The 41,335-nt window shown below is 64.6% G+C and carries 39 protein-coding genes; 21 read left to right on the forward strand and 18 right to left on the reverse strand.

Annotation, left to right across the window (positions count from 1 at the left end):
* Positions 1-114: 114 nt before the first annotated feature.
* The 3 genes from pqqC to pqqA all read right to left on the reverse strand — a co-directional run bounded on the left by pqqC (position 115) and on the right by pqqA (position 2,125).
* A complete protein-coding gene (gene pqqC, locus ACQR1L_RS34195; RefSeq protein WP_434862343.1) occupies positions 115-870 on the reverse strand; it encodes a pyrroloquinoline-quinone synthase PqqC in 756 nt (251 codons plus the stop codon).
* A gap of 20 nt (positions 871-890) precedes the next feature.
* Entirely contained in the window at positions 891-1,820 is a 930-nt protein-coding gene (pqqB, locus tag ACQR1L_RS34200; protein ID WP_434862308.1) for a pyrroloquinoline quinone biosynthesis protein PqqB, read from the reverse strand.
* Positions 1,821-2,044: 224 nt separating this feature from the next.
* Positions 2,045-2,125, reverse strand: coding sequence for a pyrroloquinoline quinone precursor peptide PqqA (gene pqqA / locus ACQR1L_RS34205; RefSeq protein WP_012029362.1), 81 nt, complete (start codon positions 2,123-2,125; stop codon positions 2,045-2,047).
* Positions 2,126-2,430: 305 nt separating this feature from the next.
* Here pqqA and ACQR1L_RS34210 point away from each other — a divergent pair, with 305 nt between their 5' ends.
* Positions 2,431-2,688 (forward strand): DUF6894 family protein, encoded by a 258-nt coding sequence (locus ACQR1L_RS34210; protein ID WP_434862309.1) that lies wholly within the window; start codon positions 2,431-2,433, stop codon positions 2,686-2,688.
* Between the two features lie 33 nt (positions 2,689-2,721).
* Here the strand turns inward: ACQR1L_RS34210 and ACQR1L_RS34215 are convergent, their stop codons facing one another.
* Both ACQR1L_RS34215 and ACQR1L_RS34220 read right to left on the reverse strand, forming a co-directional pair.
* The gene (locus tag ACQR1L_RS34215; protein ID WP_434862344.1) at positions 2,722-3,156 is read right to left on the reverse strand and encodes a group III truncated hemoglobin; all 435 of its coding nucleotides are present in this window, start codon (positions 3,154-3,156) and stop codon (positions 2,722-2,724) included.
* 230 nt (positions 3,157-3,386) lie between these two features.
* Positions 3,387-4,490 carry a lactonase family protein gene (locus ACQR1L_RS34220; RefSeq protein ID WP_434862310.1) on the reverse strand — a complete coding sequence of 368 codons (1,104 nt, stop codon included), beginning with the start codon at positions 4,488-4,490 and terminating at the stop codon, positions 3,387-3,389.
* A gap of 402 nt (positions 4,491-4,892) precedes the next feature.
* On the opposite strand from ACQR1L_RS34220, the gene ACQR1L_RS34225 reads away from it, so the two are divergent.
* From ACQR1L_RS34225 to ACQR1L_RS34240, 4 genes are all read left to right on the forward strand, one after another.
* Entirely contained in the window at positions 4,893-6,287 is a 1,395-nt protein-coding gene (locus ACQR1L_RS34225) for an amidase family protein (protein ID WP_434862311.1), read from the forward strand.
* Complete coding sequence (locus ACQR1L_RS34230; RefSeq protein WP_434862312.1) at positions 6,287-6,763, forward strand: glutathione peroxidase; 477 nt, start codon at positions 6,287-6,289, stop codon at positions 6,761-6,763. Before ACQR1L_RS34225 ends, ACQR1L_RS34230 begins: the two co-directional genes overlap by 1 nt.
* The gene (locus ACQR1L_RS34235) at positions 6,760-7,008 is read left to right on the forward strand and encodes a DUF3297 family protein (RefSeq protein ID WP_434862313.1); all 249 of its coding nucleotides are present in this window, start codon (positions 6,760-6,762) and stop codon (positions 7,006-7,008) included. Before ACQR1L_RS34230 ends, ACQR1L_RS34235 begins: the two co-directional genes overlap by 4 nt.
* Before the next feature lie 532 nt (positions 7,009-7,540).
* Entirely contained in the window at positions 7,541-8,596 is a 1,056-nt protein-coding gene (locus tag ACQR1L_RS34240; protein WP_434862314.1) for a hypothetical protein, read from the forward strand.
* A 55-nt stretch (positions 8,597-8,651) separates the two neighbouring features.
* On the opposite strand, the gene ACQR1L_RS34245 is transcribed toward ACQR1L_RS34240, so the two are convergent.
* Both ACQR1L_RS34245 and ACQR1L_RS34250 read right to left on the reverse strand, forming a co-directional pair.
* Positions 8,652-9,302, reverse strand: coding sequence for a DarT1-associated NADAR antitoxin family protein (locus tag ACQR1L_RS34245; protein ID WP_434862315.1), 651 nt, complete (start codon positions 9,300-9,302; stop codon positions 8,652-8,654).
* Between the two features lie 133 nt (positions 9,303-9,435).
* Positions 9,436-9,855: a DarT ssDNA thymidine ADP-ribosyltransferase family protein gene (locus ACQR1L_RS34250; RefSeq protein ID WP_434862316.1), complete on the reverse strand. Its 420-nt coding sequence runs from the start codon at positions 9,853-9,855 to the stop codon at positions 9,436-9,438.
* On the opposite strand from ACQR1L_RS34250, the gene ACQR1L_RS34255 reads away from it, so the two are divergent.
* Positions 9,854-10,111: a hypothetical protein gene (locus tag ACQR1L_RS34255; RefSeq protein WP_434862317.1), complete on the forward strand. Its 258-nt coding sequence runs from the start codon at positions 9,854-9,856 to the stop codon at positions 10,109-10,111. The genes ACQR1L_RS34250 and ACQR1L_RS34255 overlap by 2 nt on opposite strands.
* A 155-nt stretch (positions 10,112-10,266) precedes the next feature.
* Positions 10,267-10,683 (forward strand): SRPBCC family protein, encoded by a 417-nt coding sequence (locus tag ACQR1L_RS34260; RefSeq protein ID WP_434862318.1) that lies wholly within the window; start codon positions 10,267-10,269, stop codon positions 10,681-10,683.
* 91 nt (positions 10,684-10,774) lie between these two features.
* On the opposite strand, the gene ACQR1L_RS34265 is transcribed toward ACQR1L_RS34260, so the two are convergent.
* The 3 genes from ACQR1L_RS34265 to ACQR1L_RS34275 all read right to left on the reverse strand — a co-directional run bounded on the left by ACQR1L_RS34265 (position 10,775) and on the right by ACQR1L_RS34275 (position 15,888).
* A complete protein-coding gene (locus tag ACQR1L_RS34265) occupies positions 10,775-12,151 on the reverse strand; it encodes a helix-turn-helix domain-containing protein (RefSeq protein ID WP_434862319.1) in 1,377 nt (458 codons plus the stop codon).
* Positions 12,152-13,607: 1,456 nt separating this feature from the next.
* Positions 13,608-14,957 (reverse strand): malonyl-CoA decarboxylase, encoded by a 1,350-nt coding sequence (locus ACQR1L_RS34270; protein WP_434862320.1) that lies wholly within the window; start codon positions 14,955-14,957, stop codon positions 13,608-13,610.
* Positions 14,958-15,084: 127 nt separating this feature from the next.
* Positions 15,085-15,888, reverse strand: a complete 804-nt coding sequence (locus tag ACQR1L_RS34275; protein WP_434862321.1) for an AraC family transcriptional regulator — start codon at positions 15,886-15,888, stop codon at positions 15,085-15,087.
* A 62-nt stretch (positions 15,889-15,950) separates the two neighbouring features.
* On the opposite strand from ACQR1L_RS34275, the gene ACQR1L_RS34280 reads away from it, so the two are divergent.
* Complete coding sequence (locus tag ACQR1L_RS34280) at positions 15,951-17,144, forward strand: MFS transporter (RefSeq protein ID WP_434862322.1); 1,194 nt, start codon at positions 15,951-15,953, stop codon at positions 17,142-17,144.
* 4 nt (positions 17,145-17,148) lie between these two features.
* Here the strand turns inward: ACQR1L_RS34280 and ACQR1L_RS34285 are convergent, their stop codons facing one another.
* Together ACQR1L_RS34285 and ACQR1L_RS34290 are read right to left on the reverse strand one after the other, a co-directional pair.
* Positions 17,149-20,298: an efflux RND transporter permease subunit gene (locus ACQR1L_RS34285; protein WP_434862323.1), complete on the reverse strand. Its 3,150-nt coding sequence runs from the start codon at positions 20,296-20,298 to the stop codon at positions 17,149-17,151.
* A gap of 9 nt (positions 20,299-20,307) precedes the next feature.
* Positions 20,308-21,516, reverse strand: coding sequence for an efflux RND transporter periplasmic adaptor subunit (locus ACQR1L_RS34290; RefSeq protein ID WP_434862324.1), 1,209 nt, complete (start codon positions 21,514-21,516; stop codon positions 20,308-20,310).
* Positions 21,517-21,869: 353 nt separating this feature from the next.
* Between ACQR1L_RS34290 and ACQR1L_RS34295 the strand changes: the two genes are divergently transcribed.
* The 3 genes from ACQR1L_RS34295 (at position 21,870) to ACQR1L_RS34305 (ending at position 24,127) form a co-directional block, all read left to right on the forward strand.
* The gene (locus ACQR1L_RS34295; RefSeq protein WP_434862325.1) at positions 21,870-22,760 is read left to right on the forward strand and encodes a hypothetical protein; all 891 of its coding nucleotides are present in this window, start codon (positions 21,870-21,872) and stop codon (positions 22,758-22,760) included.
* Between the two features lie 164 nt (positions 22,761-22,924).
* Entirely contained in the window at positions 22,925-23,164 is a 240-nt protein-coding gene (locus tag ACQR1L_RS34300; protein WP_434862326.1) for a hypothetical protein, read from the forward strand.
* Positions 23,165-23,329: 165 nt separating this feature from the next.
* Entirely contained in the window at positions 23,330-24,127 is a 798-nt protein-coding gene (locus ACQR1L_RS34305; RefSeq protein WP_434862327.1) for a transporter substrate-binding domain-containing protein, read from the forward strand.
* A gap of 88 nt (positions 24,128-24,215) precedes the next feature.
* Here the strand turns inward: ACQR1L_RS34305 and ACQR1L_RS34310 are convergent, their stop codons facing one another.
* The 3 genes from ACQR1L_RS34310 to ACQR1L_RS34320 form a co-directional block, all read right to left on the reverse strand.
* Positions 24,216-25,010: an extracellular solute-binding protein gene (locus tag ACQR1L_RS34310; protein ID WP_434862328.1), complete on the reverse strand. Its 795-nt coding sequence runs from the start codon at positions 25,008-25,010 to the stop codon at positions 24,216-24,218.
* A gap of 198 nt (positions 25,011-25,208) precedes the next feature.
* Complete coding sequence (locus tag ACQR1L_RS34315) at positions 25,209-26,696, reverse strand: flavin-containing monooxygenase (RefSeq protein WP_434862329.1); 1,488 nt, start codon at positions 26,694-26,696, stop codon at positions 25,209-25,211.
* A gap of 280 nt (positions 26,697-26,976) precedes the next feature.
* The gene (locus tag ACQR1L_RS34320; RefSeq protein WP_172111146.1) at positions 26,977-27,426 is read right to left on the reverse strand and encodes a cupin domain-containing protein; all 450 of its coding nucleotides are present in this window, start codon (positions 27,424-27,426) and stop codon (positions 26,977-26,979) included.
* 133 nt (positions 27,427-27,559) lie between these two features.
* Here ACQR1L_RS34320 and ACQR1L_RS34325 point away from each other — a divergent pair, with 133 nt between their 5' ends.
* Positions 27,560-28,603, forward strand: coding sequence for an AraC family transcriptional regulator (locus tag ACQR1L_RS34325; protein WP_434862330.1), 1,044 nt, complete (start codon positions 27,560-27,562; stop codon positions 28,601-28,603).
* Here the strand turns inward: ACQR1L_RS34325 and ACQR1L_RS34330 are convergent.
* Entirely contained in the window at positions 28,593-29,813 is a 1,221-nt protein-coding gene (locus ACQR1L_RS34330; RefSeq protein WP_434862331.1) for a polyhydroxyalkanoate depolymerase, read from the reverse strand. The genes ACQR1L_RS34325 and ACQR1L_RS34330 overlap by 11 nt on opposite strands.
* 209 nt (positions 29,814-30,022) lie before the next feature.
* Here ACQR1L_RS34330 and ACQR1L_RS34335 point away from each other — a divergent pair, with 209 nt between their 5' ends.
* Both ACQR1L_RS34335 and ACQR1L_RS34340 read left to right on the forward strand, forming a co-directional pair.
* Complete coding sequence (locus ACQR1L_RS34335; protein ID WP_434862332.1) at positions 30,023-30,679, forward strand: glutathione S-transferase family protein; 657 nt, start codon at positions 30,023-30,025, stop codon at positions 30,677-30,679.
* A gap of 343 nt (positions 30,680-31,022) precedes the next feature.
* Positions 31,023-31,457, forward strand: coding sequence for a cupin domain-containing protein (locus tag ACQR1L_RS34340; protein WP_434862333.1), 435 nt, complete (start codon positions 31,023-31,025; stop codon positions 31,455-31,457).
* A gap of 758 nt (positions 31,458-32,215) precedes the next feature.
* Here the strand turns inward: ACQR1L_RS34340 and ACQR1L_RS34345 are convergent.
* Positions 32,216-32,488, reverse strand: a complete 273-nt coding sequence (locus tag ACQR1L_RS34345) for a hypothetical protein (protein WP_434862334.1) — start codon at positions 32,486-32,488, stop codon at positions 32,216-32,218.
* A gap of 135 nt (positions 32,489-32,623) precedes the next feature.
* On the opposite strand from ACQR1L_RS34345, the gene ACQR1L_RS34350 reads away from it, so the two are divergent.
* From ACQR1L_RS34350 to ACQR1L_RS34370, 5 genes are all read left to right on the forward strand, one after another.
* The gene (locus ACQR1L_RS34350; RefSeq protein WP_434862335.1) at positions 32,624-32,983 is read left to right on the forward strand and encodes a hypothetical protein; all 360 of its coding nucleotides are present in this window, start codon (positions 32,624-32,626) and stop codon (positions 32,981-32,983) included.
* A gap of 77 nt (positions 32,984-33,060) precedes the next feature.
* Positions 33,061-33,900, forward strand: a complete 840-nt coding sequence (locus ACQR1L_RS34355) for a GyrI-like domain-containing protein (RefSeq protein ID WP_434862336.1) — start codon at positions 33,061-33,063, stop codon at positions 33,898-33,900.
* Between the two features lie 164 nt (positions 33,901-34,064).
* The gene (locus ACQR1L_RS34360; RefSeq protein WP_434862337.1) at positions 34,065-34,991 is read left to right on the forward strand and encodes an SMP-30/gluconolactonase/LRE family protein; all 927 of its coding nucleotides are present in this window, start codon (positions 34,065-34,067) and stop codon (positions 34,989-34,991) included.
* Positions 34,992-35,175: 184 nt separating this feature from the next.
* Positions 35,176-35,769, forward strand: coding sequence for a GNAT family N-acetyltransferase (locus tag ACQR1L_RS34365; RefSeq protein WP_434862338.1), 594 nt, complete (start codon positions 35,176-35,178; stop codon positions 35,767-35,769).
* Positions 35,770-35,832: 63 nt separating this feature from the next.
* Positions 35,833-37,467, forward strand: coding sequence for a GMC family oxidoreductase (locus ACQR1L_RS34370; RefSeq protein WP_434862339.1), 1,635 nt, complete (start codon positions 35,833-35,835; stop codon positions 37,465-37,467).
* Between the two features lie 124 nt (positions 37,468-37,591).
* Here the strand turns inward: ACQR1L_RS34370 and ACQR1L_RS34375 are convergent, their stop codons facing one another.
* Positions 37,592-38,737, reverse strand: a complete 1,146-nt coding sequence (locus ACQR1L_RS34375; RefSeq protein ID WP_434862340.1) for an ABC transporter substrate-binding protein — start codon at positions 38,735-38,737, stop codon at positions 37,592-37,594.
* A gap of 180 nt (positions 38,738-38,917) precedes the next feature.
* Between ACQR1L_RS34375 and ACQR1L_RS34380 the strand changes: the two genes are divergently transcribed.
* Complete coding sequence (locus ACQR1L_RS34380) at positions 38,918-39,709, forward strand: helix-turn-helix transcriptional regulator (protein WP_434862341.1); 792 nt, start codon at positions 38,918-38,920, stop codon at positions 39,707-39,709.
* Between the two features lie 87 nt (positions 39,710-39,796).
* A complete protein-coding gene (locus tag ACQR1L_RS34385) occupies positions 39,797-40,975 on the forward strand; it encodes a cytochrome P450 (RefSeq protein WP_434862342.1) in 1,179 nt (392 codons plus the stop codon).
* Positions 40,976-41,335: the final 360 nt, after the last annotated feature.

Raw genomic sequence — 41,335 nt, forward strand, 5'->3', positions numbered from 1 at the left:
GTGCTCTTCCGATCTAAAGACTGCCCGTGTGGACCCCCACCCCCGACCCCTCCCCGCAAGGGGGAGGGGGGCGCACCTATCGTGGTACGACAGCGGTGGTCCACAACGCGCATGCTACCTCTCCTTCGGCACGAATGCGCCCGGCGGGATGTGGCCCTCCACATACGCATGATACAGCGCATCCAGCTGCACCCACAGCACGTTGGTCTTGAAGATCAGCGCGTTGCACACCGCGGCGCGCTGCTCGGGCGTGGTCGCATGCTCCTTGACATAATGCAGTGCAAAGTTGGCGTCGCGCGGCGCCTGGGTGAGGCGGCGCTTGAAGTAGCTCATCGTGTCGTTGTTGACGAAGTCGTAGTGCTCCAGCATCCCCGAGATGCGCTCCTCGTGAATCCCGGGCGCGAACAGCTCCGTCAGCGACGAGGCGATCGCCTCGAGCGGCGAACGGTCGCGGCAGAAATGCACATAGGCCTCCACCGCGAAGCGCGTTGCCGGCAGGATGCCTTCGGTGGATTCGACATACGCCGTGTCGAGGCCGAGGCCCTCGGTCAGCTTCAGCCAGCGCTCGATGCCGCCCTCGCTGCCGATATCGCCGTCATGATCCTCGATGCGGTGCCGCCATTCCAGCCGCGTGGCGCGGTCGCGGAAGCGCGTCATCACCATCGCGTCCTTCAGCGGGATCGTCGACTGGTAGTAGTAGCGGTTCAGCGCCCAGGCCTGCACCTGGCCCTTGTTCAGCTTGCCGCCGTGCAAGAGCTTATGGAATGGGTGGTGATTGTGGTAGCGCGTGGCCCCAATGTGGCGCAGCGCCGCTTCCAGCTCCCCAGCATTGTTCAGCGTGACGCCGCGTCCGATCGACAGCGCCGTCATTCCGCTCAGATTGACCTCACTCACAGCACGATCTCCATCCCTTCAGCGGGGATTTCCCATCCCTCGCGTTCCAACGTTTGCCGCTCGGGTGAGGCGTGCAGCCACGCCGGATTGGAGTTGTTGATGTGCAGGAAGATCTTCCTGCCGATCCCGAGGTCCGACAGCTGCCTGATCGCGCCGCTGTCTCCGGACATCGCGATATGCCCCATGCTCTGCCCGGTCTTGTTGCCGAGTCCGGCCTGGATCATCTCGTCGTCGCGCCACACCGTGCCGTCGAACAGCACCAGCGGCGCGCCCTTCAATCTCGTTTTCAAGTCAAAGTCGACATCGGCGCAGGCCGTGATGACATAGGCATATTGGCCGCTCTCGACGTCCTCGATCCTCAGGCCCAGCGTGTCGCCGGCCGAGGCGCTGCCGCCGGGATGCTGCTTGTCGCGCAGATACCAGGCGCTGGTGCCGGACACGGCGAAGGCCGTGATTTCCAAACCCGACGATGAGCCGTCCTGCAAGAGCGGGCGGAACGGCACGTCGATCACGATCGGCACGCGCTTGACGTTCTCCTCCTTCAACACATCGAAGATGTTGTTGGACTTGAGGATCGCAAGCACCTTCGGATGCGCATGGATCGAAAACGGCGAGCTCTCGCGCATCGAGAGCAGGCCCGTGATGGCGTCGATCTCGCCATTGGTCAGGATCACGCCGGCGATCGGGCTGTGGCGCAGCGCGCCTGGCTTCGGATGCAATTGCGGCGTGGCGGTCACCTGCTGGCGCAGGTCGGGTGAGGCGTTGATCAGGAACCAGTTGGCGCCGTCGGCGCTGACGGCGACCGAGGCCTGGCTGTTCTGGATCTCGGGATGTGAGGTGCGCGCGGCGCGGCACACGGCGCATCCGCAATTCCACTGCGGGACTCCGCCGCCCGCGGCGGCGCCCAGGACGACGAGGCGAAGCATGAGCCGTCTCCTGGAATTCAGCTGTGGTGGCGCACGCGATTACCGGCGGCAGGATGACGAGCAATCTCGGGGGATTGGCAGGTCAGGAAAGCGACGAGGGTGGGATATCGGACCTTCGCATGGGCGCGTGCCCGGACGCGATCACAGATCCCCACCCTCAAGCGTCGACGTCCCGATCCCAGCGGGACTTGATCCCAGCGGGACCTGGACGTCACACCCGCGAATTATTTGCGGGCGGCGCAAGCGTACATGTTGATTTCCATGCCGACCGGCACTTCAACAATCTTGGGAGCTTTCCAGGCCATTGTCCTCTCCTTCACGACGGGACGGTTGTCGTCCTCCGAATTAAACTACCGTTCTACGAAAAGTTCGCCAGTGGAATCTTTTTGTTTGAGCCTCTCAGGCCCGTTTATTGCAGTGCAAAGCCGCACCCGCGAGTTGTTGTCGTTTTCGCCCGGAGGAGCCGCGAAAACAACGAATTCGTGATCGATGGCTTCGCATGGCCGTTCTGTTCCGCCCTTAGATTTGGGGGCGGAATGGGCTGGATAAAGCAGTTGTGAGACGTTTGAGACTTCAAAACCCCAGCGCGCGACCCCATTGGAAACTGACGATGCCCCGATATTTCTTCAACACACGGATCGGCGAGGAACTGGTCTCCGACACCGACGGCGAAGTGCTGCGCAATCCCGACCGCGCCTGGGAAGTCGCACGCGACATGATCAAGGAACTGCTGCGCACCGAAGGTGGCAACGCGGCGCTGATGACGGCCGTCATCGAGGTCACCGACGAGGACGGCGAGATCGTGCTGGAGTTTCCGTTCTCGGAAGCGATCTTCAACATGAGCGCGCAATCGATGACACGCCATTGAGCGCATCGGCACGGCCGCTGATCGAACGCGGCCTCAGACGGAATGCCGAGGACGCACGAGTTCGCCGCGCGTGCTGGCGATTCCCATCTCGAAACTGTCGGCGATCCGCCGCGCGCGGACGATGAAGAGCTCGGCGAGCTCGGGCGGGAACAGGTCCGTCGCCGTCGCCTCGAACAGCTGCAGCCAGCGGTCGAAATGCGGGCCGTGCAATTCGAGCAACAGATGCGGCCGCATCGGCGCGCCACTGTAGCGGCCTGTCTTCAGGAACATCGACGACCAGAAATCGCTGATCTTGCCGATGTGCTCGTCCCAATCCTCGACCGTGCGGTTGAAGATCGGCCCGATCAGCGCGTCCTCTCGCGCACGGCCGTAGAACGTCTCGACCAGCCGCCGGATCGCGGCGTCATCGAGTTCCGGATTCTGAACCGCGAGGGGATGTCGGTCAGGCTGGGCGGCGGGCATGCTCATGGCGCTGTATATAGGGACTGAGTACGCCCTGGGGAATGCCGCGCCGCAGCGGGCCTCATGGTTCGAGACGCGCCGAAAACGGCGCTCCTCACCATGAGGGTAAACAGTCCGGTGTGCGGAGAGGAATGCGGAGAACAATCCTCGCCGCATATTCCGCCCTCATCCTGAGGAGCGCGCCTCCGGCGCGCGTCTCGAAGAATGGCCACAAGTTCGCTCTCTCCACCCGCCGCTCACGGCAAGCTGACGAACTCCACCCAATTGGGCTTCTTGCCGACCGCATACGACTTCACCTTCTCCAGCGCGCCGCTGGCCGGATCGATCTTGTACACGGTCATGCCGTTCGACACTTCGCCGACGGCGGCGAGATAGCGCCCCGTGGGATCGATGGCGAAGCCGCGCGGCTGGGTCTCGGTCGGCACGCTGCCGATGAGAGATACGCGCCCGCTCGCCGCCTCGATCTTGAACGCCGCCAGCGTGTTGGAGCCGCGCTCTGACGTGTAGAGGAAGGTGCCATCAGGCGTCGCATGAAGATCGGCCGCCCAGGGCTTGCCGGTGAAGCCCGGGGGCAGGGTGGTGACGCGCTGCTGCTCGGTCCACGTCCCCTTATCGGCGTCATAGGCATAGACCGCGAGATCGGCGTTGAGCTCGTGCAGGAGATAGATGAACTTGCCGTTCGGGTGGAAGATGAAGTGCCGCGGGCCTGATTTCTCCGGCGTCTTCACCGTCAGCGCGTCCTTGGCCGTCAGCGTGCCGGTGGCGGCATCGAAGGCGAAGCCGAGCACCTGGTCGGAGCCGAGATTGGTCGCGAACACGAAGCGGTTGTCGGGCGAGGGCAGGACGGCGTGGGCATTCAGCCCGGTCGGGATCACTTGGCTCGGCGCTGCGACGACGCCATTCGCTTGCACCGGATTCGCCGCCACCTTGTTGCCGCCATAGGAGGCGCTGAACAGCACCTTGCCGGTGCGGTCGAAGGCGATGTTGGCCATGCTGTCGGCGAGCGGGCCGTTGCCGAGATGCGTGAGCTGGCCGGTCTTGGCGTCGATCGCAAAGCTTTCGGCTTGGAAGGGCTGCGAGCGAACGCCCGCGATCAGCACGCGCTTGTCCGGGCTGACCGCGAGCGGGGTCGACGCGCCCGGCTTCTCGACGCCGACGAACGCGGCGGTCTGCACCAGCGTCATCTCGCCGGAGGCAGCATCGAACTTGAACACGCTGATGTCGTTGCTGTCGGCATTGCCGACATAGGCGTAGGTCTCGGCGTACCCTGCGCGCGGCGCCAGCGTTGCCGCGGCGGCGAGGACGAATGTAGCGGCCATGATGGTGCCCGATCTGATCATCTGTTTCCCCCTTTGTGATGTTGTTGCTTCAGCTCTTAAAGTCGATTGCCAGGCTTGACCAAGCCTGTTTCCGGATCGATCGATACAGGACGGGTATTGATCCCCGTGGGAGCTTTGGGGGCCTCGTGGTTCGAGACGCGCCGCACGCGGCGCTCCTCACCATGAGGGGAAGAAGTGGGGCGCGCTGCGACGTGCGCTCGCCACAAGCTCAACCCTCGTCCTGAGGAGCCCGCCGGAGGCGGGCGTCTCGAAGGACGGCCGCGGGCGCCAGCGCTCCCGCGGTTCTGCACGGTGAGACTGGCGCAGGCGAGGGGGCTGCTCTTGCATAGCCCACCACGCAATGGGCTGCTTTCTCCGTCGCATCCGCCGCGCTAAGAACGCCAGACCACCACGGAGTCCCCCATGACCGATCTCTGGCGCCTGCCGGCTGCCGACCTTGCCGCCCTCATCAAGTCGAAACAGGTCTCCGCGCGCGACGCCGCGACCTCGGCGCTGGCCCGGCTGGATGCGGTCAACCCCGCGATCAACGCCGTGATCGACCATCGGCCTGAGGACGTGCTGCAGCAGGCCGACGCCATCGACGCGCGCTTGGCGCGCGGCGAGGACCCGGGACCGCTCGCCGGCGTGCCTGTCACGATCAAGGTCAATGTCGACCAGGAAGGCTACGCCACCACCAACGGCCTCAACCTGCAGAAGGACGCGATCGCCTCGGCGCATAACCCCGTCGTGAACAATTTCGTCAAGGCCGGCGCCGTGCTGCTCGGCCGCACCAATACGCCTGCGGTGTCGTATCGCTGGTTCACCAGCAACCTCATCCACGGCCACACCAAGAACCCGCGCGACCCCGGCATCACCCCCGGCGGCTCCTCCGGCGGCGCCGGCTCGGCCACCGCCGCGGGCATCGGCCATATCGGCCACGGCACCGACATCGCCGGCTCAGTCCGCTACCCGGCCTATGCCTGCGGCATCCACGGCCTGCGCCCGACGGTCGGCCGCATCCCCGCCTTCAACACCTGCCTGCCGGAGCGTCCGATCGGCCCGCAGATCAGCGCGGTCTCAGGCCCGCTCGCCCGCACCGTCAATGACGTCAGGATCGCGCTCGCGGCGATGTCGGCGCGCGATGTCCGCGATGTCTGGTGGATGCCGGTGCCGCTCGAGGGACCGCCGTTGCCGAAGCGCGTCACGCTCTGCGTCAATCCCGATGGCCTGAACCCGGTGCCCGAAGTGGTCGCCGCGCTGCGCGACGCCGCCAGGCGCCTCGAGGCCGCCGGCTGGACGGTCGAGGAGATCCAGGACACGCCGCCGATGCAGGAGGCCGCGCTGCTGCAGAGCCGGCTCTGGCTCGGCGACGGCTACGAGGCGCAGCTCGCCGCCGCGGAGAAAGAAGGCGACCCCGGCGCGCTCGCCTGCCTGCGCGGCAACCGTGACAAGGTTTATCCGTTCGACCTCTCGGCGACCTTGGCGCGTCGCGCCGCGCTGACCCGGCAGTGGCTCCTGTTCATGGAGCAGCATCCGCTGCTGCTGATGCCGGTGTCGGGCATGCTGCCGTTCGCCGACCAGCTCGACCGCAAGGACGAGGACTCCTTCAAGCAGGTCTGGCACGCCCAGCTGACGCAGATCGCGATTCCCTTTTTCGGCCTGCCGGGCCTCGTGGTCTCGACCGGCATGGTCGGCCGCGTCCCCGTCGGCATCCAGCTCGTCGGCCAGCGCTTCCGCGAGGACATGTGCCTCGCCGCGGGCGAGGCCATCGAGGCCGGCGGCACGCCGCCGTCGCCGATCGATCCGGTGCTCGGCTGATGGCGAGCATCTACGATTTCACCGCGGCCGCGCTGACCGGCGAAGAGGTGCCGCTGAAGCGCTTCGAGGGCCAGGTGCTCTTGATCGTCAACACCGCCAGCGCCTGCGGCTTCACGCCGCAATATCGCGGCCTCGAGGCGCTGCACCGCGCCTACGCCGACAGGGGCTTTGCCGTGCTCGGATTTCCCTGTAACCAGTTCGGCGCCCAGGAGCCCGGCACGGCCGAGGAGATCGGCGCGTTCTGCTCGACGAAGTACGATGTCACCTTCCCGCTGTTCGCGAAGATCGACGTCAACGGCACGCACGCGCACCCGCTGTACAAGTTCCTGAAGGGCGAGAAGACGGGCCTGCTGGGCTCGGCGATCAAATGGAATTTCACCAAATTCCTGGTCGATCGCGCTGGCCATGTGGTGTCGCGCCATGCGCCGACCACCACGCCCGAGGCGCTGAAGAAAGAGATCGAGGCACTGCTGTGAGCGACAACGAGACCTTCAACTTCCCCGACCGCCTTTCGGTCGATCCGAAGAGCCCCTATTACAACGCGGAGATCCTGTCGCGCGACGTCGGCATCCGCTTCAAGGGCGCCGAGAAGACCAATGTCGAGGAATACTGCATCAGCGAAGGCTGGATCCGCGTCGCCGCCGGCACCGCCAAGGACCGCCACGGCAACCCGCTGACCATCAAGGTCCACGGCCCGGTGGAGCCGTATTTCAAGGATTGAGGGGCGGGGGGCATCGACAGCGTTAGCCGCAGACCTCGCGCCGCGGTTGGTCGTCATCGCGAGCCACCCGGTCCGCGCGAAGCGCGGCCGGATGACGGGCTCCGCGACGCGATCCAGGGCCGGAGCAAGGACTCTGGATTGCTTCGCTTCGCTCGCAATGGCGCGGAAAAAGCTCGTTCCACCCCATCTGTCATCGTCCGCGCAGGCGGACGATCCAGTATTCCAGAGGCGGCAGTGATTGATCGAGAGGCCGCGGCGTACGGGATTCCCCGCCTGCGCGGGGAATGACACCGAGGGTGACGTGCGGGCGTCGGCCCCACGGACAGGAACCGATGCGCGGGAGCGGGAACTGAGCCCTGACCTCGGAAACATTTTGAGCAGCGCTCAAAATATTTCTTGAACGCCGCTCACGTTCCGCTACACTCACCCTTATCCGCCACACCGGCGTCGGCCCGGGACGCGCAACGCGAGCAGCGTTGGCGCGACCGGCCACCCGTGCCCGAATGCCGGCGGACCACCCGAGGTAACGACGATGTCCTATTCCGAAACCGACCTCCGCGCCGCATCGAGCGCTGGCGCCATCAGCCCGGACGAGCTGCAACGCCTGCTGGCCTACCTGCACCAGCGCGCCTCCTCCACCGACACCCCCCGCGCCAAATTCGATGCCGCGCATCTGCTCTGGTACGCCGGCGCGCTGATCGTGATCGGCGCCATGGGCCTGTTCTCGACGGTGGCCTTCTCACAAATGGGCGGCCGCGCTTTGACCGCCTGCGCGCTCGCCTATGCCGCAGCCTTCGGCTTCGCCGGCGACCACCTCTGGCGCCGCAGTCTGCGCGTCCCCGGCGGCCTGTTGATCGCCATCGCCGTGTCCATGGCGCCGCTCGCCGTCTACGGCATTCAGGCCGAGCTCGGCTGGTGGGGCAGGTTCGGCAAGCCCGGCACGGTTCAGGACTTCTACGTCTGGATCAAGGGCAGCTGGCTGTTCATGGAGCTCGCCACCATCGCAGCGGGCGCGATCGCGCTGCGCTTCTACCGCGTGCCCTTCATCTATGCGGTCATCTCGGTCGCCTTGTGGTTCATGTCGATGGACCTCACGCCCTGGATCTTCAATGTCAGCCACATCGATTGGGAGATGCGCCGCATCGTCTCGATCTGGTTCGGCCTGGGCATGCTCAGCCTGGCCTGGATCGTCGACTACACCAGCAACAACCGCGACTTCGGTTTCTGGCTGCATCTGTTCGGCCTGATGGCCTTTTGGGGCGGCATCAGCGCCACCGACGGCGCCACCGAGCTCGGCAAGGCGATCTACTGCCTGATGAATGTCGGTCTGCTGGCCGTGGCCGTGATCATCGTCCGCCGCGCCTACGCCGTGTTCGGCGCCATCGGCATCACCATGTATCTCGGCCATCTCGCCGACGTCGTCTTCAAGGACTCGCTGCTGTTCCCGTTCGCGCTATCGCTGATCGGCGTCGCGGTGGTGGCGGTTGGGCTGGCGTATCACAGGAAGCAGGGAGCGATTGCGGAATGGCTGGCGGCCAATCTGCCGGCAGCGGTGCTGCGGCTGCGGCCGCAACACCGAACGGCCTGAAAGGCGTAAGGTCAGTCGTCACGCCGCCTCGATATAATTACTGGACTATAGCTTACTATAGCCCAGCCGCCTCCCACCTGGCCCTGAACGTATGAAAACTGGCAACCGTTACATCAAGCTCATTGCGCTTTTGTAATGCGATAAAGGCTGCAAACGAGCGCGCTTGGCAGTTGATTGAGCGCTCCGGATTGAACTCTATGTCGGTGAAGCCTGCCCATTCTTCGCGCTTCTCTATCCAAGCACGGTGTGGATAGAGGGCTTTAAAGTAAAGCCAATCGTAAAACACCGTCATTGGCGCAATCGGATACTTTTTGCCTTCAAACTCAAAGCTTAGAAGCTTTCCAGAGTCTCTCAGGCGGGGGTCTCTTTTGGCTTCGCGGCTTTCTTTCCAGTATAGATCAACGTAAGGGCCGCCATGCTCAAAGACTTTGCTACCTTGGTATGCGCACTCGACCGTGGTTTCGCGTTCGTCAATTGCTAGCTTTAAATGGAACGCGCTGAGATTTCGGCCCACCTTCTCGTCAGACTTGCTTGATATCTCCAGTAACGGCTCGAGGCCCCGCGTGGCTGCCGCTCCATGAAGTTCCACAATGTTTTTCTTCTTCTGGGATGCGGCGAGTCCGGGGTGCCAAGGAAACTTAATCCATATGAGTTGAACGAGTTGAGAGCCGGTCAGTGATGGTACAAACACGGGTCTTTCAGCCATTTAGCTCCATTCCCTGCGACTATAATCCGTGTACGATATCACTCACGGCGATGCCGTTGGGTATTAAGAGTTCATACTTGTCTGCGATTTTCAACCTTGCTTGAATCTCAGGCAGCTTCCAGTCCGTGCGCTTCTAAATTACCTCAAGGTCCAAATTGTCCAAAGCAGAAGCGGCTGCAACCTTTGCGACGCCTGTTTGGTTCGACGGAGCGGCTGTAATCATCACATTTGGTAGTAGAAGCACGTTCGGATTGATGTGTAGGTAGACTGGATCAAGCCCACGTTGGGTACGTGCGATATAGGTCATCGGGTGACCAGTCGTGAAACATAGACAAACATACCTGTCTGTGCCGCTTGCAATGTCGCTTGCGAGGCTATTCGAATCCCCCCCGGTTGTAACGTTACCAAGCATGTTTCGGCGACGCAGTTCGTAGGTGCATAGCAGCCCGGACGCACGAATGGAGTCCAAGTTCTTTCTGTCAGTAAAATGGTAAAAACGTCTATGCTGAGGGCTCGTGCCCAATGTGTCTCGCAAAAACGTTGGCAAATCCATGAACTACGATCTCCAACAGAAAATAATTCAATTGATAATTGTATTTATTTGCGTGCGCAATCATTCTCTGCGAAGTATGCTCAACCTATGTTTCAACCAGCTGTATCCTTGTATCGGCTCGCGCGAGAATGCTCCAGTCGCTGTGAATGCCCCTAGGCGCGAAACTGAGAGCAAAGAAGCCGGCTGCCAAGGCCGCGTAGCCGAGACCGACCGCCCCAAGCGCGCCGCCGATCAGCGCGGTGGCGGCAACGACTGACGCTCGTATCGCTTGTCCCATCGACATCCTGCGGCCTCCCTGGAGGCAAGATTTGTTCTACGGTCTGTCGGGACCTGCCAGTCTGTATCGTCCTTCGAGCACAAACTCCTGCACGTCTGCAGCGAGCCGTCAAATCGAACAAAGGAGCAATGGTCATGCGGATCACCGTCGAAACCACCGTCGCAGCCCCGATCGATCAGGTCTGGCGCGCCTATACGACGCCGGCCGACATCGTGAAGTGGAACGCTGCGTCGGACGACTGGCATACGACCAAGGCCACGGTCGACCTGCGGGAGGGCGGAGATTTCTCCTCGCGGATGGAAGCCAAGGACGGCAGCATGGGCTTCGACTTCGCCGGCACCTACACGAAGATCGTCGAGCACAAGCTGATCGCCTACGCCTTCGGCGACCGGAAAGCGGACGTCCATTTCGAGACCGGTCCGAACGGCGTTCTCGTTCGCGTTGTCTTCGATCCTGAAACGACGCACCCGGTCGAGATGCAACAGCAAGGCTGGCAGGCCATTCTCGACAATTTCAAACGACAGGTGGAATCGCAGCGCAAAGTGTGTTGAGGCGCGACGCGGGGCTGGGAGACGACGCGATCGCTCCTCACGGCGTTCGCGATCGGTGTCGTAGAAGAATCATCTTTTCGTGCGAGTTTAATCAGTAGTAGTCAAAAGTTCGAAGTGCGCACGCAATTCCAGAAGACCATATTGGGTTTTTTGTAGCGAAATCTCTCACCTCGGCTTCGTCGAACGCTATTCGATGCAGCGTTTGATTTTCTTTGCGATCCTTTGCCTTTTGCCAGGCGTGAAAAAGGGTCTCAAAGTCAAGATCAACTTCCGCGAAGGCCAAAAAGTTGAATTGGTAGTACTCTAGATCGCAGCCAAACTCGAAAATGACCAGTCGTTTGACGATTTCGTCAATGGAGCGCTTAAGAATTTTCTTGTTTACGCCCAGTTCTTCGGACAGAGCTCTATAAGCCGCGTCCGTAATCGTGGTTGATCCTGCGCCTTCGGCAGATGGGCGGATGCCTTCGACGACGGCAATGTCGAGCTCGCCTTTCCGAAACGTTTCGTCGAACGACCGCTGGCCAATCACAATGGATCGTCCGCCGTCGCAGATCACGTTGATGCAAACGCCAATGCCGGATGCAAGATACGGCTCCGGCTTCAAGGGAATTGTCGCTTCCTGCAAAGCACGCCACCGATGCGCGGCACCAGCCGCTTGCTTAGCAATCACGTTATATCGATACCATGAATGCTGAAGTCTTAACGTGATTTGAGGTCGCTCTTCAGCGTCGGCTCCTATCTCGCTTGTTATTGACCGAATAGCATAGTCGAGTTGATCGCCGTCTTGAGGTTCATTCACGGAGAGCAAACAGAATGTTGGATTGTCGGTCCACCCGCGAATGCCTTCCGCTATCTTCTGAGCGTTCTGGTCAGCGGCTGCTTTCGCTAGCTTTTCAAAATCCTCGGGTGGCTCCACAATAGAATGGTCTACGATGACAACGATTTCACCATCGCGGAAGCCGCCCGAGGCAGCCTTCTCCATTTCTATCCAGGTAGATACAAAATCGTCAACTCTCAGCGCTTCGGTAATGGTTGGGCCGAATTCGCCGAGGGCTAAGTTGCGCATACGCCAAGCTGCCATCAGATGAGGGTTCGCGCCTAACATCGACGTTAGATTTGGATCCTCAACAACAGCATTCACTTCCTCCGCTGACAGTCCATAGGCGGTAAGAATTGCCCTCAAGGCCTCCTGTGAAGGCCGGTGCCCTGTACCCGTTTCGATGCGGCGCAGTTGATCCGGGGATATTTGGTGGCCATGAATAGCTTGTATCCAATCAGACGCTTCTATCCTGGAGAGGCCAAGCCGCTTAAGTGTATGAACTCTCTTTCTAAACTCCGGATGTGCGTGGGGATTCAAGCTACGTTTTCCGACGGACTCCCTTAAGGCAACGAGCAGTCGGCCGATGCGGGAGGGGGGGAGGGCGATCGACCGACCACGACGATCTGCGACATTTTGACGTTTTGCCATTTTCTATCCTTTGCCAAAATTCGTGCTGCCGACAGGCCTCGAAATTTCTGATCAATGAGGTGCTCCAGCAACCCAGGAGCACTGCGCATGAGAAAGAATAAATCTCGCCGCCGTAGCCGCCAGGCGACGAAGCCTCTTCGTAGACGCAGCGGGTCGGCAACAACTCGCCGTTCCGCTGCAGGTAACGCTACACTGGCGTGCCCATTTTGTGAGCGCCGTCGGTACGCTGCAGCTGATATTCTGTCCGTCGCGGCCATCGCGTCGGCGTGTTGGGATTGGGTACGGGGCCGGTTGGGCCTTTAAACGGAAAGTGACCAGCTTAGAAAAGGCGCTTGGCGGCTATAACCGCCAAGCGCTTTAGTTGTACAGGGATCTTGGGGCAGTGCACAAGAGTCGCTCGTCGTAGCGCCGAAAGCAGTGGAGCTAATGCGCCCAGCGTTACCTAACTTTCAGCCTGTTACCAGTGCGCTTTCGGCAGATCGCGAATTTAAAAGGTTCGATTCTCAAGACTGTCCAGTTTGGGAGTTCGCGACTATCGAATTCTCTTGCCGTAAGCTGCAGCTGCCTGTCCAACATACAATCAATCGTCCCTCTTGACAAATTCCGAAAATCAGCAATACTGCACGCATCCTGCCTCATCGCAGAGGGGCGTACGCGTCGTCACGAACGTCGGGGCAGGGATGCGGTGGCCGTAGCGGCGACGGTGGACGACCGGCGTCGCTGCGGACGGAGAAGTCGTGTGGTCCTGGCCTCTCGACGCTGAGGTCAAGTTCGCGGTCAGTTGCTTGACGGCACGCGCGGGCGATGGGGGCAAAAGAGCCCGATCCCCAGGGAGAGCACGAAGGACACCGTTCCAACCATCGCGCAGGGAAGGCCGGAATGCACCGGTCGTACCTGTGGTTCCTGCCCCGTGCATTTCTTCACGCACGGGGGCCATGGGTTGCGGCCAGCACCCGGTCTTCCCTGCGCCCTCTGTCTTTGATCAGAGGGACCTGTCGATCCAGCACTCGGGCGTGATGCGCCGCGAGGCTATGGTCGCACGTCCCCAGGCTGTTTGAGATGTGAAAGCGATTCATCCTCACGCCGTCCACCGGCGCGGCCGTTTTCCTCCGCTGTCGTCCCGGACAAGCCGTGACGCGCAATGCGCGTCGCGGCGCCGATCCGGGACCCATACTCCGCGGCGGTCGTGCGTGGCGCGGTGTAACGATGAGCCAGCCCCGAACGAGGGCCTGTGGTTATGGATCCCGGCGTTCGCCGGGATGACGGCGGTGGTTGTGGCGAGAACACAGTACATCACCGGCGTCATTGCGAGCGAAGCGAAGCAATCCAGGGCTGCGCGCGAGACTCTGGATTGCTTCGTCGCTTCGCTCCTCGCAATGACGGAGTTTGGCGTGGGGAGCGTGCCCCAGCAATGGCGCGAGGCGGATGCGAGACAGTGCTGCCGCCTGCCGCAGAACTACGACGACAGCCGCATATCCAGCAGCCGCCGGCCTTCGCCGCGCAGCAGCTTTTTCACCGCGCTCGACGCCACCACTTCGCCCTCGTTCGCATACGCCTCGTGGTTCTTTTCGATGTCCTCGAGCCGGTAGAGGTAGTTCACCATCACCGTCGCCGACTCGCGCTGGCCCTTGGCCGAGAGATCGCCGAGCCAGTTGATGCGCTCCAGCCTTGCGCCGTTGCCGAGGTGGAAGCGGGCGACGGGGTCGATCAGCTTGCCCTTGGACGTCCGCGCCTTGAGGAAGTAGTGCGCGGCGAGCGGCTCGATCACGGTGCGCAGCTCGGCGGTGATCGAGGCGTCCTCGACCCAGCGCGGCTCGTTGAGGAGCTTGAGCACGTTGCGATCCTCTTCGGTCGCATCTTCGGTCGATTTCAGCCAGCCCATGAAGCCCGGCACCGGCGACAGCGTGACGAAGGTGTCGAGCTTCGGCAGCTCGCGCCGGAGCTCCTCGACCACCTGCTTGATCAGGAAGTTGCCGAACGAGATGCCGCCGAGGCCGCGCTGGGTGTTGGAGATCGAATAGAACACCGCGGTGCGGGCGCGATCGGCGGGCACCGGCGCGCGATCCACCGCGAGCAGCGGTGCGATGGCGCCGGGAATGGTCTCGGTCAGCGCGATCTCGACGAAGATCAGCGGCGCATCGGGCATCGCCGGATGGAAGAAGGCGTAGCAGCGCCGGTCGACCGGATCGATGCGGCGGCGCAGGTCGTCCCAGTCGTGGATCTCGTGCACCGCCTCGTAGCGGATGATCTGCTCGAGGATGTTCGCCGGCGTCGACCAGTCGATCTTGCGCAGCACCAGAAACCCCCTGTTGAACCACGAACTCAAGAGATGCACGATGTCGCGATCGAGCGCGGCGAGTTCCGGATTTGCCTTCAGGAGATCCAGCAGATCAGTGCGCATCGCGACCAGCTCGGGCGTGCCGCCCGGCGCGCGGTTGAGGCGGCGGATCAGTTCCTGCCGCCGCGGCTCCGAGGCGAAATGCAGCGCGCTCGCGCCTTCGTCCGACGGCGCCGCGCGCCACGCCTCGATCGCCTTGGTGAGCCTGGCATTGTCGGGACCGAAATCGTGAACCAGCGCGGTGAAGAACGCCTTGCGGCCCTCGGCGTCGAGATCATGATAGCCGTCGAGCACGTCGCGGGCCATCGCGGTGCCCGAGGCCTCGCCGGCACCGGACACCAGCGCCTCGCACAGCTCGGCAAGGCTCGCCGCATCGTGCTTGTCGACGGCAGGCGAGCCGCCGCGCAGCAGTGTCCGGCCGCGTTCGGAAATGGTGGTGATCAGGTCAGTAAAAAAGGCGTTGGCCATCTGGTCTCGGTCGAATCCCGCAAAGCGACAGGCTGTGATGTTACATGGATTTATGGCAAAGGTGGCCACATTCAAACATAACAAATCGTCAACGCCGCCGTCGCTGCCCGCATGCGCGGCAGCGTCGTCATTCGCTTTGGCCGGCGAATTCCGTCGGTGTACGGCCGGTCACCTGCCGGAAGGCGTGCGAGAATGCCGGTACGCTGGCATAGCCGAGATCGGCAGCGAGCTGCTTGACGGAGAGGTGACGGTCGGTCGACAACCGCTCGATCGCCGCCGCGATGCGGGCGCGCTGGCACCACGCCTTGAAGCTCAGCCGCGTCTCGGCCGCGAACAGCCGCGACAAGGTGCGGGCCGAGCTGCCGACGGCGCTCGCGAGGGTCGTGAGATCCTGCTCGTTCGCGGGCGAGGCGAGCACCAGCAGCGCGGCGCGCCGGGCGCGCGGGTCCTGCGGAAGTGGGATGAAGGTCGAGGAATCCTCGGCGCGGCGCAATTCGAGCAGAGCGAGCCGCACCAGCAGGGCGGTGCGCTCGGGCCCGCCGCTGGCGTCGAAAAGCGCGAGGATCGCCTGATGCAGCAGCGGCGAGACGTGCACGACGAATTCGCGATCGAGCCGGAGACCGCGCGCCTCGCGCGCGAGCCAGTCGAGCTCGAAATACAGCGTCCGCATCTCGCTGTCGGCCAGCATGTCGATCGCATGCGCATGCCGCGCCGGCACCCACACCGCGCGGTCCGGCGGCACCAGCCAGCGGCCCTGCGGCGTCGTCACCTGCATGGTGCCGGCGGAGGCGTAGATCAGCTGCGACTCCCGGTGCATGTGCGGATCGAGCCGGGTGCCCTTGAGGTAGCTGCGCGCGATCAGGTGCACGCCGGGCTCGGTCGTCACCCGGTCGGCGCCGAGCGGCTTCAATGGCGTGTCCACGATGGTCATTGGCGGCTTCTCGTTGGGGCGAGCCAGTATAACCGATTTATTCGGGAATCGAGGAACTGCCCATGAACACTCCCCGCCGCGTCATCGGCTTCGTCAACGCGGCCCATTTCATCGACCATTATGCGATGCTGATCTTCGCGGCCGCGGTCATCATCATGGGCCCCGCGCTCGGCATGGCCTATGCGGACCTGTTGCCCTATGCGACGCCGGGTTTCATCGCCTTCGGCGCCGGCGCGCTCGTGACCGGCTGGCTCGGCGACCGCTGGAGCCGGCGGCACATGATGCTGATCTTCTATCTCGGCATCGGCCTGTCGATGATCTCGGTCGGCCTGGTGCAGACGCCATGGCAGCTCGGCGCGGCGCTGTTCGCCATCGGCCTGTTCGCCTCGATCTATCATCCGGTGGGAACCGCGATGCTGGTGTCCTATGCCGACCGGCTCGGTCGCGACATGGGGTTGAACGGCGTATTCGGCAATCTCGGCGTCGCATCCTCGGCGCTGGTGACAGGCGTGGTCGGGCAGTATCTCGGCTGGCGCTTCGCCTTCATCGTGCCAGGGGTCATCACGATCGGCATCGGCGTTGTCTTCGCGATGCTGGTCGCGCATGAGGACCGCCGCGGCTCGAAGCAGGCGGCGGCGCAGGCCCGCGTCGCGCGCGAGCAGATGTGGCGCGTAGTGCTGGCGCTGCTCTTGGTGGTGATCGCGATCTCCACCACGTTCAACGCGATCACCGTGGCGCTGCCCAAGCTGTTCGCGGAGCGGCTCGTGGGCCTGACGCAAAGCCCGGCGCTGCTCGGCGTGATCGCGGCCGGTGTCTACGTGTTCGGTGCGATGACGCAGTACACGATCGGGCGCCTGCTCGATCGCCATACGCTGAAGGCCGTCGCGCTGCCGCTATCGCTGGTGCTGGCGCCGCTGCTCTATCTCGCCGCCGACGCCCGCGACTGGGCGTTGATCGCGGCCTCGATCGGCATCGTCATGGGCGCGTTCGGGCAGGTCACCGTCAATGACGCCATGGTCGGCAAATACACCGCCGAAGAATGGCGCTCGCGCGCCTATGCGGTGCGCTATTTCGTCGGCTTCACCGCGGCCGGCGCCTCGGTCGGCCTGGTCGCCTGGCTGTATGAGCACGGCGGCTTCGTCACCATGCTGCAGGCTTTCGCCGCGCTGGCGCTGGTCGCTGTTATCGCCGCGCTCATCCTGCCGCCGGAGCTCCCGGCGGCGCGGCCGGTGTTGCGGGAGGTGCCGGCCGAATGATGGCTCATTCCGCGGGCTGCGCGATCACCGGCTTCGCCTTGCGTGCCGCGCGCCAGTTCTCGAAGCGCTGCACGACGACGAAGAACGCCGGCACGAACAGCACCGCGAGGCAGGTCGAGGCCAGCATGCCGGAGAACACGGTGATGCCGATCGACTTGCGCGCGCTGGCGCCGGCCCCGGTCGCGAGCACCAGCGGCACGACGCCGAGGATGAAGGCGAACGACGTCATCAGGATCGGCCGGAACCGCGACCGCGCCGCCTCGATCGCCGACTCGAGCAGCGGCTTGCCGTCGCGGCCGTGCAGCTCGAGGCCGACCTCGACGATCAGGATCGCGTTCTTCGCCGACAGCGCAATCAGCAGGATCAGCCCGATCTGGACATACAGATTGTTGTCGATTCTGAGCGCCGTCAGCACCGCCATCGGCCCGAGCAGCGACAGCGGCACGGCGAGAATGACCGAGACCGGCGCGTACCAGCTTTCGTATTGGCCGGCCAGCACGAGATAGACGAGGAGGAGGGCGAGCGCGAAGGCGAGATAGATCTGATTGGAGACCACCTTCTCCTGATACGACATCGCGGTCCATTCGTAGCCCGCGCCCGGCGGCAGGGTCTTCGCCGCAATCTCCTCCATCAGCTTCAGCGACTGGCCGGAGGAATAGCCCTGCGCGGGCAGGCCGACGATCGCGGCGGAGGGATAGAGATTGTAGAGGCTGATCAAGGATGGCCCGACCGAGGGCTTGACCGTCGCGACCGTGCCGAGCGGGATCATGTCGCCGCTCTGGTTGCGCACCATCAGGCTCTCGATCTGCCGCGGCGTCAGCCGCGCCGCGGAATCGGCCTGAACATAGACCTGGAACACGCGGCCGAATTTGTTGAACTGGTTGACGTAGGAGGCACCGAGATAGGACGACAGTGCCGAGAACACCTGGTCGGTGGTGACGTGCAGGGTCTGGGTCTTGATCCGGTCGATCTCGACGTCGAACTGCGGCACCATCGCGCGGAACGGCGACTGCACGCGCTGCAGCGCGCTCTGGCTCTGGGCGCTGGCGACGATCGCCGAGGTCATCGCCTGCAGCTTGGCATAGTCGCTGTTGCCGTCGCGCAGCTCGACCTGCATGGCAAAGCCCGCGGCATTGCCGATGCCCTGGATGGGCGGCGGCGGCAGCACGAGGCTGCGGGCTTCAATGACCTCGGCAAGCTTGTCGTTGAGGCCATAGACGAGCGAGCGCAGATCCTCGCCCTTGCCGCGCGCCTCCCAATCCCTGAGGATGATGTAGGCGACCCCTGCATTGGCGAGGCTGGCGCTGTTGTCGAGCGCGGAGAGGCCGGCGATGGTGATGACCTGGGCGACGCCGGGCGTCGCCTTGGCGATGGCGCCGACCTTGTCGAGGGCCTTCTGCGTCCGCTCCAGCGAGGCGCCGTCGGGCAGCTGCACGGCGGCGATCAAATAGCCCTGGTCCTCGATCGGCAGAAAGCCCGTCGGCACCCGCGACAGCCCGTAGCCGCCGGCCGCGATCAGGATCAGCGCGACGATGACGGACGCAGTGCTGTGCCTGACGAGGCGCCCGATGAGATTTGTGTAGCGCCGCTCCAGCCGGGCATAGAGATTGTTGAAGACGCGGTAGAGAATGTTGCGCTGCTCCAGCGGCACCGGTGGCCGCAGCCACAGCGCGCATTGCGTTGGCTTCAAGGTCGCGGCATTGATCGCCGAGAGCAGGGCGGTCGCCGCGATCACCAGCGCGAATTGCGCGTAGATGCGGCCCGTCAGGCCGGGCAGGAAGGCGGCCGGCAGAAACACCGCGATCAGCACCAGCGTGATGCCGACGATCGGTCCGAACAGCTGGTCCATGGCGCGGATCGCGGCGTCGTGGCCGTTCATGCCGCGCTCGATGTTGTGCGCGGCGCCCTCGACCACGACGATCGCATCGTCGACCACGATGCCGATCGCGAGCACGATCGCGAACAGGGTGGAGAGGTTGATGGTGAAGCCGAGCGCCGCCATCGCCGCGAACGCGCCGATGATCGTCACCGGCACGGTCGTGGTCGGCACCAGCATGGCGCGCCAGTCCTGCAGGAAGATCAGGATGACGATCAAGACCAGCACGCCGGCCTCGATCAGGGTCTTGTAGACCTCGTGGATCGAGGCATTGACGAATTTGGTGGTGTCGAACGGCGTGTCGTACTGGATGCCCTGCGGGAACGTCTTCGACAGCTGCGCCATCCTGGCCTCGACCGCCTTCTCCACCTCCAGCGCGTTGGCGCCGGGCGACTGGAACACGCCGATGCCGACGGCGGGCTGGCCGTTGAGCGAGAACATCTGGCCGTAGGTCTGTGCGCCCAGCTCGACCGAGCCGACGTCGCGCACCCGGGTGATGTCGCCATTGCTGCCGGTCTTGACGATGATGTCCTCGAACTCACGGGCATCATCGAGCCGCCCGGCGACGTTCAACGTGTACTGGAACGCCTGGCCGGAGGGCGCCGGCGGTGCGCCGATCTGGCCGGCGGCGACCTGCTGGCTCTGCTGCTGGATCGCCTGGATCACGTCCTGCGGCACGAGGCTGCGCACCTGGAGCTTGCTCGGATCGAGCCAGATCCGCATCGAATACTGCCCCGCGCCGAACACGGTGACATTGCCGACGCCGGGCAGCCGCGCCAGCTCGTCCTTCAGGTTGATGGTCGCGTAGTTGCTCAGATAAAGACTGTCATACTTGGCCTCAGGCGAGGTCAGCGTGACGAAGAGCAGAATCGACGTCGACCGCTTCTGCACCGTGACGCCCTGGTTCTGCACGGCCTGCGGCAATTGCGCGAGCGCACTGGAGACGCGGTTCTGGACCAGCACCTGCGCGAAGTTCAGATCGGTTCCGATCTTGAACGTGACCGTCAGCGAATAGCTGCCGTCCGCGCCGCTGTAGGACTGGATGTACAGCATGCCGTCGACGCCGTTCACCTGCTGCTCGATCGGCAGCGCGACGGTGTCGGCCACGGTCTTGGCGCTGGCGCCGGGGTAGCGCGTCGTGACCTGCACCGTCGGCGGCACCACCTCGGGATATTGCGCGATGGCCAGATTGAACAGCGCGACCGCGCCGATCAGCATCATCAGGATCGCGATGACGTTGGAGAGGACAGGGCGCTCGATGAAGAATTTGGAGATCACGGCCGGCCCTCATTTGCTCGCGGAGACCGGCTCGATCGCCTTCAACTGCGGATCGACCTTCTGCCCGGGAATGGCGCGCAGCAGGCCTGCGACGACCACGCGGTCGTCGGCCTTGAGGCCGCCATCGATCACGCGCAGGCCGCCGTCGAGCGGTCCCACCTTGACCTTGCGCTGCTCGACCAAATTGTCGCCGTTCACCACGAGCACGTAGCGCCCGCTCTGGTCGCTGCCGAGCGCGGAGTCGGGCACCAGCAGCGCGTCATTGACGCGGTCCAGCGGGATGCGGATGCGCACGAAATAGCCGGGCAGCAGCACGTGATCGGGGTTCGGCACCACCCCGCGAACGGCCAGCGTGCCGGTCGATGCATTGACGGTCGGCGCGGCGTAGTCGAGCTTGCCCTGGTGCGGATAGCCGCTCTCCGTCTGCAGGCCCAGCTCGATCGGGAACTGCTTGAGATCCGTCGCCGTCATGCCGCGGCGCCGCGCTTCGGCACGGATGCGCAGCACGTCCTGTTCGTTGACGGTGAAGTTGACGTAGACCGGATCGAGCGAAACGATCGTCGCCAACTGGGTCGGCGACGCCACGCCGACGAGTTCGCCGACCGAGACCTGGTGCGCGCTGACGACGCCGTCGAATGGCGCGATGACTTTGGTGTAGCCGTAATTGACCTTGGCGATCTTGGTGTTGACCTGCGCCTGCTGCAGATTGGCCTGGGCGTTGTCCCGAGCGGAGGTCGAATTGTCGAGCGCGACCTGCGACGCGGCCTGGCGCGCGACGAGGTCGGACTGCCGCTTGAAATCGGCATCGGCCTGCTTGAACGACGCCTGCGCGCCGGCTTCCGCTGCCTGCGCCTGGTCGAGCTTCAGCTTGTAGGTCTCCGGCTCGATCGTGAACAGTGTCGTGCCTTCCTTGACCACGTCGCCGTCCTTGTAGTCGATCGACTGCAGGAAGCCCTGAACGCGGGCGACCAGATCGACGTTCTTGACCGGCGCGGTGTTGCCGGTGGCTTCGAGATAGCGGGTGACGGCGCGCTGCACCGGCAGGGCGACGTCCACCTTCGGCGGTGGCGGCGGCTGGTAGCTGTTCTGCTCGCAGCCCGCGAGCAGCGAGGCGCCGGACGCAAGCAGGAGGGCAGCCGTTCTGGGCAGCCAGGCGCAGGCGATGCGCTGTTTAGAAAATTCCGCCCGTGAGGAGATGGGAGTGTCGATCTGCGCCATTCCGCCTTCCGTATGAAATGATCTTCGGAGCAATCGTCGTGTCGGACAACAAACAACAATGTTGGTCGCCTCCATAACAACAATCGTTCAGCGGCGGAACAGCAATGCACTGCAGCAGCCGCGAAGAAATCCTGGCGTCTGGCCGATCCACCCAAATTTTCCCACTTGCCAAGCCCGTCCGGTCATCGCAGCCTCCGGGACCCATTCTCATCAGGTTGTCTCCGGGCGGAAGCACGTCGGCCGGGGACGGCCTGATATCGTGCTCATACTGACAAGTTGATGGCGCTTGCCGGATGCGGGCGATGTTTCACATTTGAGAGCAATCCAGGCTCAGCAGCATTGAGGATCGATCGATGATCAATCGTTACAAGCGGATATTATTGCTCGGCTTGGCGGCAGCGGCCGGCTTCGCTGCAACGCAAGCGCTGGCGCAGACCGATGCGCAGCGCAACGCCATCAAGTCGTCCTGCCGGTCCGACTACATGTCGAAATGTTCGAGCGTGCCGCCCGGCGGGGCGGCGGCATTCCAGTGCCTGCAGAAGAACATGGCCGGCTTGTCCTCGTCGTGCCAGGCCGCCGTGAAGGCGCTCGAACCGGCGGCCGAGACCAAGCCGGCTGCTCCTTCACCGGCGGCTCCGAAGCCGGCAGCCGCGGAGGCGCCGAAGCCTGCCGTCGACGCACCGAAGGCCGCGGCGCAGCCGGCAGCGCCGTCGACCCCTCCGCCTGCAGCCGCGCCCGCAACAGCGGCGGCGACGGCCAAGCCCGACCCGGCGAAGCACGCGGCGGCAACACCGGCAGCAAAGCCGAGCGAAGCGCAGGTGGCCGCGATCCGCAGCGCCTGCGGCTCCGATTATCGCAGGGTCTGCAGCAGCGTGCCGCCGGGCGGCGCGGCTGCGATGCAGTGCCTGGAGCAGAACAAGGCCAAGGTCGGGCCGGCTTGCGCTCAGGCCATCGCGGCGGCGAGTGGCGGCGGCGCGGCCGCCGCTGCGTCGCCCGCGGCGACGGCCGCAGTCGCGCCGACGACGGCTGCGGCGCCACCGGCTGCTCCCGCGATGGTGCTGAGGCCGCTCCGGCCGCTGGAGGAATTGCGCATCGTCAGGGCCGCTTGCGGCACCGATGCCCGGGCCTTCTGCAGCGGCGTCGAGCCGGGCGGCGGCCGTGTTGCGCAATGCCTTGCCGCCAATGCCGGCGCGCTGTCGCCGGCCTGCAAGGGCATGCTCGCCCAGTTTGCAGCCAATCGCTAGGCGGCCTCGCCGACCGGCCCCGTAGTTCGACGGGCATTGCACCCCAACGTGCGGATCGTTTCGATCCACCCAAATTGTCACAGTTGAAAAGCCGCGGGAGGCCCGGCAAATTCAAGACAGGGTGGATATTTTCCTAATCAAATGATGACCATCAGGAGTTCGTCATGCGCAGCATTCTCTCACGTATCGTTCTTTCGACTCTCTGTGGCCTGTTCGTTCTGGCATTGATGCCGTTCGTCTCGATGTCGGATGCCAACGCCGTCGTCTGCGCGCGCGGCGTCGTTCGGGCAGGCTGCGCCGGTGCCGCCGGTGCGGTGGTCGTGCGCAAGCCGCCCGTTGCGGCGGCCACGACGGCGTGCCGGACCGTGATCGTGAATGGCGTGGCCGTTCGTCGTTGCGTTTAAGGCGGGTTTAATCGCCTTTCGATATCGAGCTATTCGAAACGGTAATGGCGGCGCGCAAGTTTTGCGCGTCGCTTGTTGCTTTGCGAGAGCAAGGTAAGCTGTATTTAACAGTGCTCCCGGCAAGGTGCGGCCCGTAACCACTTTGCAATTCGATGGGAGAGGGCCATGGCGTTCTGGCGCTGGCTGCGTGATGCAGCCCTGGCAGCTGCGGTAGTCACGTTTGTCGGTCACAGCGCCGGGGCCGCGGGCCTGAAGGACGAGATCGCGCCGGGCGGGAAGCTCAGAGTCGCTATCGCCGTCGGCCCGGCTGGTGGTGCGTTCTGGTGCGTCAAGTCCGATAGCGGCTATGCAGGTGTCCCCGTCGAACTCGGCAAGGCGATGGCTGCACAGGTGGGCGTCCCCGTCGAGTTCGTCGAGCATCCAAATGCGAATTCCATCATCGATGGAGCTTCACAGGGCGCCTGGGACGTCACTTTCCTGCCGAAGGATTCCGAGCGCGAGACCAAGGCATCATTCGGCCCGGTCTACGACTCCGTCGATACGACGTTCATCATCCGCGCCGGGCTCGATATTCCGAACCTCGCCGCGCTCGATCAGGCCGGCCATGAGATCGCGGCCATCAACGATACGACGGTCATGCGCGGGGCGAAGGCATTCATGAAGAAGGCGACCGTCGTCGGCTTCAAGTCTTACGAGGAGGTCTATGCGCTGCTCGCGGCCGGCGAGATCGATGCACTGGCGCTGGCGCGTGATCAGCTGGTCATCCTCTCCAAGCAGCTCCCGGGCACCAAGGTGCTGAACGAGACCTTCAAGAAGACCGACACCGCTGTCGCCGTGCCGCTGAAGCATCCGCAGTCGCTCGCCTTCGTCACCAAGTTCATGACGGAATCCAAGGCAAACGGCCTGTTGAAGAAGGCCTACGGCGCCAACAATCTGAGCGAGGCGACGCTGTTCACCCAGTGAGCGTCGCAGCCGTTGCAGTATAGCCGACCGAACTCTCCCTGCGCGTCATGCGAGGGAGAGTTTTCTGTTTCGACCCGATGCGATCGGATCAGTTCGGGGACTTCCTGACGATCGGATCGAGGCCACTCTCCGCGATCACCTTGCGTGCGTCCGGTGATCCCAGGAAATGGATCAGCGCCTTGCCGGCCTCCGGCTCCCTGGCATTCGTCGCGATGCCGGCGGAGAACACGGTGATCTTCTGCAGGCCCGCCGGCAGCGGCCCGACGATGTCGATGCCATGCACCGGCTTCAGCTCGCTGATCTGCTGGAAGCCGATTTCGGCCTCGCCCTGCGCCACGATCTCGCCGACCGGGGTGGCCGGAATCATCCGCGCCTTGCCCTTCATCTCGTCCTTGATGCCGAGCTTGTCGAACATCTCGGTGGAGACGTAGACGCCGCTGGCGCTGTCCGAATAGGCGATGGTCTTGGCGGCGACCAGCATGCGCTTCACGGCGTCGGCGTTCGAAATGTCCGGGTGCGGCGTGCCTGACTTGACCGCCACGCCGATCGGTGAATTGGCGAGATCGGCATGGCTGTCCGGCACCACCTTGCCTTTGGTGGTGAGATCGCTCAGCGCATAGCCGACCATGATCAGGACGTCCGCGGGCTCGCCGCGGTCCAGCCGCACCGGAATGGCATTGGCTGTGGTTCCCATCGACGGGCCATAGGCGATCGTGACCTTATGGCCGGAGCGCCGCTCGAACTCCGGCACCAGGGCCTTGAAGGCCGCGGTCATGCCGCCGGAGATCATGACGTGAACCTCTGCGGCCTGTGCTGCGCCGCTCAGGGCGATCACCGCCGAAACAGCGGCGGTCAGGGAACGCAGGCGGGTTGCGAGAGTCATGTGAGTCTCCGAGGCAGAGGCCTGTGGCCAGGGGCGCCTTGGATAGCTCGCCTGCCGTTCGATGACCAGCGGCCGACTGTGCGGCGCGTCCCATCGATCGGATCAAATCCGAGTGCTGTGGAGCCACGGAATACCGAGCGATCTCTGGTGCGGCAACAGCGTGTCGGCGCGGAGGCGACACGCTGGCGCCGAGCGGCATCACCCCGCCTGATAGGACGGCGCGGACGCAAGAAACGCGTGGTAGGCGTCGGCGTCGGGCGGCGTGAACATCTCCGCCAGGGCGCCGCGCCGCCGGCGCTTGGCGCCGATATCCGCAAGCAGTTCATCGAAATGCTTGAAATGATATGGCGCGACGCAGAGCCCGCCATAGACGCCCGCCGCCGGCCGCTCGACCCGCTTGAAGTGCAGCATCATCTCGATGTTGTCGCGCATCTCACGCTCGCTCGGCTGGTGCGCGAGCTGCTTGTCGGCGTAGCGGACGAGCCAATGCGCGGCCATGTCGGCACACAGGACAGTGCAGAAGCTCGAATTGAAGCCGACGAAGCCCATGTCCGGCAGATCGGGATTCGCGATGACGCGGTAGAGCCGGTACTGCCCGTCGGGGTCGACGAGCTTGGCGCGATCGGCCGCCGATAGGAAGGGAACGCCGAGCTTGTAGCCGATCGCGAGCACGGCGACGTCGGCGGCGATCCGCTCGCCGCTGCTGGCGACGATCGTGCCCGGCTCATAGTGATCGAAGGTGCCGAGCACCGCCTTGATGCGGCCGTCGGCGACCATCGGGAAGAAGTCGGGCGTCGCGATCGGGACCGAGCAATTGACGCCGTCCTCGATCCGCTCCTTGGGCACCATCTTGCACTTGGCGAGCTTGAGCTGCGCCTTGAGCAGGCTCTCGAGCCCACGCCAATTCGCCCAGACCAGCGGCTTGGCGAGCTTGTGCGCCAGTCGCGACAGCGGGCCGATGCCCCAGCTCGCGAACATCTGCTCCTGGGCGCGGATGTAGAGGATGCGCTTGAAGTTGATGAGGCCGCCGATGAAATAGGGGATGCGCCACACCGGCTCGCGAAACACGATCGTGACCGAGCGCGCGCCGGAGCGGACCGCGTTCACGGCGATGTCGGTCGCCGATTTCGAACCGCCGAGCACGACGACGTTGCGCCCGCGGGCGATGCTGGGATCGTTATACTTCGACGAGTGCAGGATGGTGCCGCCAGCGGCCGCGAACTGATCCTCACCGGCAAGCGACAAGGTCTGCGGCTCGTTGAACTGGCCGGTGCACACCGCGACGAAGTCGAAATCCTCTCGGCTCGATTGATCGCCGGTTTTGAGATCCAGTGTCCAGCCCGGCTTGCCGTCCGCGCGGCGCTGCATCGACAGCACGGCGGTGTTCAGCCGCATGAGGCGAGTGAGGTCATGGCTTCGCGCGTAGTCGGCGAGATAGGCATAGACCTGCGGTCCTTTGGGCCACTCCGGATAGCTGTCCGGCATCGCCTTGTCGGTGTAGCGATAGAGATCCTTCGGGCTCTGGGTTTGAACGTCGGGATAGGAGCGCGCCGGTTCCCAGACGCCGCCGAGATCGGCACTGCGCTCGACGATGGTGACATTATGGCCGTGCGCCGTGAATGCCTTGGCTGCGGCGAGGCCGGAGACGCCGGCGCCGATCACGCAGACGTTTTTTCGAGTGATCATGGGACCTCCTGTTGTCGAGCGCGCGGCTGCATGCGGACGGCCGTCATCGGCCGCGCTGCAGGAGCTCGCTGAAAGATTCGATGATGGCGAAGGCCGCCCGGCGCGACCGCAGCAGACGACGCTGACAAGAGGCCAGCGCCGGTGAGACGGCGAGATGCTCTCGCCAGTCAGAATTGGTTCAAGCGAGCCACCCGCTCATCCCGCGGAGACACGCCAAGGCGATCGCGTCCACCGCGCGCCGCACTGCCGTGATGAGCTTGTGCTCCCCGCGTCGCCCGGCCTAGTCGTTGGCCTCGGGCGGCAGGAAGTTGACCTCGTGCTCGGCGGAGATCCGCACGACCTCGGCAGGGTCGGCGAGATTGTCCAGCATATTGAACAGCGCTTCCAGCTTCTGCATCGGCGACACCCAGAATAGCGCCTTCGCCGGCTTGTCCGACTTGTTGAAGTAGCCATGCGGAATGCCGCGCGGCATGCGCACGAGATCGCCGGCATGGGCCTTCACCCAGGCGCCGTCGAGCTTGAGGTCGAGCACGCCCTCCTGCACCAGGATGAACTCGTCCTGCGTCGGATGGACGTGAACCGGCACGAACTGCCCGGGATCGCTGTTGGTCTCGAATGCGAAGGTCGAGTCGGTGACGGCTTTGGGGAAGTAGAGCTGACCCAGGATATTCCAGGTCTTGCCGGCATAGCCGGTGCCCGCGCGCGTGATGCCTTTTTCCAGTGTGATCATGGCGGATCTCCTTGCTGCACACGGGCTGAGGATCGAGCAGGTCGCGGCGCGGTGTCTATCCAGAAAACGAATCCCTCGACGCCAGATGCTAATTATTATAGGTTTCAAATGATTTCGACGGACGATGTGAGCCATGACTGCAGCTGCAGCCGCTGATCGTAGTTGGAAAGACGCCGCATCGCCCCGGCTCGCCGCTTATCGCCGTGTTGCAACGCACGATGTCGATGAGGCTGCTGAACAAATAGGCCGCATCTTCTGTCCGCACGGGCTGCAACCGAAGGCAGAGACTGCGCGTGATTTCCTCGCGCTGCATAATTGCGCGGCATTCGACGGCTTCTCCATCAACTATGTCGCCTATGGCGGCGTGGTCTCGATCGATCCCGGCTGCCTCGACCGGTTCTTCCTGGTGCAGTTGCCGTGCGCGGGGGCGGCCGGCATTCGCACCGCCGCCCGCGAACTGGCGACCGGTCCCGAGGGCGCGGCCTCCTTGTTGTCCCCGACCGTGCCGACGCGGATGGTCTGGGACCATTGCGCCCAGCTCATTCTGCTGCTCGATCGGAGCCTGGTCGAGCAGCGGGCCGCAGCGCTCTCGGGGCGCGCGGTGCGGCCGGTCGAGTTCGATCCGGCGATTGAGCTGTCCGTCGACCACGGCGCGCGGCTCCGGGCCCACATGCTTGACCTTGCCGACCTTGCCGAACAACTCGGCGGCGAGCGAAGGCTGTCGGCGGTAGCCGCCGCCGACTGGCGCGAGACGCTGCTGGACCTCCTGTTCCGGCAGCCGGGCGACGGATTGTCGGAGGCGATCAGGGTGCATTCCGGCCGGAGCGCGACGTTGCCCCAGGCCGTCCGCAGGGCGCGCGATCTGCTCGATGCGCAGGCAACAGAACCGCTCGATCTCAACGAACTCGCCGTCGCCGCCGGCGTCGGCATTCGTGCGCTGCAGGGCGGCTTCCGCCGTCATTTCGGCATGTCGATCTCCGACATGCTGCTGGATATCCGGCTGGCGCGGCTGAATGCGCAGCTGATGACGGCGGCCCCCGAGGCCCGCATCATCGACCTGGCCTTCGAGCTCGGCTTCACCCATCTCGGGCGGATGGCGGGGGCCTATCGCGAGAAGTTCGGGGAGACGCCGTCAGCGACGCTGCAGCGCGTGCAGCGTGGCCGCTCTACGAATTGACGTGGACGAAGTCGCGCAGCAACGGATAGATCTCGTTATTCCACTTCTTGCCGCTGAACACGCCGTAATGGCCGACACCGGCCTGCATGTGGTGGACGCGGCGATAGGCCCGCACATTGGTGCAGATGTCCTGCGCCGCCAGCGTCTGGCCGATCGAGCAGATGTCGTCGCGCTCGCCCTCGACGGTCATGAGGCCGATCCGCCTGACAGCCTTCGGATCGACCGGACGGCCGCGATGCATCAGCTTGCCCTGCGGCAAGAGATGCTCCTGGAAGACGTCGCGCACAGTCTCGATGTAGAACTCGGCCGGAAGGTCCATGACCGCGAAGTACTCGTCATAGAAGGTCTTGATCGTCTCGGCCTTCTCGACCTCGCCCTTGGCGATGTGATCGGCGAGGTCGAGGTGCTGCTTCACATGCCGTTCGAGGTTCATCGAGACGAACGCCGTCAGCTGCACGAAGCCCGGATACACTTTCCTGAACGCGCCCCGGCATTGAAAGGGCACGTAGTGGATCAGGTTGTCCTCGAACCAGTCGATCGGCTTGCTCTTGGCGAACTCGTTGACCTTGGTCGGCTGGATTCGCGTGTCGATCGGCCCGGCCATCAGGGTCAGCGTCGCCGGCCGTGACGGATGGTTGCCCTCGCACATCACGGCTGTTGCGGCCAACGCCGAGACGGATGGCTGGCAGATCGCGACCATGTGCGGCCGCGGTCCGAGCTGGCTGAGGAAGCTGATGAGATGATCGGTGTAATCTTCCAGCCCGAAGCGGCCGTGGCCCGGCGGAATGTCGCGCGGATTGTGCCAGTCGGTGATGTAGACGTCGTGGTCCTGCAGCAGCGTCTTCACCGTGCCACGCAGCAGCGTGGCGAAGTGGCCGGACATCGGCGCGACCAGCAGCACCTTGGGCTGGTCCGGCGCGCCATCCTTCTTGAAATGCAGCAGTGAGCCGAATGGCGTCTTGAACGTGACCTCCTCGGTCACGCCGAGTTCGTGGTTGCCGACCATCACGCTGTCGATGCCATAGGCCGGACGTGCGTAGGTCAGCGCGGAGCGGGAAATCAGCTCGAGCGCCGCGGAGAGCCGCCGCATGGCGCGGCCGGAGAGGCCTGAGGGGATCAGATTGAGATAGCGCATGGCGGCCGCAGCGCCCTGGCGCCATGGCTCGGTCAGGTCCATGTGGTTCTGATAGGCTTGGTACAGCAGCGCCATCGGGTCCGATCCGTCACATGCACGTGCATAGGCAGCATCGAAGATGCAATATCGGAGCCAGGGCCACGGAGTCTTGCCTGAAAAACTGGCATGTCGCTTGCTCAATGAAATCTCAGCAGTATCCGGCTCCGCGTGATCACCGGCCCGTGCGGGCCGGCCGATCGGCTGAGCGACAAGCGACCGACGAAACGACAAGGGGGTAGGGCGAGATGACCAAAGCGACGTTGACGATCAGCAGCAAGAATTACTCGTCATGGTCGTTGCGCGGCTGGCTGCTCGCGAAGTTCGCCGGGCTCGATTTCGACGAGGTCGTGGTCGGCCCGGACGACGCCTCGGCGCGCGCCGAGATCCTGCTGCTGTCGTCCTCGATCCTGGTGCCCTGCCTCCGCCATGATGGCGCGACGATCTGGGATACGCTGGCCATCGCCGAATACCTCAACGAGACTTTCCCGCAGGCCGGACTGCTGCCGGCCGATCGCATCGCGCGGGCGCATTGCCGCTCGATCTCGGGCGAAATCCACTCGGGCTTCACCACCTTGCGCGCGTCGCTCCCCGTCAACCTCAAGGGCCATTTTCCCGGCTTCAAGGTGTGGACCCGCGCCCAGGCGGACATCGACCGCATCTGGGCGATCTGGCGCGACTGCCTGGCCAAGTCCGGCGGCCCATACCTGTTCGGCCAGCAGCGCGGCATGGCGGATGCCATGTATGCGCCTGTCGTGACGCGCTTCGTCACCTATGACGTCAAGCTCGAGCCGCAGCTCAAGGCCTATGCCGACCTGATCATGGCGATGCAGGAAATGCGCGAATGGATCGAGGCGGCCAAGGCCGAGCCCGAGGAGATCGAGGAGCTGGAGGTCGAGTACTGACGGCCCGGCAGCCGCGGCTCGCCCCGCGGCTTGCCGCTCTGGCGGTCTCATGCGGCTCATGGCTCGGGCAGACGCTGCCCAAATCGAAGCCGACACGGTCCGGCATCTGCGCGCGATCCGCGTCTCCGGGGCGACCTTCGCTACAAGAGACGACCGCGAAAATCCCGTTGCTCACAAGCAGTTCGCGCGCGCGTGCGGGGAGCCCGCCGGCCATCCTTGCGCTGGGAGCAGGGCATGGCGCGGTTTTCGCATAGCACAACGGGCTTTCAGGCGTGGTGGCCGCTGCGGCCGTTCGATGGGCCTCAGGGGTTGCCGATGCCGCGATCAACCGGTGGAGGCCGTCATGAACCAGCATGCTGTGGTGACCAAGTTCTCGCACGTGAAGCCTGAAGACACCGACTACAAGGGCGGTGGTCTGCGCGACTTCTTCCTCTATCGCGATCTCGGTATCGCCGACGCCACCGGCGGGCAGGTGATCTGCCATCTCGTCAAGGCCAATCCGGATTGTCCGCCGGTCGACGGCACCGGCTGGCACCGCCACGACTGCGACTTCCAGATCGTGATCATGATGAAGGGCTGGGCGCGCTTCATGTACGAGGACAAGCCGACCTTGGTGAAGGCCGGGGACGTCGTGCATCAGCGGCCGGGCATCGTGCACTACCTGTACGATTATTCCCCCGACATGGAATACATGGAGATCGTCAGCCCGGCGGATTTCAAGACGGTCGAGATGCCGCCCGCCACCGACAAGGTGCCGCCGGTCACGCCCTGGAGCTGAGCGCTGCGGCCCACGCTCTGATCCGTTAATGCCCGTCGTCCGAATCCTCTCTGCAGGCGGACGGCGGTCATCACGGCGTTGCTCGATCTGGTGGTGCATCGCGGTCCGCGCCGAGATGTAGCGGTGAACAGCCGAGAACATGATGCTGCGGCTGATTCGGGCGCGATTCGTTCCAGTCGCGTTCCGAAGGTTAAGCGCCGTCACGATCGCCGTTGCGTTCTGGGACACTCAGCGTGAATGTCGAACATCGGCGAGCCCGGATGACGATGTTGGCGAGAGAGTCCTGCTCTCATCGGCCAGCATCCGCGTTGTTAAGCTTTGATGTGCGCCTGATCATCACTGCTGCAATCGCAGCCGTCACCATCTGGTAGGTCGGGCCGATGAACGCGCAGATGTAGCCGTGAACAAGTGTCGGACCTGATGTCGCCGCTGATTCGAGCGCGATTCGTTCCAGTCGCGTTCCGAACCTTAAGACAACCGTTCGGCACCGTCACATTTTGCAACAGGCCTGGTCTTGAAACACGCAGGGCGCGCCTTCAATGCCCGACATGTCCGTTGTCAGCGCGCGTGGCTGCCGTTCTTGCCGATGGCAATCGCGATGACGCAGTGGGCTTGCAACGACGGGATAACGGGGCCGATAGCGGAACGGCGGATGCGGCGTGATCGCTGGCGGCCGATCCGTTCGTGATGCTCAATGCACGTTCGAAAATAGATGTTCGGCAAGACCGGCCCTGAGCGGAGCCCAGGGCCTTGAGTGATCAATAAGACGAAGCGCGGTCGGCAACGAAGCTCGGCTGCGGACGGCGCGCGTTGCGCTCGTCAAAGCGCGTGCGCGGGAAGCGCCAGCCGATCACGGTGGCTTCGAGTGCGCCGCCTGATTCCTTGTTGTGCCACTTGCCATCAATATAGAAACACGGAAACGGAAGCTGATAGGTGCCGCTGTGATCCTCGCAGAGCACCTCGACGGTCTGGCCCGGCGGTGGTTCGCCGTTGCCGTCGAATTGCGCCAGCCGTTTTTCGCGCGTAGCCATTCTGTCCATCTCCCTAAAAACGGGTCCGAGCCCGGAACTTCAATGCGCGATTGAGGTCTCAGTATGGTATCAATCAGGAAACAGCGTAAGTTCCATGCAAAATCATGTGTTTGGCAAGCGAATGAGAAAATTGTGATGCGAATCGTCATGGCTGCGAGCGTGCTCGCGATGTGTGTGTGCTCCGCCGTGCATGCGCAGGATATTCCAGGGATCGAGATTTGCACCGCCGAGAAGGCGATGGATCGCAGGACCTCATGCCTGCAGAGCAACATCGATTTCCTGCAGAAGACGATCACCAAGCAGTCGCTCGATCAGCAGCAGAAGCTCGATGCCGCGAACCGGCAGATCCAGGCCCTGAGGGCAGCGTTGATCGCGCAGCAGAGCGCGATCGACGAACTCAAGGCCGCGCAGGCGAAGCTCGTCGACGAACTGAAGAAGAAGGCCGATGCACCAGCCGCGAAGGACGCCGCCCCGGCGAAGCCGGCCGGCAAGTAGCCGGGCCGCGGCGCAAGAACGATCAAGCGGTCGAATCCGTCGACCGGCATGGTGCGTGGCTTCGTCAGGAGACAGGCGTGTCTACCAACCCCGCCCAGAAGGCGCTCTGGTACATCGAGAGTCATCTGTCCGCGCCGCTGTCGCTCGATGACATCGCGCGCATGGCCGGCGTGTCGCGCTTTCACATCGTGCGTGCCTTCGCGGCGGCAACCGGCGTGTCGGTGATGCGCTATGTCCGGCTGCGTCGTCTCAGTGAGGCGGCGCGCGCGCTCGCCAAGGGCGCGCCCGATATCCTTACTCTCGCGCTGGAGGCGGACTACGGCTCCCACGAAGCCTTCACCCGCGCGTTTCGCGACCAGTTCGGTGTCACGCCGGAGATGGTCCGCGCCGACGCGCGCCTCGATGGCCTCGCATTGCAGGAGCCGATCCTGATGGACCAGACCCCGCTCGATGATTGTCCCGTTCCCCGCTTCGTCGCGTCAGAGGCGCTGCTCGTCGCCGGTCTCGGCGAGCGGGTCAGCGTCGACAACGGCGCCGGGATTCCTGCGTTGTGGCGCCGTTTCAACGAGATCGTGCACGAGGTTCCGGCACGCCGCGGAACGGTGGCTTACGGCGTCTGCTGCAACGGCGACGATGCCGGCAATTTCGACTACATCGCAGGCGTCGAGGTGGCCGATTTTTCCGACCTGCCGCGGACCTTCAGCCGCGTGCGGGTGCCGGCTTCGACCTTCGCCGTGTTCACCCATGCCGGGCACATCTCCTCGATCCGCCGCACCGTGCACACGATCTGGAATCGCTGGCTGCCGCAGTCGGGCTGCACGATCGTCGATGCGCCGAATTTCGAGCGCTACGACCAGCGCTTCGACCCGCTGACCGGCAATGGCGGGCTGGAAATCTGGCTGCCGGTGATCCGCTGAACCGGGCCCACTTGCGTCAGCCTGCTGCGAGCCTCACCCCGCAGCAGAGCTGCCCTGCGGTCGCACACCCAGCCGCTTGCTTGGCAAGCCACGCCGGCTTTGCGATAACCTCCTGATAACAACAAGGCGCCGCATCGCGGCGTGACAAGCGGGAGGTCCGTCCGATGTCCAACATGCGCGTGCTCGCCACAGATCTCGAATTCCCCGAAGGGCCGGTCGTGATGCCCGACGGCTCGGTGGTGCTGGTCGAGATCCGCGGCAAGCGCCTGACGCGGGTCCATCCCGACGGCCGCAAGGAGGTCGTGGCGCAGATTCCGGGCGGGCCGAACGGCGCCGCTCTCGGCCCCGATGGCAAGATCTACATCTGCAACAATGGCGGCTTCTCCTGGATTCCGACCGGCAAGATGATCATGCCGGGCCCGCAGCCCGAGGACTATCAGGGTGGCTCGATCCAAACAGTCGATCTGCAGAGCGGCAAGGTCGAGACCGTGGTCACGCGTTGTGGCGAGCACCAGCTGCGCGGGCCGAACGATCTCGTGTTCGATCGCCACGGCGGCCTGTGGTTCTCCGATCTCGGCAAGCGCCGCGCCCGCGACATGGATGTCGGCGCGTTCTATTATCTCAAGCCCGGCATGGGCGAGATCGTCGAGGCCGTGCACGGCATCCTGCCGGCCAACGGCATCGGCCTGTCGCCGGACGAGAAGACCGTCTACATCGCGGAGACGCCGACCGCGCGGCTCTGGGCCTATGACGTGCCGGAGCCGGGCACGGTGAAGCCGCGCGACGTGATCTATCGCGGCGAGCGTGGCCGGCCGATCTGCGGCCTCGGCGGCTACCAGATGTTCGATTCGCTTGCGGTCGAGGCCAACGGCAATGTCTGCGTCGCGACGCTGGTCTCCGGCTGCATCAGCGTCATCGCGCCGGATGGCACCCTGGTCGAGCAGGTCCCGACCGGCGACCGCGTCACCACCAACATCGCCTTCGGCGGGCCGGACTTGAAGACCGCGTACATCACGCTGTCGGGCAGGGGCGAGCTGGTGGCCATGGACTGGCCGCGCCCCGGACTGCCGCTGAATTTTCTGAACAGGTAAGTGCAGCTGGGCATCGTCATCACGGCACGCCAGTGATAACCAGCTCGCTGAAATGCCCTCGAACGTGCTCCTCATGGTGAGGAGCGCCGCAGGCGCGTCTCGAACCATGAGGCCCCACCGTCGGCCTCATCCTTCGAGACGCAGCGCTGCGCGCTGCTCCTCAGGATGAGGGAAGGAGTCTCTGATGCCCTTTCTCGAACCGGTCACCCTGCGCGGCACGCACGCCAGCCTCGTGCCGCTGTCGCCCGACCACCACGACGCGCTGGTCGAGGCCGTCAGCGACGGCGAATTGTGGAATCTGTGGTACACCGCAGTTCCGAAACCCGAGACCATGGCCAGGGAGATCGAGCGCCGGCTCGGCCTGTTCGCCACTGGCCACATGCAGCCCTTCACGGTGTGTGATGCCGACGGCAAGGTCGCCGGCATGACCACCTACATGAACGTCGATGCCGCCAACCGCCGCGTCGAGATCGGCTCGACCTGGTATGCGAAGCGGGTGCAGCGCAGCGCGCTCAACACGCAGTGCAAGCGGCTGTTGCTGGCGCACGCCTTCGAGGCGATGGACTGCATCGCGGTCGAGTTCCGCACGCATTTCTTCAACCACCAGAGCCGCCGCGCCATCGAGCGGCTCGGCGCCAAGCAGGACGGCATTTTGCGCAGCCACCAGATCGCGCCGAACGGCACCCTGCGGGATACCGTCGTCTACAGCATCACCGCGGCGGAATGGCCGACGGTGCGGGCGCATCTCGATTATCAACTGCATGACAAGGCGCGCTGATCGCGCTATGGCCGCCTTGCCGCGCCAGGCGGCCAGCATGACGAGACCGGGACGACAGACGAGATGGATACGTTCGACTATGTGATCGTGGGCGCCGGCTCGGCCGGCTGCGTGATCGCCAGCCGCCTCAGCGAGGACCCGTCGGTGACGGTGTGCGTGCTGGAGGCGGGGCCGCGCGACTGGCACCCCTACATCCATCTGCCGGCCGGCTTCATCAAGACCTTCTACATGAAGAGCATCAATTGGGGCTATCAGCAGGAGCCGGGGCCCTACACGGCCGGCCGCAGCATCTATGCGCCGCGCGGCAAGACGCTCGGCGGCTCGTCCTCGATCAACGGCCACGTCTACAATCGCGGCCAGAGCCAGGATTTCGACACCTGGGCGCAGATGGGCAATCGCGGCTGGAGCTATTCCGACGTGCTGCCGCACTTCCGGCGCATGGAGAGGCGCATCGGCGCCGGCGACGAGCAATATCGCGGCCGCGACGGCAGCCTTCACGTCACCACCATGGAGTGGAAGGACACGCTGTGCGAGGCCTTCATGGACGGCGCGGTCTCGCTCGGCATCCCGCGCAATCCCGACTACAACGGCGCCATCCAGGAAGGCGTGTCCTACGTCCAGCGCACCATCCAGAACGGCCGCCGCGTGTCGTCGGCGACGGCGTTCCTGCGGCCCGCCAGCAAGCGTCCGAATGTCGAGATCCGCACCCATGCGCATGCCACCGGTATCATGCTCGACGGCAAGCGCGCCGTCGGCGTGCGCTACAGCCGCGGTGGACGCGGCGGCGTTCCGGTCGAGGTGCGCGCGCGGAAGGAGGTCATCCTGTCCGGCGGCGCCTACAACTCGCCGCAGCTCTTGCAGCTCTCCGGCATCGGCGCGCCCGAGCTGTTGCAGGAGCACGGCATCGAGGTGCGCCATGCGCTCCGCTCTGTCGGCGAGGGTCTGCAGGATCACTACGCGCCGCGCACGGTGGCGCGCGTCAAGAACATCAAGACCATCAACGAGCTCGCCCGCGGCCTCAATCTGTGGGGGGAGGCGCTGAAATGGGCGGTGACGCGCAAGGGCATCCTGTCGCTGTCGCCGACCATGGTCTACTGCTTCTGGCATTCCGGCGAGACTGCCGAGAGCTCCGACCTGCAGCTCACCTTCACGCCTGCGAGCTACAAGGAAGGCGTGCAGGGCCAGCTCGAGGACGAGCCCGGCATGACGGTCGCGTCCTGGCAGCAGCGCCCGGAGAGCCGCGGCTACGTCCGCATCCGCTCCGCTGATCCGTTCGCGCCGCCGCTGATCCAGACCAACTATCTCACAGCCGAGCTCGACCGCCGCGTCATCGTCGCCGGCATGAAGCTGGCGCGCCGGCTCTTGGCCTCGGCGCCGCTCGCGCCGTACTACGCCTACGAGGATTTCCCGGGCCCGAAGGTGAACAGCGACGACGAATTCCTCGCCGCCGCCATCCAGCGCGCCACCACGACCTTCCACCCCGGCTGCACCTGCCGCATGGGCCCGGCCGACTCCACCTGGGCCACCGTAGACGACCAACTCCGCGTGCACGGCATGCAAGGCCTCCGCGTCGCCGACGCCTCCATCATGCCGCGCATGATCTCGGCCAACCTGAATGCGGCCACGCTGATGATCGGCGACAAGGCGGCGGATCTGATTTTGGGCAAGGGCGCGACGGCGGAGAGACTATCGGCCTAAGAGCGCGTCACCTCACCCGTGGAGGTCGAGCACCCACCGCGCCAAAGGTGAGCTCCCCTCCCCCTTGCGGGGAGGGGAGTGCACCGTCCGCGCCGGGCTCGTTGTGCCAAAAACGCGAACCCGACTACTTCACCAGCCTGAACTTCCCGCCCTCGACCTTGATCAGGAACGCCGAGCGCTCGTCGTAGCCGTTGTGGTCGGTCGGGCTCATGGTGGAGAGGCCGTTGTTGAGGTAGACGTCCTTGCCGCGCTCCAACTCGTCGCGCAGCGCGGCGCGGAACTCGGGCGTGCCGGGCTTGGCGGCCTTGAGCGCGCCGGGAATGGCGCCCTTCAGCAGTGTGACCGTGTCCCACAGATGCGCGGCGAAGATGTTCGGCCTGTCGCCATGGACGGCTTGATAGGCCGAGACGAAGGCGTCGTTGGCGCGGCGGAACGGATCCTCCGGCGAAAGATCGTCGGCGATCGAGAACGCTTCGCCGGCGAAGATCGCGCCTTCGACGTTCTCCTTGCCGAGCTTGATGAACTCCTGCGTCGCCACGCCATGGGTCTGGAAGATCCTGCCCTGATAGCCGCGCTCGCGCAGCGCCTGCTGCGGCAGCACGGCGGGCGTGCCGGCCGACGCAATGAACACCGCATCCGGATTGGTCGCGATCACCTTCAGCGCCTGGCCGGCGGCGCTGGTGTCGCCGCGCGCATAGACCTCATGCGTCGTGACCGTGATACCGAGCTTCGGCGCCAGCCTGCTCACCTCCTGGTAGTAGCCCTCGCCATAGCCGTCGGAGACGCCGATGAAGCCGAGCGTCTTGACGCCGCTCTTGGCGATGTATTTCAGCATCGCCGCGGCCATGATGTCGTCGTTGGGCACCACCTTGAACGCCCACTTCCGCTTGTCGTCCATTGGCTGCACGATCGCGGTCGAGGCCGCCAGCGACAGCAGCGGCGTGCGTGACTCCAGCGCGACATCGAGCATCGGCATCGTGACCGGCGTCAGCGACGAGCCGATGATGACGTCGACGCCGTCCTGGATGACGAGGCGCCGCGCATTCTGCAGGCCCTTGACGCTGTCGGACTCGTCGTCGAGCGCGATGTAGACGATCTTCTCGCCGCCGATCTCCTTCGGCAGTGCGGCGACCGCCTTGATCTGCGGCTGCCCGAGCGCCGAGCCGGGCCCGGTCGCCGACACCACGATACCGACCTTGATGTCGGCCCGCGCCGGCGCGCCGAGCGCCAGCATGGCTGCCATTCCGAGCGCAGTGAGTGCGGCTCTCATCGCGAGTTCCTCCCCGTTGAGCGTGCCCGGCGCGTTGATCGGCCGCGACTTCGAGCCGCCAAGCCTAGCCCCGTCGCGGCCGCGCGTCTGTCCCCGTGGTTGGTGACGTCGGGCGGCCTTCCAGCTGTCCAACGTTGCTGCTAGGCTGAAACAAACAGAACATCCGGGGGGAGGACCATCATGGAGGCCATCAGGTCCGGCGTCGATGCGACCAGCGCCGTCAGCGCACTGGTGCTCGCCATCGGCCAGCCATCGTTTCCGGCCGTCCTGATCGACACCTTGCGCGATGTCGCCGATGTCGGCCATTGCATGGTGTTCTCTTTCGCCGGCCAGCGCTCGGCGCGCTGCCTGCTCAGCACCGGCAACATCGCCATCGGGCCCGATCTCGGCACCGCCTATTCGGAGCATTTCCACACCGCCGATCCCAACCGCGACGTGATCTTCCGCGAGCGCGCGGAGCAGCGACACATCCTGCTGCCGCACTTCGCCCGGCGGATGTATCCGAAGGGCTATCGCAAGCTGTTCTTCGAGGACTCGGAGATCGTCGACAAGGCCGCCACCGCGATCTGGGTCGGCGATCACTGCACCTATGTGAACTTCTATCGCACGGCGGAGCAGGGCGGCTTCACCGAGGCTCAACGGCAGCGCATCACAGCGGTCGCCCCGATCGTCGCCGCGACAGTTGCGCGGCATTGCGAGGACGATACGTCTGTCTCTGCTCCGGCCGACAAGCTCGCGCTGCTGTTCGCGCAAGGCGGACCGTTGTCGGTGCTGACCCCACGCGAGAAGGACGTCTGCCGGCGCATCCTCGAAGGCTTCACCTCGGAGGCGATCGCCGGTGATCTCGGCATCGCGCTCAACTCCGTCTTCACCTACCGCAAGCGCGCCTATGAGAAGCTCGGCATCGCCTCGCAGAACGAGCTGTTCGCGATCGCGCTGCGGCTCATGACGGCGCCGAAGCCGCTGAACTGAAAGCTGCGCCGCAGGCTGTCACCTATCACCGGGACAGACGCCGCTCATGCGCGCGGCTAGCCTGCGCCGTCTGACCGGAGGCCACGCGTGAGCACTGCACCGCATTTCGACATCGATCCCGCCGCCTTCTGGGCCGATCCCTATCCGGCGCTGGCTAAAATGCGCCAGGAGGTCCCGATCGCCTTCGTGCCGCAGCTCGGCAGCACGCTTTTATGCCGGCGCGACGACATCTTCGTCTCCGAGAAGCAGATCGACGTGTTCAGCTCGCACCAGCCGCAGGGGCTGATGAACCGGCTGATGGGCCACAACATGATGCGCAAGGACGGCGCCGCGCATATGGCCGAGCGCCAGGCGATCGCGCCGGCGGTGTCGCCGCGCGCGGTCCGCGTGCACTGGCTGGCGCAGTTCCAGGCCCACGCCGACCGGCTGATCGACGCGCTCGATCCGGCGGCCGGCGTCGATCTCGTCCGCGATTTCGCCCTGCCGTTCTCGGCCGAATGTCTGAAGCTGATCACCGGCCTCACCAACATGCGCTATCAGGACATGAACGCGTGGTCGCAGGCGATGATCGACGGCATCGCCAACTACACCGGCGATCCCGCGGTCGAGGCGCGCTGCAATGCGGCCACGTTCGGCATCGACGCCGCGATCGACGACATGGTGCCGGTGCTGGAACAGACCCCGAACCAGAGTCTGCTCGGTGTCATGCTCGCCACGCAGATGCCGATGGACAGCATCCGCGCCAACATCAAGCTCGCGATCTCCGGCGGCCAGAACGAGCCGCGCGATGCCATCGCCGGCACGGTATGGGCGCTGCTGACGCATCGCCATCAGCTCGCGCTCGCCACGAGCGGCGAGGTGCGCTGGCTGCAGGTGTTTGAGGAATATGCCCGCTGGATCTCGCCGATCGGCATGTCGCCGCGGCGCATCGCCAAACCCTGGTCGATCCGCAACGTGACGTTCGAGCCGGAGGAGCGCGTGTTCCTGATGTTCGGCTCGGCCAACCGTGACGAAGCGCATTTTCCCGATCCCGACCGCTTCGACATCCGCCGCAACGTCGCCAAGAGCATCGCCTTCGGCGCCGGCCCGCATTTCTGCGCCGGCGCCTGGGCCTCGCGCGCGATGATCGCCGACGTCGCCCTGCCGACGCTGTTCGCGCGGCTGCAGAACCTGCGGCTGCGCGACGCCGAGCCGGTCCGCATCGGCGGCTGGGCCTTCCGCGGCCTGCTCAACCTGCCGGTGACGTGGGATGCGACGCGGAATTAATCCGGTGCTGTCTGGCGATTTGTTTGCACGACGGGCACGCCGTGCATGTGCGCCATGCGTGAATTGCCCGTCGTGTTAGTTTGCCGCAGGCGTCCTGGCTTGTGTCGTCGGGCAAATCAGGTCGATGCTCTGGCTCAACCCGCCTCGAGCAGAGGGACGTACGCGTCGTCACGAACGTGGAGGTGGGCTGCGATGGACGTGACGGTCGTGCCAGACGAGCATGACCGGCGCGGACGGCGAAGTCGTGTGGTCCTGGCCTCTCGACGCTGAGGTCAAGTCCGTCGTCGTTGCTTGACGGCACGCGCGGGCGATGGGGGCAACAAAGCCGATCCCCAGGGAGAGCACGAAGGACACCGTTAA

Source organism: Bradyrhizobium sp. HKCCYLR20261, from assembly GCF_051168435.1.
Taxonomy (GTDB): Bacteria; Pseudomonadota; Alphaproteobacteria; order Rhizobiales; family Xanthobacteraceae; genus Bradyrhizobium.

Excerpts from the sequence above, each read along its gene's own strand:
- ACQR1L_RS34245 (WP_434862315.1), bottom strand. The coding sequence starts at position 9,302 with ATGGCTGAAAGACCCGTGTTTGTACCATCACTGACCGGCTCTCAACTC.
- ACQR1L_RS34350 (WP_434862335.1), top strand. The coding sequence starts at position 32,624 with ATGCGAATCGTCATGGCTGCGAGCGTGCTCGCGATGTGTGTGTGCTCC.
- ACQR1L_RS34265 (WP_434862319.1), bottom strand. The coding sequence starts at position 12,151 with ATGGCAAAACGTCAAAATGTCGCAGATCGTCGTGGTCGGTCGATCGCC.
- ACQR1L_RS34360 (WP_434862337.1), top strand. The coding sequence starts at position 34,065 with ATGTCCAACATGCGCGTGCTCGCCACAGATCTCGAATTCCCCGAAGGG.
- ACQR1L_RS34335 (WP_434862332.1), top strand. The coding sequence starts at position 30,023 with ATGACCAAAGCGACGTTGACGATCAGCAGCAAGAATTACTCGTCATGG.
- ACQR1L_RS34215 (WP_434862344.1), bottom strand. The coding sequence starts at position 3,156 with ATGAGCATGCCCGCCGCCCAGCCTGACCGACATCCCCTCGCGGTTCAG.
- pqqC (WP_434862343.1), bottom strand. The coding sequence starts at position 870 with ATGACGGCGCTGTCGATCGGACGCGGCGTCACGCTGAACAATGCTGGG.
- ACQR1L_RS34220 (WP_434862310.1), bottom strand. The coding sequence starts at position 4,490 with ATGATCAGATCGGGCACCATCATGGCCGCTACATTCGTCCTCGCCGCC.
- ACQR1L_RS34270 (WP_434862320.1), bottom strand. The coding sequence starts at position 14,957 with ATGGCCAACGCCTTTTTTACTGACCTGATCACCACCATTTCCGAACGC.
- ACQR1L_RS34380 (WP_434862341.1), top strand. The coding sequence starts at position 38,918 with ATGGAGGCCATCAGGTCCGGCGTCGATGCGACCAGCGCCGTCAGCGCA.
- ACQR1L_RS34240 (WP_434862314.1), top strand. The coding sequence starts at position 7,541 with ATGTCCTATTCCGAAACCGACCTCCGCGCCGCATCGAGCGCTGGCGCC.
- ACQR1L_RS34365 (WP_434862338.1), top strand. The coding sequence starts at position 35,176 with ATGCCCTTTCTCGAACCGGTCACCCTGCGCGGCACGCACGCCAGCCTC.
- ACQR1L_RS34315 (WP_434862329.1), bottom strand. The coding sequence starts at position 26,696 with ATGATCACTCGAAAAAACGTCTGCGTGATCGGCGCCGGCGTCTCCGGC.
- ACQR1L_RS34275 (WP_434862321.1), bottom strand. The coding sequence starts at position 15,888 with ATGACCATCGTGGACACGCCATTGAAGCCGCTCGGCGCCGACCGGGTG.
- ACQR1L_RS34230 (WP_434862312.1), top strand. The coding sequence starts at position 6,287 with ATGGCGAGCATCTACGATTTCACCGCGGCCGCGCTGACCGGCGAAGAG.
- ACQR1L_RS34305 (WP_434862327.1), top strand. The coding sequence starts at position 23,330 with ATGGCGTTCTGGCGCTGGCTGCGTGATGCAGCCCTGGCAGCTGCGGTA.
- ACQR1L_RS34320 (WP_172111146.1), bottom strand. The coding sequence starts at position 27,426 with ATGATCACACTGGAAAAAGGCATCACGCGCGCGGGCACCGGCTATGCC.
- ACQR1L_RS34370 (WP_434862339.1), top strand. The coding sequence starts at position 35,833 with ATGGATACGTTCGACTATGTGATCGTGGGCGCCGGCTCGGCCGGCTGC.
- ACQR1L_RS34340 (WP_434862333.1), top strand. The coding sequence starts at position 31,023 with ATGAACCAGCATGCTGTGGTGACCAAGTTCTCGCACGTGAAGCCTGAA.
- ACQR1L_RS34310 (WP_434862328.1), bottom strand. The coding sequence starts at position 25,010 with ATGACTCTCGCAACCCGCCTGCGTTCCCTGACCGCCGCTGTTTCGGCG.
- ACQR1L_RS34210 (WP_434862309.1), top strand. The coding sequence starts at position 2,431 with ATGCCCCGATATTTCTTCAACACACGGATCGGCGAGGAACTGGTCTCC.
- ACQR1L_RS34300 (WP_434862326.1), top strand. The coding sequence starts at position 22,925 with ATGCGCAGCATTCTCTCACGTATCGTTCTTTCGACTCTCTGTGGCCTG.
- ACQR1L_RS34330 (WP_434862331.1), bottom strand. The coding sequence starts at position 29,813 with ATGGCGCTGCTGTACCAAGCCTATCAGAACCACATGGACCTGACCGAG.
- ACQR1L_RS34250 (WP_434862316.1), bottom strand. The coding sequence starts at position 9,855 with ATGGATTTGCCAACGTTTTTGCGAGACACATTGGGCACGAGCCCTCAG.
- ACQR1L_RS34295 (WP_434862325.1), top strand. The coding sequence starts at position 21,870 with ATGATCAATCGTTACAAGCGGATATTATTGCTCGGCTTGGCGGCAGCG.
- ACQR1L_RS34325 (WP_434862330.1), top strand. The coding sequence starts at position 27,560 with ATGACTGCAGCTGCAGCCGCTGATCGTAGTTGGAAAGACGCCGCATCG.
- ACQR1L_RS34260 (WP_434862318.1), top strand. The coding sequence starts at position 10,267 with ATGCGGATCACCGTCGAAACCACCGTCGCAGCCCCGATCGATCAGGTC.
- ACQR1L_RS34375 (WP_434862340.1), bottom strand. The coding sequence starts at position 38,737 with ATGAGAGCCGCACTCACTGCGCTCGGAATGGCAGCCATGCTGGCGCTC.
- ACQR1L_RS34225 (WP_434862311.1), top strand. The coding sequence starts at position 4,893 with ATGACCGATCTCTGGCGCCTGCCGGCTGCCGACCTTGCCGCCCTCATC.
- ACQR1L_RS34280 (WP_434862322.1), top strand. The coding sequence starts at position 15,951 with ATGAACACTCCCCGCCGCGTCATCGGCTTCGTCAACGCGGCCCATTTC.
- ACQR1L_RS34290 (WP_434862324.1), bottom strand. The coding sequence starts at position 21,516 with ATGGCGCAGATCGACACTCCCATCTCCTCACGGGCGGAATTTTCTAAA.
- pqqA (WP_012029362.1), bottom strand. The coding sequence starts at position 2,125 with ATGGCCTGGAAAGCTCCCAAGATTGTTGAAGTGCCGGTCGGCATGGAA.
- ACQR1L_RS34255 (WP_434862317.1), top strand. The coding sequence starts at position 9,854 with ATGAACTACGATCTCCAACAGAAAATAATTCAATTGATAATTGTATTT.
- ACQR1L_RS34345 (WP_434862334.1), bottom strand. The coding sequence starts at position 32,488 with ATGGCTACGCGCGAAAAACGGCTGGCGCAATTCGACGGCAACGGCGAA.
- pqqB (WP_434862308.1), bottom strand. The coding sequence starts at position 1,820 with ATGCTTCGCCTCGTCGTCCTGGGCGCCGCCGCGGGCGGCGGAGTCCCG.